We start from the raw sequence: 55,332 nt of genomic DNA, 5'->3' as shown, positions 1-55,332 counted from the left end.
TTCCGCCCCTCGTGGGCTCGCAAGCGCGTCACCCGGACGGTCCGCCCATGAACGCCATGATCCAAGATTCGCCTTTGCTGGATGTGAACGACCTGAGCGTCGTGCTTGATAGCGACCAAGGCCTGGTCCATGCCGTCGATGCCTTGCGTTTGACGATCGCCGAAGGCAAGACCTTTGCCCTGGTCGGCGAGTCCGGCTGTGGCAAGAGCATGACCGCACTGGCCCTGCTGCGCCTGTTGCCCGACGCCGGCCGTATCGTCGGTGGCCAGACCCGCCTGCAGAACGTCGACATCAATCGCCTGCCGGAATACGAGATGCGCAAGGTGCGCGGCGGCAAGATCGGCATCATCTTCCAGGAACCGGGCACCAGCCTGAACCCGGTCATGCGGGTGGGCGACCAGATCGTCGAGACCATCCACACTCATACCGCCTTGCGCGGCACGGCGGCGCGCGAGAAGGCCATCGACTGGCTGCGCCGCGTCGGCATCCCCGAGCCGGAACGGCGGATCGACGACTATCCCTTCCAGCTGTCGGGCGGGCAGAAGCAACGCGTCATGATCGCCATCGCGCTTGCCGCCGAGCCCGATGTCCTGATCGCCGACGAACCGACGACCGCGCTCGACGTCACGATCCAGGCCCAGGTGCTCAATCTGCTGGGCGACCTGCAGCGCGAACTGGGCATGGCCATGCTGCTCATCACCCATGACCTGGGGGTCGTGCGCAACATGGCGCACCACGTCTCGCTGATGTACGCGGGCCAGATTGTCGAGACGGCGCCGGCCGATACCTTCTTCGACCATCCGCGCCATCCGTACGCGCGGCTGCTGTTCGCGGCTTTGCCGGGCATGGACCGCCGCGGTGAAAAGCTCGCCGCCATTCCGGGCACCGTGCCGCCACTGAACCAGATCTTTACCGGCTGCCGCTTTGCCGATCGCTGCCCGGCGCACCAAAGCATCTGCGATGCCGCGCCACCGCCCCTGATCTGGACCGACGCGCACCATGGCGTGCGCTGCGTGCGCATCGACGCCATCGAAGCGTCCGCCAAGCAAGACGTGCACGGCAAGGAAGTCGTTGACGCCGTCCACGTTCCCGAACCCGCGCCCCTGGTCGTGCCGGCCCCGGCCAGCATGCCGCTGCTGTTGGTCCGCGACCTCAAGGTCTATTTCCCCATCCGCAAGGGCCTGCTGCGCCGGACCGTAGGCGTCGTCAAAGCGGTGGATGGCATCAACTTTTCGCTTGCCGCCGGCCGCACCCTGGCCCTGGTGGGTGAGTCGGGCTGTGGCAAGACCACGACCGGCAAGGCGCTGCTGCGCCTGCTCGACGGCAATGCCGACGTGACCGGCCAGGCGGCGTGGGAGGGCAGGGACCTGCTGACCGCCCGGCCCGCCGCGCTGCGCACCCTGCGGCGCGACATCCAGATCATCTTCCAGGACCCGTTCGCGTCCTTGAACCCGCGCATGCGCGTCGGCGAAATCCTGGACGAAGGTCTGGCCTCGCTGCATCCCGAATACGACCTGCCTGAGCGCCGGACCCGCGTCGCGCGCCTGCTCGATCAGGTCGGCCTGCGCAAGGACGCCGTCGACCGCTACCCGCATGAATTTTCGGGTGGACAGCGCCAACGCATCGCCATCGCCCGCGCCCTGGCGGTCGAACCGAAACTGATGGTGTGCGACGAGCCGACGTCTGCGCTGGACGTGTCGGTCCAGGCCCAGATCCTGAACCTGCTGCACGACCTGCAGGCAGAACTCGGCATGGCCTACCTGTTCATCACGCACAACTTTGGCGTCGTCGAATACCTGGCCGACGACATCGCCGTCATGCAGGGCGGCCGCATTGTCGAAGCCGGCTCGGCCGAGCAGGTCCTGCGCGACGCCCGCCACGACTACACCCGCAAATTGCTGTCCGCCGTCCCCCGCTTCGAGGCAAGCGTCGCCTGAAATCGGCTATAGTTACGCGCTCGGCGCCACAGCGCGCCGACGTCAAATGGGTGTGTGGCCGAGTGGTTGAAGGCACCAGTCTTGAAAACTGGCGAACGGCAACGTTTCGTGAGTTCGAATCTCACCGCACCCGCCAAGAATCTGCAGTTGAAAACAAAACGCCGCTGAATCAGCGGCGTTTTGTTTGGCTCGGACAGCGGTAATTTCGCGTTTCGCTGCGTTAGCGTGAATGCTTTTTCAGGAAAGGTCACACCTCGGCCAACTCCTTCAACGCAGCCTTTGCCAGAAATGCCGAGCGTGACAAATGCTGTGCCGACGCCGCGGCGTCGATTTTGTGCACCAGGTTTTCAGGCAGGCTGATGTTGAGCCGAATGGCCTTGGTACTGACTTTCGACAAGTCGATATCGACCAGCATCCAGAACCCGTCCTGATAATCAGGATGCGTACCCCACACGGCGAGTTCGCTCGCGGCGGGTATATCCGATTCGCCAAAAAAATGCGCTTCGATGGCTTCCTGGGCAGCGACCAGGATATCGTCTTGCGCGTCGGCCGCCGCGTGGCATCCCGGAAAGTCGGGGAACGTCAGGCCGTAGGCAGACCCTTCGTCGTGATGAACATAAGCTGGGTAAAGCATGTTGGCCTCGTTATAAACCGGCTTGTTTTCTGATGCTGCGCACGGTGCCGACTGGAAGATCCTTCTTTGGATGTGGCACCGTGACTTTGCCCGGCTTGGCAGGGTGCTTGAACTGGTGGTGCGACCCCACGCTATGCACGTGCTTCCAACCGTCTGCTAAAAGTAGTTTGATCAATTCGGCGCTGGTCATGTGTAGCTTTACACAAAGTGATGAAGCCTGCAACGGCGGGTGCTCAGGGAGTGCACCGCCTGCCAAGCGTATCTGTTCGGCGTTGGTCTTGAGGCCTTTTGTGAGATGCTTTTGTCCTTGCTACCGACCCTGCTGCTTCCCTTGAGATATTCAGGACGTTTCCCTGTGCCGCTGCTTGCCTCCCTCCGAACCTGGGCCCGCCGCATCAAGCGCGATGCCGTCACCCTGTGGTTCGCCTCCCGCCATCCGGCCATGCCGTGGCTGCCGAAGATCGTGGGCATCGTTGCCGTCGCCTATGCCTTGAGCCCGATCGACCTGATTCCGGACTTCATCCCCATCCTTGGCTATCTGGACGACGTGATCCTGCTGCCCGCGATGATCTGGCTGGCGGTGCGGCTGGCGCCGGTGGATGTGATTGCGGCCAGCCGGATCGAGGCGGACCGATGGATGACGGAGCAGGGCAGGAAGCCGCGCAGCCAGGTGGGCGCCGTGGTGATCGTTGCGCTGTGGCTAGTGACGGCGTGGCTGGCGTGGCAGGGGTGGGCATCGCGCTGAAACGAGCGGCCGCACGGAAACATCGCCTCAATAAAAAACGGCCCCGCGGGGCCGTTCTTCACTTCCTTACGCTGCTACGCATTTACTGGCAGACAAAACTTTCCGCCTTCTCCACATTCCCCGACTTGTACACCGCCGTCTTCGGATAGGCGCACAGCGGCCGGGTACGGTCGGCCGGGATCGCCGGCTTGACCGACGTCAGCCCGCTGGCGTTGGCAGCGCGGGCCCTGGCCACGATCTGCTCGGGCGCAACGCCTTTTTCCACCCAGTTCACGATCGCGGACAGCTGATCGAACGAGTCGGTCGATGGACCGCCCGAGCAGTGGGTCATGGCCGGGACCATGAAGAGGCGTGCAAAAGCCTGGGTGGCTGTCAGGCCGCCGTTCAATTGCACCAGCCGGTTATAGTAGTTGATGGTGTTGGAGACGCTGGGGCCCGGGTCGGAAATGCCGTGATAGAAGATCATCTTGCCGCCACGTGCCTTGAAGGCGGAGATATCGACGCGGGTCGACAGCCACGGCGGATCGATGGTCATGCGATTGGGATAGGTGTCCCAGTTGATGCCCAGCGGATCGAAGGTGGGATCGGGCGGGGTGATGTGCAGGTAGGGCACCTGGACCGCGCCGAAGGCAAAGTCACCCGGAAGCGAGGTCGCGGTGCCGATCAGGCGGGAAGGCTGGCCCGACGGCGTCATCCAGCCGGTGTCGATCACATAACCTTCGACTGGCGTTTCCCGGGGCAGGGAATAACCGGGCACGCGCACGGGTCCGCCGCTGGACGTGACCGGCCCTGCAACCGTGGCCTTGACGGCGGCGACCTGGGTGGGGGTCCAGCAGGTGTCGTTCTTGGCGCCGGTGCATTGCAGGACGGCGGGATCGAAGCCGCAGGCGAACGGGTTCTGGACCATGCCGTCGGCCACGCCGTCGGTGGCGTCGCAGGTCTTCACGTAGGCGTCGGTGAACAGTTGCCGGTCGGCGGGCGAAAAGGATTGCGACCAGACGATGCCGCCGGTGCTGTCACGCGGCGCGGCCTTGGCGAATTGCTGCAGGCCCCAGATTTCGGCGGCGGTGATGCTGCCCAGATCCATGACCGGCGCGCCCGCAACGACACCATCGAAGGCGTCGGGGAAGCGCTGGGTGAACATCATGCCCTGGCGTCCGCCGTTGGAGCAGCCCAGGAAATAGGACTTGTCAGGCGCGGCGCCATAGCTGCCCTGGATGATGGACTTGGCGGTGACGGCGGTCTTGTCGATCGCGTTGTAGCCCCAGTCGATGCGGGCCTGCGGGTCGGCGCCAAAGGCCGCGGTGGTGGTCAGGGTGCTGTTCTGGTGACCGCCGTCGGTCGATACGACCGCATACCCCTGGGACAGCGCAACGTTGTTGCCACCGTCGGCGCTGTTGATGATGCCGGTGGCGGGGGAAACGGATCCATCGGTGCCGCCGCCGCCCTGGAAGAAGAAGCGGCCGTTCCACGCAGCAGGCATGCGCAGTTCGAACTGGATGCCGTAAGGCACGCCGCCCACCCCCGTACGCGGGGCAATGGTGCCCTGGACCACGCAGTGGGCGGGCAGGGCGGTGGTCGCCGTGGTGGCGGCCTTTTCGGCGCCTTCGGCCACCCAGCGGCTGGCGCCGAACACCGGGCTGTTGGTATAGGTCCTGGAGCCGACCGAGGTACAGGCGGCTTCGGACAGGGTGCGGGCGCCGCTGGCGGGGGGCGGCGTCGGGGCGTCATCGTCGTCACCACCGCCAAAGCACGCGGCCAGTGACAACAGCAAGGCGCCGCCTGCCACTTTCGACAGGTGGGACGGGAATCCGGTATTCATGGGGTCTCCTCCAGCGCCCGCCACTGCATGGCGGCAGGCGTATTTTATCGATCAGTTTTTTGATCAAGCTTAATTTTGACTATGCTCAATAATGAAAGCCATCTAATCATAGGCAGGTGACCCTGGAGGGTCAAGCCATCCGCCAGCGCGCGGGCTCAGTTGCGGGTAGTGGCCAGGAACCAGTCTGGCAACTGGTGGTACCACTGCAGCCACCACCCCTGGTAGTAACGCGCCCCGCTCAGCTCTTCGAAGCCAGTGATGACCATGCCCTTTTCGGAATTGAAGGTGAGCATGGCCGGGTCGAGGAGTTGGGGAATGGCCTGGCGGTAATTGGGCTGTCCGGGATTGCCTTCGGCAGCCAGTTCCATGATGACGACCTGCCGCCGGAGGTCGGCGCGGTACTGCGAATACATATGGACCCGGCCCGAGTAGGGGCCGTCCATGCGGCCGATCTCCAGAGGTTGACCCTGCCGGTGGGTACGTTGAACGATGCAATGCATGGCACACCCCGGGCTATGGCTGGATGGGGTGCGCGGGCGTCGCGTTCTCGTCGATGAAGGCCTGCGCCCATCGCAGGGCATGATCGGCCGCGCTGGCCGCCGTGGGTTGCGGCCCCAGGGGAGGGAAGTAGAGGGCGGCGCGGCGGGCGCGGGCGCCGCCACGGCGCAGGGCCAGTCGTGCGCAATAACCGCCGGCGGTGGCCGTCGTGCGGATGTCGACGGCATAGTCTTTGTACTGTTCCATCAAAGAACCTCCTGTATGAATACTGTATGGATATACAGTATAGGCAGGCCTTTGCTGGAATGGGAAGCGTCTCGAAATCGCTTTAAGTTCTCGAGGTGTGGCGTGCATTGCACACCGCGCCATGCCCTTTTGAGGTACGGCGCAGCGTGCCGCAAGGAGTTACGCCGCCTTGGCTTTGTCTGCTTCGTAGTCCTTCAGATAGGCTACGGCCAGCGCGTCTTTCTGCTTTTCCGTCAGGATCTTGCCGGCGCTCTGGAAGAAGCCATGCTCTTCTTCTTCCAGGTGATGATGGACTTTGTGCGCCAGCTTTTTTGCAAGGGGCAACCACGCGGGACTGGAAGGCTCGGTCGCTTCCAGGTCTTCCACCATCTCGTCCATCTCGTGATGTTCCGCGATGGCATGCCGCGACAGGTCGATGCCCGAATCCTCGACCATCAGCGGCGCATAGAAATGCCGTTCTTCAGACAGCGCGTGGGCCGACAACTCGGTCCTCAAGGCCCGGAACAGCGACGTGCGTTCCGGCGTATCGCCACTGGTCTCGACCAGTTGGCGGGCAAGTTCGCGTTGCACGTCATGGCTTTGGCGCAAGGCTTCAAAAATTTTCACGAGGGCAATCCTGGTAGGCGTGGGGAAACGGGCGCGACAAGACCGCAGCGCGGTCTGTGCAACTCGATAGCATGACCGCCGCTGCCTGCTGCCGCAATGCGAGGATGTAAGCCTTTGATGCCGCCGCGCGCGAAAAGTCGGTAGCACAGGAAAGAGGCGGTGTCGGACCCACGCCTGGTCAAGACGACCGGGTGCTGCGCAGGCGCGCCAGCAACTGCGCGTATTCGTCCGGAGGAGCGTCGTCGGCCTTGGCGCCGGGCAGGTCCACTTCGCTGTAGTCGGACACGCGCGAGCAGATGATAAAGGTGGCGGCCTTTACGTATCGCGTCACGCGCCGCAATCCATGGGGAAAGGGAATGCCTTCGAAGATGGCCCGTTCCTGCAATTCGTCCAGAGGCTGGAAAGCGCCGTCCCAGCGCTGCGCAACATCTTCACGCATCGGCTGCGCCGGATCGCCGCCAAGGTCCATGGGGCCTGCCTGCAGCATGAAGTAGGCAAGCCGCGGCTTGTGCGCGGGGCAATGGAACACCAGGCGTTCCGGCCAGATCATGGTGACGGCGTCGATGGCCGACATACCCTTGGGTCCCTCCTGGCGCCATTCGAGCGCGCACAGGTCGTACGGGGAACGCCGCAGGTGGCTCAGGTGCTGGATGCCCCCTCCCGGCAAAAAGATGCGCGCGCAGTCATTGCGGGCAATGTGACGCAGCATCGTGTTCACCGGGCCGGCGCCGTCGCACGACGCATTGGCAGGGATGCCCGCTGGAAACGTCAGGCGCAGGCTGTTGGCCCATCGAACGGCGCAATCGCGAGTTTCGTCGTCCATACCGTCTCCTCGGCAGCCGACCTGCCTGCGGAAATTAAATCACGAAATACTCACAACCAGTTGCCTTATATATCGCTCAATTGTTGGCTTTGTAGCGGCGCGTTTCTTGCACGTAGCTTCGCCTGATGGGCGCATTGCCGTCGCTTGCTCGGCAACCCCGTCATTCGCCAGGAGACATCCATGAAAAATCTACTCGGTCGCTGCACCATTGCCCTGGCGCTTGCGGGCGCGATGCTGATGCCCGCCATGGCGAACGGGCCGCTCATGCTGGCTGCCGACACGCCTTCTGCAGGCGGTGCGTCGTCGTCGACCTCATCGCCCGGTCCACGTCCGTTCTCGGGCTTTCGCACCGGCCCGGCATCGTGCGAAGTGGATGCCTTCACCAAAGTGCAGGTTGGCGAGGTCCACACGTGGTGTCCGGGTGTCCAGACCGCGGGCGGCGGTTGCTCCGCGCCAGTGATGTGCAAACGCTGCGACGCTGCCGGATCGTGGGGGCAGGAGTACCGCTGCTGACGGCACCCCATTGCCACGTGCCCCCGTCGATCACACTGGTGGGGTCGTCCCGGCGCCGGTCTGCACCGTGGCCGATGCGCCCAGTTCGGCGCCCGTCGTCGGATTGACGGTGGGGTCCGACATGGTCCGCTGGGCCATCGCCTGAACGGCTTCGCTTTCGTCCGACGTCAAGGTGGTCTCGGAAATTCCGCCGCCATCGAAGCCGCCCTGGTCTTCGCGGTTGGACACCACGACAAAATCGTCGGGGTTGTTCCAGGGTCCGGACGCATCGCCTTCACCTTGCGACATGTTGAAGTAGACATTGGTGAAGCGTGCATCGCCCGGCAGCTTGCCCGGCGGAAAGTTGGGCGTCAGGCTGTACAAAGCCTTTTCGAACGACAACTGGTGCGCGACTTCCCGCGTCATCAGGAAACCCAGTGCGTCCTTGACTCCCGGATCGTCGGTCACGTTGATCAGGCGTTCATAGACGATCTTGGCGCGGGCTTCGGCTGCGATGTTGGAGCGCAGGTCGGCGGTCGGATCGCCGATCGAATCGATATAGCCTGCGTTCCAGAGCTGGCCGCCGGAATTGATGTAGGCCGGTCCGCCGCCATACAGCACCTGCGTCACGTGGGACGAATTGCCGCCGCCACTGATCGTGCGATACATCTCGGCTTCTTCTTCGAGGCCTTCAGACAGGCGGCCCTTGTTGCCTTTGTTGAGCATCGCAATCAGATTGCCGATGACTTCGAGGTGGCTCAATTCTTCGGTGGCAATGTCCATCAACATGTCGCGGCGGCCGGGGTCGTCTTCGGCAATCGACTGGTTGAAGTAACGGCACGCCGCGGCGAGCTCGCCTTGCGGGCCGCCGAATTGTTCCAGCAGCAGATTGGCGAGGCCAGGGTTGCTGCCAGAAACGCGAACGGTGTATTGCAATCGCTTGTTGTGGGCAAACATGATGCTTCCTTTGAAGGGTGACGCCGATAGCGACGCATCGGGTGTGCCTGATGCGGCGCTGTAGCACAGGGCAATGCGGCGTGGTAGATCACGCTCATCCGAACTGTCGGCAGGACCCCTGTTCTGCTCGTCAGGTCGGGTTTGCGTGCGGTGTCACGCAATCGGTTACGACGTGCCCCGCACGGCTTGGCTATCGTTGGGACCCTCTTTGACAATTCCGAGCGAGGTCAGCATGTCCCGAGTTTCCTACAGTGCCGCGGAGCCATCGCGAGAAGACGTGGATGCCATGACCGGACCGGTCGTGCTCGACTTCGGCACAAACTGGTGCGGCTTCTGCCAGGCCGCGGCGCCGGTGATCGAGCAGGGGCTGGCCGACGCTGCCGGCGTTCCGCACCTGAAGGTCGAAGATGGCAAGGGCCGGCCGCTTGGACGCACCTACAAGGTCAAGCTCTGGCCCACCCTGGTCTTCTTGAAAGACGGCGTCGAAGTGGCGCGCCTTGTGCGGCCCAACGATCCGGCCGACGTGCGGGAGGCGCTGGCGCAGATCGGCGCCGTGTAGCAGGCCGCTGAGGCGGCCATTCTCGCAACCGGCGACAACAAACGTTTCAGTGCGTGTTTGCGCCCGGATAACGAGCGTCTGCTTGGTAAGGTGCAATCTCACCGCGCCGTTTCGCCGCGTGGTGAACCGCCCGCACGCAAGGAGACGCCGTGGCCAATCGGAGCTATCTGTATTCGACGCATTGCCTGCCAGGAGAAGAAGGGTGCGAGACCGCTGCCCGCATCGGCCTGTCGGAATGGGCATACGACATCCCGCTCGTGTACAAACTGCTGGTCTCCGGCCACCCACGGGTGTGCCCGTCATCGATCTGGGAATCGGACGAAGACATTGCCATTGCCGGCGACTACGCCGAAGGCGTGGCCCGTCTCAAGCGCTTTTTGGCCCGCATCGACGTGCCCTCGGCGCAGCCCGTGATCCAGGAGACCCTGGCTTTCCTGGACGACCCCGGCAATGTGTCGACCTGGATCGTGCTGGAAAGCCGTGAAATCTTCGAGATGCAGGGTGACGATCTGGGCGCCCAGAACCAGGATCTGCTGGTTGAAATTGCCGATGCCGGCGCGGAAGAAGAGGATGTCATCGCGGCCTTGCATGCGCCGGCCACCGAACCGCATGGCCTGCTTGGCAAGCTGTTTGGCCCCAGCCACGATGACCTGTCGGGCGATCTGCATCCCGAGGTCCTGGACGACATCGGACTGGGCGCGTGGAGCAACGATCTGTATTTCGATCTCTCCCTGACCGCGGAGCTTCCCGGCGACGACGGCCTCCGATCTGGCCCTCTGCGGGAAATCGGCTAAACTGCGGCGACTTCGCCCGGGCCCTCAAGGCCTGCCGAGCGGCCGGCCGTGGGCCGGCCATGGCCCCTGTCTTGTCCTTCCGCATCCGCCGCGCGCCGTTCTGGCGCAGCGCACCGTGCCGCCTTCGCGGCCTGCTGCTTTGGGCAAGCCGCCACCGAGTACATGTCAATGCGACAACATGCTCGCGCCCATGCAGCGCGACTGAATTCCCTTTTCTATCCGCGTTCGCCTCGTCCTGAGGCTGGCGGCTCCCCTGACACTTGGCGCCTGACCGATGCACGCATCGCCTTTGGCGTGGCGACGATCACCGTGCTGGCCTTCGTGGCGCTCGGACACGACGGCCGCCGCATCGCCCAGCTCATGGCGCTGGCGCTGCCCGCCCTTGCGTGGCTGTTGTGGCCCGTGCGATCGCGCGGCTGGCGGGGCGTTCGTGCCGCCACCGTGTGGACGCTGGGCATGAGTTTCGTGGTAGACGGCATTGCACGCGCCTACCTGACTGACAGCTATCAGGCCGCGGCCGACAGCGGCATGGTGATCGGCGCCGTCGCCAACACCAGCGCCAAGGAAAGCGCCGAATATCTGGCGATGTACTGGCGGCCCGCGCTGGCATGGGCCGCCGCCCTGTTCGTTGCCGCCTTGCTGATGTGGCATGCGGTGGCGCGCGCCAGTGGCGTCCCAGCTCCACGTCGTGCCGGTCCGGGTCCGTCCCTGCTGTCACGCATCGGGGTTGGCGTGCTGGGTGTGGCCTTGCTGGTCAGCGCGGCGGGGTATATCAGCAAGCCGTGGCGACGCCTGCATCCGGTGCTGTTCTGGGCCGGCTGGAGCGAGTCGGTGCAGGAACTGCGCCACAGCTGGTCGCATCACGAGGCGGCGCGGGAACTTGCCTTGCAACGTGCCCGGGATGCGGCCCCCGTGATTGCGACCGCTGCGCCATCCACCGTGGTGCTTGTGATTTCCGAGAGCATCAATCGCGACAACCTGGGCATGTACGGCTACCCGCGTGCGACGACGCCAACGATGCGGGCACGCCACGATGCGCTCGATGCCGAATTTGTTCTGCTCAAGAATGCGTGGTCGGTCGATGCCACCACCTTGCCCGGCTTGCGCAGCCTCATGCTGATGGACAATGCCCAGGGGCAGCCGCCGCAGCATCTGCTGGCGCTGGCCAAGGCCGCGGGATACCGGGTCTGGTGGATCGGCAACCAGGACGACATCGCCATCGAGAACTTGCATGCCCGCTTTGCCGACGAACTGCATCTGGTGAACCGGACGCCAGGGCGGGGCAGCCAGTCACCGGATACTGCCGTGCTCGAACCCTTGCAGTCGGCGATATCGGATCCGCATCCGCACAAGCTGATCGTGGTGCACCTGATGGGCGCCCACCCGCACTACCGCCTGCGCTTTCCCGACAAGGCCAATCCGTTCGATGATTATTCCGATGGCGTGGACCAGGGCATGCAGCATGCCGGCCGTCCAGGATGGCTGCGCCGTGCCCGAGACGAGTACGACTCGGCGCTGCTGACGCAGGACGCCGTCATGTCGAGCCTGCTCGACATGACGCGCAAGGGCGCCGCGCCCGATGAATACCGCGCATGGATGTTCGTGTCCGATCACGGACAGGAAGTCGGCCATCAGATCAATTACGCCGGCCACAGCCAGATGACTGCCGCCGGCTACCGCATTCCGGCCATGATCTGGCAATCCACGCCGCGTGACGCCTTGCCGGCGGACATCGACGATCGCCCCTTCAGGGCCGATTGGGCGGACATGACTGTCGCGCACCTGCTGGACATCCGCTGGAAGGGGTACGAGGCATCGCGCGACGTGCTCAGCGACGCCTACCGCTGGCGTGCGCCGGCGCTGCCTGCCAAGATCGAGTCCTTCGTGAAGTAATCAGTCGTCCAGCGTGTCTTCATCGTCGTCGTCATCGCCGCTGTCTTCCACGGCGTTATAGCCTTCCCAGGCTAGCCGCCATTCGGTGCTCGACGTGACCGGCCCCGGATGCCTTGCCTTGACCAGGCCGATGTCGCTCATGATTTCCAGGTGGTGCTGCGTCCAGCCTTCGGGCACGTCATCATCGCCGGCGATCTCCGCCAGACCTTCGGATAGTGCCGTCGTGCCAACGTAGGACATATCGGCTTCGCGCAGCAGTCGAAGCAGCAGAACAACGGTGTGGGAATCGCGTTGCATGAGGGGCGTCTCCTTAAAGGGAGACTCATCATGACATGCCGGCGCGGGTTTGCGCAGGGGCGGGGCGCCTGGTGGATGCAACAACGCCCGCTGAGTAGCGGGCGTTGTGCGGTCGTTCAACGAACTGCTGCGATCACTCTGCTGCGGTCCGGGTTGCGTGTTGGTCTGTCGGCCTAAGTGTTCGGCCGTGCCCGTCCTGTCGCAGCAGTTATCGGACTATCCGGTCAGCAATTCCTGTCTACAGATCAGGAATTGAAGTCGTTGCGCGAACGTGCTGGCGGCGGGGCCGACGCGTTGCGCACCGGGCCGTTGTTGCGGCTGCGGGTATAGGACTTGAGCATGCGCGAGGCCAGGCCGGAGGTGATCGCGAAGAAGATGAGTTTTCTGAGCATATTGTGTGTCCCGTGTTGTAGCTGAACAAGCTTGGCAGGGCAGCGTGAGAGTGCGCCGCGGTTATTGTTGCCAGAGTTTGATAGCAAGGGGCATGCCCGGTGTGCCAAAGCCCCATTCCAGGTACTGGATAGAACGCTAGAACGCGCCAGATAGAACGCGCGCACGAAAAAAAACGCAGCCCGTGGGCTGCGTTTTTTCAGAATTTATTGGTGCCCAGAAGAGGACTCGAACCTCCACACCTTTCGGCACACGGACCTGAACCGTGCGCGTCTACCAATTCCGCCATCTGGGCACTGCTTTGTTGCTTTTGCTACTGCTTGGTCTTTCACTGCTCGGTTTTTTTACTGCTGTTTTCTTGCTACCTGGTGCATGTTCGCTGCATCCCGTAGCAAGACCAAGAGTATATAGAAGTTTTTAGGCGTTTGCCAAGCGTTCGGCAAAAATTTTTAAACGGGCGTGAACTGGCCGGCTTCGATCGCGTGACAGACCCGGGTCAGCGTATCCCGGTACCCGCGTTCCCAGTCCCGGTACGGGCCACCGCCACCTTCCATGCGTTTGAGCAAAGATCGAATGCCGCATGCTTCCCTATAGACCTGTACCCGCGGGTGGAAACCGTCGTTGCCATGGGCTTCCATCGTGATCTCGATGTCGAATCTGTCCCCCGTGGCAGCGGGTCGTCGATACTGGAAAATACGCTTCATCGGTGTCCGGCGTGCTGGAAAGGGAAAGGGTGCGATCAACCCACTTCAGGTCCAGGAATTTTTACCATGGGGCCTCAGGATTTACCCTCAGCTGAATGGCTGTCAGGTGTTTGGATAATGGCCCGCCTTCAAGATGAGGAAACTGCGCAAGGCCTTGTGCCACCTCGGTATTCTTGGTTCGAGACCGCACCGGATTCGTTTGGGCACGATGTTTGCTCATCCAGGTCCATCATCACCTGGAGGACGACCATGAAAAAGATCCATCTGGCAGCCGTTTGCGCAGCGCTTCTTGCTGCATTCAGCGTCAATTCCGTCAGCGCCGCCGAACTGGCCCGCAAAGACAAGCAGTTCATCGAAAAAGCCGCCGAGTCCGGCTATCTGGAAATCGAAGCCAGCCGCATGGCAGAAACCAAGGCGTCCCATGCCGATATCAAGTCGTTTGCCCAGATGATGGTGACCGACCATACCGCCGTGGATACCGAGCTCAAGAGCCTGGCGTCGTCGAAGTCGGTGACGGTGCCGACGCAACCTACTCGTAGCGTAAAGTCCAAGCTGGAAGGTCTGGCCAAACGCACCAACGGCGCGGATTTCGACAAGAAATACGCAGATGATATTGCCGTGGATGCGCACAAGGACGCCGTCAAACTGTTTGAAAGCACGGCCAAGGATGCCAAGGATCCGGACATCAAGGCTTTTGCTGCCAAGACGTTGCCCAGCCTGAAGGCTCACCTGGAAAAGGGTCAAGCGCTCAAGACCGCTGTGAACGACGGCGGCAAGACGCCAGCCCGTTCTTCGTCGACCATGCCCATGGGTGCACCTGCCACGCGATAATCCCGCGCGCCGCAGTGCCTGAACGACGCCCCCCAAGTGGGGGCGTTGTGTTATCTACAGCAAATGGATGATGTTCCAGATATTGGGAATGTCTTGATGCCAGTCCTATAATTCGTATCCAGGGAGCCCATCCTCGACGTGAGAGCACGGCATGCATACTTTCCCCAAATTCGAATCCGATAGCGACGCCCTGAGTTTCCTGGTCAGCGTCGATGGCGAATGGCACAAGGCGCGCATCTCCGGCGAGGCCTTATGGTCGCGATTCGGGTCTCCCCCCGACGACGACGGCATGAAACAGTCTTATCTTATGAATGCGCCGCGCATTCATCACGTTGCGCGGCGCAAGATCGAAGATGGGCTGCCGTGCCCGACGCTGGATCAATCCGACTTCTGATTCGCCAACGTCGTTATTGGCACTCGCGAATCACCATCACGGCTTGGCGGGTTTGAATCCCAGTATCTTCATGCCCTGGGTAATGCTTTGCGCGGAATCGGCATAATCGGCCCAGGGGTCATTGCCTGCTTCCAGCCGGGTCTGGATATTCTGCAGATTCCATTGCGACGAACTCTCCAGGGTATCGACCTCGTCCCATCGCAAGGGAACCGATACGCCCAATCCGGGCCGCGAGCGCAGTGACCACGCCGATACTGTTGTCGCCCCGAATCCATTGCGCAGATAATCCACAAAGATCTTGCCGACCCGATTCTTGGGGCCGCTCTTGGCTGACAAACGCTTGGGCAGTGTCTTTGCCAGATGCTGCACGATCGCCTGCGAGAAATCCTTGACCGTGTCCCAGTCATAACGCCGCTGCAAGGGCACGACCACGTGCAGGCCTTTGCCGCCGCTGGTCTTCACGAAGCAGGCAATCTCCAATTGCTCCAGCATGGCCCGCACCACGTGCGCGGCTTCCTGCATGGCAGGCCAGCCAACGCCGTCCCCCGGGTCCAGGTCGAAGGTCATGCGGTCGGGTTTGGCAATGGCTTGCTTGGTCCCGTTCCAGGTGTGGAATTCCAGCACGTTCATTTGCGCTGCGGAAAGCAGTCCGGCGGCCGTCGTGATTTCCATGAGCGGCGCGTGACCCGGGTCGAGCGCCTTGGGCAGCAAGGTCACCCCCGGCATCTTGGCCGCTTCCATATGCTTCTGGAAGAACAGCTCGCCGCCAATGCCTTCGGGCGCTCGAACCAACGACACCGGACGGTCAGCGAGGTGTTCCAGGATCAATGGGGCCACCAGGGCGTAGTACTTGATGACGTCGAGCTTGGTGATGCCGGTGGATGCATCGATCACCCGGTCCGGATGGCTGATCTTCAGGCCGGCGGGCAGCTCGGCTGCTTCGTTGCTCGTGCTGGCGCCTGCTGCCTTCCTGGCGGCCTTGCGTGGCGCCTTGGCCTCCTCGGTAGCGGTCGCCTTCGTGGCGGTTGCCTTCTTGGCCACCGCCTTCTTCGCAGCCGTCTTCCTGGATGCCGCCGTATCGGCTTCGGTCTGGGCAGCCGCCGTCTTCACGGCCGTCTTCGTCGCCTTCTTTGCACTCGTTGTCTTGACCGCTGTCATGGTGTCCTCGGTAGTGTCGCCATCCCTTGGTTCAGAGGCGTCCGGTTCCGGCGCGCTGGGCGCTTCGCGGATGATGGCCTTGGCGGGCTTGTCGCTGCGCAGGCCGTGAAAGACGGCATGGCGGATGCGGCCGTCGCCGGTCCATTCGCCGAATGACACTTCGGCCAGCAGAGTGGGTTCCACCCAATGCGCCTTGCGATCAATGCCTGTGGTCGTGGCAAACGGCCGCGTGCGGGTCGCCAGTGCTTCCAGGCGCCGGGTCACTTCGGTCAATGTCTTGTCGTTGAATCCCGTGCCGACGTTGCCGGCGTACTGCAGCTTGCCATCCTCGTCGTGCACCCCCAGCATCAAGGATCCGAACCCTGTGCGCGCGCCCTGGGGATCGGTATAGCCGCCAATGACGAATTCCTGGCGCTTGCTGCACTTGAGCTTGATCCAGTCGCGCGATCGCCGCGACACATAGGTCGACGACTTGCGTTTGCCGATCACCCCTTCAAGGCCGAGCTGGCACGCCGAGGCCACGACATCGACCGGCGGCGCATCGAACGTGTCGCTGTATCGCATGGCGTCGGGCGTGTCGTCGGTGAACAGGCTTTCCAGATACGCGCGGCGCTCGGTCAGCGGGACGGACCGCAGATCGTGGCCATCGCAATACGGCACATCGAAAAGGTAAAACACGATGTCTTTGGTCGCGGCCTTGTCGAAGGCGTTCTGCAAGGATTGAAAATCCGGCACGCCGCGTGCATTCAGCACGGTGATCTCGCCGTCGTACCAGCCATCAGGCCACGACAGGCCCTGGATTGTCTGGGCAAGCGGCTTGAGTTTGTGCGTCCAGTCGTTGCCGTTCCGGGTAAATAGCGTGACGGTCTGGCCCTCGATACGCGCCAGCATCCGGTAGCCGTCAAACTTGATCTCGTACACCCAGTCGCTGCTGTCCGAAGGCGGCCCGTCCACCAGCGTGGCCAACTGCGGCTGGAACGTCGCAGGCAGATCGGCCGGTACCACGCCGTCGGGCAATGCAGGTCGGCTTGCCGCTGCAGTCTTCTTGCTCGACTTGCGCGCGGTGGAGGGAGCCGGTGGTTCGACCGCGGCTTGCATGTCCGCCTTGGCCGCTTTCCGGGCAGCAGCCGACGACGCGTTGCTCGTGGATTTGCTGGCCGCCTTGCCGCCGTCTTCCCGTGGCATTTCGAAGCTAGCCATGCGCGCCAGGGCTTCATCGGGCAAGGGCAGGGCGGCGACGCTGTCCGGAAATTCATCGACCACACTGAAGGTCGCGCCGTCCTGCACGTAGGCGTCTTTCTCTTTGATCAGCAGCCACGGCTCCTGCTTTTCGCCGCGCCCCTTCATGCGCACCAGCACCCACTTGCCGCGCATCTTGTGACCGAACAATTCGAACTTCAGGTTGCCGTCACGATAGCCCTGCTCGGCATCGCCCAACGGCGCCCATACGCCCTTGTCCCAGATAATGACCTTTCCCGCGCCATATTGTTTGGCCGGGATTTCCCCTTCGAACTGGTTGTACGAAATCGGATGGTCTTCGACGTGGACGGCCATCCGCTTGTCTTTGGGGTCGTAGCTCGGGCCCTTCGGAACCGCCCAACTCTTCATGGCGCCATCGAGTTCCAGGCGGAAGTCGTAATGCAGACGCGTCGCCCAGTGCTTCTGGATCACGAATGACCGATGGGCGGCATTGGGCTCGCCGCCTTCCTCCGGTTCGGACGTAATCGCGAAATTGCGTTTGGCGCGGTAGGTTTTCAGCGACTCACTCATGGGGCATCAGGCCGATCGACGTTTCGCAGGCGCCGGCTTGGCGGCTGTCTTTTTGGCAACCGTCTTGCTCGCGGCGGTCTTGCCAGCAGGTTTCGCGCTCGACTTCGTGGCGGCGGACTTCGACGCGGTTTTGGTGGATGCCTCCTTGCCTGATGACTTGCTGGCGCCCTTGCGCGCGGGCGCTTCCTCGACGGTATCGTCATCGCTGTCATCGCTGTTGCCGGCATCGGTCTCGTCTGCCGCCGCCTTGCCGCCCGAGGCGCCACGGCCTTTCTTCAGGCTCCGCTGCAGCAGCTCGGTCAGATCGTAGATCTTGGCGCCGGCTGCCTCTTCTTCCACTTCCTCGATGGGGCCGACGCTTTCCGTGTCGCCGGCCTTGACCTTCTCGTCCACCAATTTAAGGATCTGTTCACGGAACGAGTCCGTGAATTCGTCGGGCTTGAACGAATCGCTCATGTCTTCGACCAGCTGCTCGCCCATCTTCATTTCCTTGGGCGAAATCCCGGCGTTCGACACGCCTGCGCCTGGCAAGTCCAGGTCATCCAGGCTGCGGATTTCGTCACCCCAGCGCAGCAGGTTCAGCACCAGGGCTTTTTCGGAGGGCACCAAGACGGCCAAGTGCTGCTTGGTCTGGATCACCACCTTGGCAATGCCCACCTTGTTCGTCTTGAGCAGGACTTCGCGCAGCAGCGCGTACACCTTCGCGCCCTTGTTGATGGGGGAGATGTAATACGGCCGCTCGAAGTAGACGAAGGGAATTTCGCCCGCGTCGACAAAGGCCTCGATCTCGATGGTCTGGGTGGTCTTTGGATAGGCCGCCTGGATCTCGTCCTGCGACACGATCACATACTGGCCGTCTTCATACTGCACGCCCTTGACGATGTTTTCGCGGTCGATTTCCTTGCCGGTTTTCTTGTTGATACGCTTGTAGCCGACCGGATCCATTGTCCGTTTGTCGAGCCAGTCGAAATCGATGCCCTGTTCGCTCGTTGCCGAATGCAAGGCAATGGGGATGTGAACCAGTCCGAAGGAAATCGCGCCTTTCCAAAGCACGCGCCTGCTTGATGTCGCCATGATGTCCGCCCCGAGGTTTTTGTTATTGCCCAGCAATAATCATTCCGGATTGGCCGAACGGCGCGGCGGAAGGCTTGGCAGAGGATATTCCGCGCTCGACAGGTAAATTTTTCCTGCTCGACCGCAGTGCGCCGGGTCGCGCGGAGATAATTACATTGTTAATCATTTGCTCACCCGAAAGGCTTACCGGAAATGCGCCGGAGCAGGTAGCTTCTAAAAAAGGCTCCACCGTCTCGCCCAACTCTGGAGATTTCCGATGGCAACGCTTCATTCATCCGCTCGCCCGGCAGGACCCGTTGTGATCTATCCCGCCCGCAAGAACGTGCCATCCCATGAACGCGCCGTGCACCATGCACTGGCTACCCGTATTGCCGCGTTGCATGGCCGCCAGTTTGGCGGCATTCATGATGGCGCGGCGGCTTCTGCAGACACCTACTACATTCCAACCGGCACGATCGTCGGGGTCGACATGGCCCGCGGCATCGGCATCGAGACCGAAGACGATCTGTTCGGCGCTGTTGTCCCGCACGCTTTCATCGCCACCAAGGCCATTTCGCACCCGTTGGTCCGTCACGACGCCGCGGCGCCCGAGGGGTGGTCCAAGGCGTTTTCGGAAGCGGTCCGCGACGCCACCCTGCGCGGATTGACGGCCTTTACGATGGTTGACGCCCGGGAGGCCGGCCGTCGATTGCTCGAAGCAGGGCCGATCCGCATCAAACCCGTGCTGGCCACGGGCGGCCGGGGACAGACCGTCGTGCAGTCTGCCGACGAACTCGACACGGCCCTCCAGGACCTTGCGTCCGATGAGCTGACCAGCTGCGGTGTCGTGCTTGAAGAAAACCTGGACCAGGTCGTGACCTACAGTGTGGGTCAGGTCAGGGTGGCCGGACTGGTCGCCAGCTACTGGGGCACGCAGCGGCTGACTCCCGACAATGCCGGCGAAGCAGTGTACGGCGGGTCGGACCTGTGTGTCGTGCGGGGCGGATTCGATGCCTTGCTCGCGCTCGAACTGGATCCGCCGGTGCGCAAGGCCGTCGAACAAGGACGCATCTTTGACAACGCGGCGTCCTTGCATTACGCCGGGCTGCTCGCGTCACGCCGCAACTACGACATTGCGCAAGGAATCGACCCGCAAGGGCAGCCGCGCAGCGGCGTGCTGGAGCAATCCTGGCGCATTGGCGGCGCCAGCGGCGCCGAAGTCGTCGCCCTGGAATCCTTTGCCGCGGACCCGGCCTTGAACGTGGTGCGGGCATCCACGGTCGAACTGTACGGGCCCGCGCAGCATGCGCCCGAAGGTGCCTGTGTCACCTTTCGCGGCGTGGACGAAGACGTCGGTTTCATCACCAAGTTTGTAATGGCAGGCAGGTATGGCAATACGTAATGAGAAGGTCAATATCCCGGTCGACCACGAATCGATCGCCGGCACATTTCTGGCGCCGGACTCCAAGGTTCCTGGCGTCTTGTTCGTGCATGGATGGGGCGGCAGCCAGCACAGTGATCTGGTGCGCGCCAAGGGCGTGGCAGGCCTGGGTTGCGTCTGCATGACGTTCGACCTGCGCGGTCACGAACGCACGCTGGATCAACGCAAGACCGTGTCGCGCAACGACAATCTGAACGACCTGCTGGCCGCATACGATTGCCTGGTGGCGCATCCATCGATCGACACGGCGTCGATCGCTGTGGTCGGCAGCAGTTATGGCGGCTATCTGTCGGCCATCCTGACCACGCTGCGGCCCGTCAAGTGGCTCGCGCTGCATGTGCCCGCGCTGTACCGCGACACGGAATGGGACGTGCCCAAGCGGTCATTGGACCGCGACGACATCGCCCGGTATCGGCGGTCGCCCGTGTCACCCGATGAAAACCGTGCGCTGTCCGCATGCGCGACGTTTGAAGGCGACGTCCTGATCGTCGAGTCCGAGCACGACGATTTCATCCCGCACCAGACCATCATGAATTACCGTGCGGCGTTCGTGAAAAGCCACTCGCTCACGCATCGGATCCTGGATGGCGCCGACCACGCGTTGACCGGCGAGCTGAGCCAGGCAGCCTACAACGACATCCTGCTCAAGTGGACCACTGAAATGTTCATTGGCGCGCGGGTCGGGAACAACCTGCACCACTGGACGGCGGACATGGGACAGCAGTGATCCGCATGCAGCGTGCGCCGGCAAATGATCACGGACGTGTCGCGGTTGACGGCAACTTGTCAGTACAAGTCTCACAAAAGCTTCACCGCACCGGGCGCAAACGACGCTATATCGGGCGCTGCGGAGTGTATGGACATGTTAAATGCTTGCCGGAAATTTTGACTTTCGAGTATCTTCGCGGCCACACGATGTAGCAGTTCGCCTTATGCGGGCTTGTGCCATAACCCTCGTCCGTCGAGTGCTACGTGCACGGACGAACTTTCCAACCTGACCGCTTCATGAACGGCTATCCAACTTTCAAGACTCTCAACGACACGTTGACCTTCCAGGTGCAGTACCACGGCAACCTGTTCCTTGCGACCATTTCGGGCGAGGTGCTGTGGTCGCATTTCGGCGGCGGGCTGGACGACGCCGGACTCATGTCCGCGTACTTTGCCAACGAGCAAGAGATCCACGGAGTCGCCATTGCGCGCATCCAGGCCGGCGATCTGAACCCCGCACTGACCATGAAGGACTTCACGTCCGGCCGCGAAGCCGAAGATGTCTTGCGCCGTGCGTCGGTCAAGTCGCTCGGCCCCAAGCTGTTTCAACACGCGGCGTCTGCCGCCGACGCCGGGACGCAAGCCAGCCAGTTGCTCGGCCTGATTGGCGCCCGCGCCGCGCTTCGATAAGGCACGATGAAAAATACCGCCGGTCCGCTCATTCTTGTCCTGTTGGGGATCGCCTGGCTGCTGCACGAGCTCGGCTGGCGCATCGAATGGGAAATCCTTGGCGCTGGCGCGCTGGCCGTCGCGGGTGTGCTGGTGCTGGTATTGGAAGGCTTTACCAAGTCATCGGTCGTCAACGGGCCGATGCTGATCTTTGCCGGCGCGGGTTGGTACGCCTATCACGAGCGCTGGTTCAGCTGGAACCTGATCCTTCCTTGTGGCCTGATCCTGCTGGGACTGTGTCTTGTCCTGTCACGCGTGTCGAACCTGCCGGTGCGGCGTGGCGCGCGTGCCGACCGGCGCGCTGCCAACGACGGTCCGCCGCTGCGCTGACCTCGTCGTTGCCCGGCTCGTATGGCCGGTCTGCGTGAACCGATTCTTCTGCGGGCTGCATGATTCCCGCACAGGGAACGGGCGCTTCCATCACCTATCCGTCACCGTATCGTCAGCACCAGCGACTGACTGCCGGCCCGCGCGTCCGATGACTGCATCGTCACGCGGCACGTAACCGGCCTGGGGCCGACCGACGTGCCGGTGTGCTCGAAGCCCCATCGGTCTCCCCCGCGCGGCGTGACCGCGTACACGAAGCGGCACTGATACCGGTCGTCGGTGGACGCGTACGTTGCGCTGCCTTGCAGCGGCCCCGCGTCACGCGCCGTGACGGTAAAACGATCGCTGCTGCCGACGGCGATCCGCGTGGCGGGCGCGCTTTCCTGCGCGGTGCCGGCGCTGCTGGAGACGCGCCTCATGGCGCGCGGGCTGTCGTTCTGTACGGTGATCTGGATGACGGCTTGCGCCTGGGCCAGGCCCGCCGACAGGCAGGCCGACACGCCGACCGCGGCGATGACAAGGCGAGATGCAAAAGTGCGATTCGGGGACATGATGGACAAAGGCGCAGGTGAGGCGAAACCGCTAGACTAAGGCTTCACCAGATCCTCCGGAAGTCCTATGTCCAGTTCGGCCCGTACCAGCGATATCACCGACATGTATCCACACGCCGCGTCGTGCGACATCCAGTTCCGCAGCTTCGGCAAACACCGCATTTTTGAAGGCCGCATCCGCACCCTGCGCACGCTGGAAGACATCGGCCTCATCAAGCAGACGCTGGCGCAACCTTCCAAAGGCGAAGTCCTCGTCGTTGACGGCGGTGGGTCGATGCGCAGCGCACTGATGGGCGACATGCTGGCGGGCAGTGGCGTCGACAGCGGCTGGGCCGGCGTCGTCGTCTATGGCGCCATCCGCGACTCCATGCTGATCGACAGCCTGGCCATCGGTGTCAAGGCGCTTGGCACCAATCCCCGCCGCAGTGCCAAGCGTGGGGATGGCATCGTCGACATCCCGGTCTACTTCGGCAGCGTCACCTTCGAACCTGGCCAGTATCTGTACAGCGACGAAGACGGCATCGTTGTGCTGCCGTCCCCGGCCGACCTCTAATAAAAAACCCCCGATGACCAGGAGTCATTCCGGGGCATCGGGGGGTGTCGTGGCCGGGCGGATTGCCTGCCAGCCGCCGGCACAGGCAGGCAGATCGTCAGCGCACTGATGATCCGCCTGCAACGCCGGCCATCAATCGACCTGCACGTTCGCGGACTTGATGATCGCGCCGTACTTGTTCAGGTCCTGCTGCATGAAGGTGGCGAAGGCGGCGCCTTGCAAGTCCGACTTGACCGCACCCATGTTGCGCATCTGCGTCTGCACGGCCGGTTCGGCCAATGATGCGCGGGTGTAGGCCTGCAGCTTGGTGATCACGGCAGCCGGTGTCCTGGCCGGCGCAAACAGGCCGAACCAGGCTTCGGTGTCGTACCCCTTCAGGCCCGCTTCATTCAGCGTGGGCAGGTCGGGCAGTTGTGGCGAGCGCGTCTTGCCACTGACCGCCAGGCCGCGCAGCTTGCCCGAGGCAATATGCTGCGTCACCGTCGGAATGTTGATCAACAGGGCCGACACCTCGCCGCCCATCAAGGCTGTGACGGCAGGCGCCGCGCCCTTGTACGGCACATGCGTGATCTGCGTGCCGGCCATCGAATTGAACAACTCGGCCGACAGGTGCGACAGGCTGCCGTTGCCGCCCGACGCAATGTTCAGCTTGCCCGGGTTGGCCTTGGCATAGGCGATAAATTCCTGAATGTTCTTGACCGGCAGGTTGGGGTTCACGACCAGCACGTTCGGCGCGCTGGCAATCAAGGCGATAGGCGTGAAGTCCTTGACCGGATCCCACGACAGCTTCTTGTACAGACCCGGGGTCACGGCGTGCGAACTCGCATTGCCCATCATCAGCGTGTAGCCATCGGGCGCGGCCTTGGCGACGGCGTCGGCGGCAATGCCACCCCCCGCACCGGGCCGGTTTTCGATCACGACGCTCTGGCCCAGCCGCTCGCCCAGCACCTTGCCCACACTGCGAGCAAGAATGTCAGTGCCATCGCCCGGTGGGGCGGGCACGATCAGGCGAATCGCATGATCGGGGTAGTCGGCGGCAAAGGCCGGCGCGGCCGCGACGACCGACAGCGCGGTCAGGCCGGCCGACAGCGCGGTGCGCGACATACGGCTCACAGAGGGGGCTAACTTCATGGTGGTTCCTTGGGTGCGGGGTGGGTCAGGAAACAAAGGAACGTCAGGTCAGGCGGCAAAGCCCTTTACGTCGATATTGAAAAAGTCGATGGCGTTGTCGGCCCAGATCGCTTTCTTGTCGGCCTCGGTCAGGTCCGGATGATCCGCCACCAGCTGGCCAATCTGCTGTTCGCCCAGCGGGAAGGGATAGTCCGATCCCAACATGATGCGGTCGGTGCCCATCACTTCGGCCAGCAAGCGCAGGGCGCGCGGGTCGAACACGGCCGAATCCACAAAGAAACGCTTCACGTATTCCGACGGCGGCTTCGGGCAATCCTTGCGCACGATGTCGCGATGCTTCCACGCGTTTTCGACGCGGCCCAGCAGGAAGGCAAAGCTGCCGCCGCCGTGGCCAAAACAGATCTTGAGCGATTCGGGGATACGTTCGAACGCGCCCGACAGGATCAACGACAGAATGCCCAGCTGCGTTTCCGCCGGCATCGACACCAGCCACGGCAGCATCCACTGCTTCATGCGGTCGCCGCCCATCATGTCCCACGGGTGCACCAGGATCGGAATGTTTTCGTTGGCGCAGTGCTGCAGGAAGGTCACCAGGCCTTCGTCGTCCAGGTCGCGGTCGCCCATGTGGTTGCCGATCTGCACGCCGTGGTGGCCGATCGACATCGCGCGCGACGCCTCGCGGCAGGCCGCGTCGATGTCTTGCAGCGGCACTTGCGCCAGTGCGATCACGCGGCCCTTGGTGGGCTCACAGAACTCGATCGCCAGCTCGTTCATGCGCTGCACCCAGGGCATGACGCGTTCAATCGGGTATTCATAGCCGAACATGATCGGGGTCGAACACGTGACCTGGATGTCCACCTTCTGCGCGTCCATCTCGGCCAGCCGTGTGTCGACATCCCACAAGGCGTCATACACCGGGCGGAAGGGCTGGTCGGCGCGCATGATCTGGCCGGACTTGCCACCTTCGTCCACCCGCAGCCAGGGGCCGCGCACAGGGTCGAGGGCAGCGGCTTCGGCCTGCGTGATCCGCGGGAAGAAGTGGGAATGCATGTCGATTTTCATGGTCGTCGCCTGGCGGATCAAAGGGGTTTGTACGCGATCGCCTTGATCTCGATGCGCAGGTGAGGATGGGGGAGCTGATGCACGCCGACCGTGGTCCGGGCCGGACCGGTGTAGTCGAAGAACTCGCCGTACACCTCGTTGTAGCCGCCGAAGTCGTTCATGTCGACGAGGAAGGTGCTGATCTCGACCACGTCGCTCAACGATGCGCCCGCTGTTGCCAGAATGTCACGAATGTTCTCGATGACGGCACGCGTCTGCTCGCGGATGTCCAGGCGCGTGGTACCCATGGCGTCGACTTCGACCCCGGCAAACGAATTGTCGGCACGGCGCGAGCTCGTACCCGATACGAACAGGAGATCCCCCGCCCGCTTGATATGCGGATACTTCCCGCGAGGAGTGGCCTTGCCTTCGATGACCTGCGCTTGTGTCGTCATGGTGTGTCGTGTCCTGAAGTTCCGCGCGCGGCATGCACGCCAGCGTCGCACCGGCAGAGTCTAGGGAGGATACGTACAAAAGAAAACAAGCGATTTGGTGTCCAGGTATTCAAGGAAGGAATGGCGGCCGCCGCGCCGACCAGGAGCACAGCGGATCCGGGTCCCCCGGTCCGCCAGTGCTGCCCCTGGGGGAGGCGCGCGGCGCCTAGGGGGGGGCCTGACCCTTCGGGTCCCCCGGTCCGCCAGTGCTGCCCCTGGGGGAGGCGCGCAGCGCCTAGGGGGGGCCCCCTGTACCGTATGATTGCTCCATTACTTTAGGAGCCCATACATGATCGCGATCGAAATCACCCAGCCTGGCGGACCCGACGTACTCAAGCCGGTCGAGCGTTCCATTCCCGAACCCGCCGCCGGCGAGGTGCTGATCAAGGTCGTGGCGGCGGGCGTCAATCGCCCTGACGTGTTCCAGCGCAAGGGCAGCTACCCGCCGCCCCCGGGCGCATCGGACTTGCCGGGCCTGGAAGTCGCCGGAGTGATCGTGGGTGGCGATGCGGCGGCGGCCGGCTTCAAGGTGGGGGATTCCGTGTGCGCGCTGGTGAACGGCGGCGGCTATGCCGAATACTGCGTCGCCCCGGCCGTGCAATGCCTGCCGATCCCGGCCGGCCTGTCCATGATCGAAGCGGCCGGCCTGCCCGAAACGTACTTCACCGTGTACAGCAACGTCTTCATGCGCGGCCGCCTGTCCGGCAACGAGAGCTTCCTGGTCCACGGCGGCGCGAGCGGCATCGGGACCACGGCTGTCCAGATGGCCACGGCCATGGGCCATGCGACCTACGCCACGGTGGGCAGTGACGACCGCGTCCGCGCCGTCGAACAACTGGGCGCCATCGCCGGCATCAACTACAAGACGCAGGATTTCGTGGCCGAGATCAAGCGCCTGACCGACGGCAAGGGTGTCGACGTCATCCTCGACATGGTGTCTGGCGACTACATTGCCCGTGATCTGCAATGTCTGGCCGATGACGGCCGCATCGTCATGATTGCGACGCTGGGCGGCACCAAGGCCGAACAGCTTGACCTGAACCTGATGATGCGCCGCCGCCTGACCCTGACGGGTTCGACGCTGCGCCCACGCGATGCGGCCTTCAAGGGCAGCGTCGCGACCGCGCTGCGCGAGCACGTCTGGCCCTTGCTTGAAGCCGGCAAGCTCAAACCGGTGATCCACGCGACCTTCCCGCTGGCCGATGCCGCCAAGGCCCACGCCATGATGGAAGCGGGTGAACAGGTGGGCAAGATCATGCTCACGATCTAGTTTTTACGACAGGTGCTGTAGCGAGAGGCCAGAAGCCGATACAATCGATCTTTTGCCCAAGCCGTCCGGCTGAACATTCGGGGCAATTTTCGATGTGCACTCGATGACCACTACTCAGCAGAACATCCGCCGTCTCGTCCTTGGCAACTGGAAAATGCATGGCGAGCTTGCCGCCAACGCGCAGCTCCTGTCCGCTATCCGTTCCGGCTGGAACCAGTCCTCGAATGCCGCCGCCTGCGACGTCGGCGTCTGCGTTCCGTTTCCCTACCTGTCGCAAGCCGAATCCTCATTGCACGGGTCCGACATCGCCTGGGGCGCGCAAGACATCAGCCGCTTCGACAAGGGCGCCTACACCGGCGAAGTCTCGGGCACCATGCTTGCCGACTTCGGCTGCCGCTACGTGCTCGTGGGCCATTCCGAGCGCCGCAGCATGCACGCCGAATCCAGCGAGGTCGTCGCCGACAAGGCCAAGGCCGCCCTGGCTGCCGGCCTGACGCCCGTCGTCTGCATCGGTGAAAGCCTGGAAGAACGCGAAAGCGGCCGCTTCCTGGATGTCATCCATGCGCAGCTCGCCCCCGTGCTTGCCCTGGGATCCGACGCCGTCTTGAAAATGGTGCTGGCCTACGAGCCCGTCTGGGCCATCGGCACCGGCAAGACCGCCAGCCCCGAACAGGCGCAGGAAGTGCACGCCGCGATCCGCGCCGCGCTGGTCGCCGTCAAGTGCCCGGGCGTCCGTATTCTTTATGGCGGCAGCGTCAAGGCAGCCAACGCGGCCACCTTGTTCGCGCAGGCCGACATCGACGGTGGGCTGATCGGCGGTGCCGCCCTGGTCGCCGACGAATTCTTGCGCATCGCCGAGGCGGGCGCGTCAACCCGGAGTCTTTAATGTCTGTTTTGTTCACCGTCCTGCTGATCGTGCAGGTCATTTCCGCCATTACCATCATCGTCCTGGTGCTGTTGCAACAGGGCAAGGGCGCCGACATGGGCTCGGCGTTTGGCGGCGGTTCCGCAGGCAGTCTGTTCGGCGCCACCGGCGCAGCGAACTTCCTGTCGCGCGCCACCAAGTGGGCAGCCGTTGTCTTCTTCGTCACCACTGCCGGCCTGGCCTACCTGGGCCGTCCGGCCGCATCGGTCGCCCCGGCGGGCGGCGTGATGGACGCCGTCCCGACCGATCGTTCCGTGCCTTCGGTGCCAGGCCTGCCCCGTCCTCCGGTCCCCGGCAACGACAACTCGGTGCCGGTCTCGCCGGCCACGCCAGCGGCACCTGCGGCCCCTGTCGCACCCGCCGCGCCAGCAACACCCCGCAGCTAAAAATATGGGAAGTCTGGCGGCAGCCACGCCAGATTTCCTATATACTAGCGGGCTTGGAGCAAATGCCGTCGTGGTGAAATTGGTAGACACGCTATCTTGAGGGGGTAGTGGCGAAAGCTGTGCGAGTTCGAGTCTCGCCGACGGCACCAAGATACTGACAAGAAGATACTGAGAAGTGAAAAAGTCAGCAGCAGTACCGCAATTCGAAAAGAACCTGCATACGTCTTGAACGATGCGGGTTTTTTTTCGTCCTGGCTCAGCCATTCTTCTGTCCATATTCACCGGTATCATGGCTTAGTCGTCGCGACGCGCAAGGCCGCCGACATGGCCTTTCGTTTCGACGCCGCTATCGCAGCACGCCTGCCGCGTCCAACGTGAAGAATGCCCATGACTGATTCCGTTCCGCCTTCCGCTCCTCCTGCTCACCCTGTCGAGCCCGCACGACCCACTCCCTGGCCCACCGAATCCTTCCGCGACGCAACGGCTGCCGTTGCGCGGCTGATCGCCATTTACGAGCGCAATACCGCGTGGCTGGTGGCATCCTTCAAGGACATCGTTGCCGCCCATGCCGCCGAGGCGGGGCGCGTGCGCGCGTGCTATCCCTTCATCCGCATTCGCGTCGATACCTACGATTCCGTGGACTCGCGCCTGTCGTACGGGCACGTAGCCGAGCCGGGGGTGTATCAGGCCACCGTCACCCAGCCTGCGCTGTTCGAGGAATACCTGACCGAGCAGATCAAGCTGCTGATCCAGAACCATGGCGTGGCAATCGACGTGGGCGAGTCCGACGTGCCGATCGCTTTGCACTTTGCCTTTCCCGATGGCACCTATGTGGAAGGCGAACAGATCGAGGCGCTGAAGCGACCGCTGCGCGACATGTTCGACGTGCCGGATCTGGCGATCACCGACGATGCAATCGTCAACGGGACGTGGTTCGGCAATGACACGTCGCCGCGGCCGCTGGCGCCGTTTACCGCGCCGCGGATCGACTACTCGTTGCATCGCTTGCAGCACTACACGGCCACCGCGCCGACGCATTTCCAGAATTATGTGCTGTTCACCAACTACCAGTTCTATGTGGACGAGTTCTGCGAACGGGCGCGCGCGCTGGTCGGCAGCGGCGAGTACGACGCTTTGGTGGAGCCGGGCAACCGCATCACGCGTCACGGCGAAAGCGAGCCGAACCGGGTCGCGGTGGGACGGCTGCCGCAAATGCCGGCGTATCACCTGGTACGACCCAACAACTCTGGCGTGACGCTGGTCAATATCGGCGTCGGGCCTTCCAATGCAAAAACGATCACCGATCACATTGCCGTGCTGCGGCCGCACGCGTGGCTGATGCTGGGACATTGCGCGGGGCTGAGCACGTCACAGCGCCTGGGCGATTATGTGCTGGCGCACGGTTATGTCCGCGACGATCACGTGCTGGATGCGGACTTGCCGACCTGGGTGCCCGTGCCGCCGCTGGCCGAAGTGCAGGTCGCGCTGGAACAGGCGGTCGAACAAGTTGCCGGGCTGTCGGGCTGGGAGTTGAAGCGCATCATGCGCACCGGCACCGTGGCGACCATCGACAACCGCAACTGGGAACTGCGCGAGCAGCTCGAGCCGGTGCAGCGTTTTGCCCAGTCACGCGCGATTGCGCTGGATATGGAGTCCGCAACAATCGCCGCGAACGGCTTCCGCTTCCGGGTACCGTATGGGACGCTGCTGTGTGTATCCGACAAGCCCCTGCATGGGGAACTGAAGCTGCCCGGCATGGCAAGCGCCTTCTATCGGCGGCAGGTCGGCCAGCATCTGGACATCGGCATTCGTGCCCTGGAGCTGCTGCGCGACATGCCCCCCGAACGGCTGCATTCGCGCAAGCTGCGCAACTTCATGGAGACGGCCTTTCAGTAAGGCGAGCGCACGCCGCAGGCAACCGCAGTGCACTGATGATCAGTGCACTGCCTTTTTCAGTTGAACTTGCGCAGGGCGTCCAGCGCCAGTCCCGCGCCGATGCTGCCGAACACATCGCCTTCGACGCTGCGCGCGCCAGGCACCACCGCCGACAGCCGCTCGCGCAACAGCGGCAGGCGGCTCGATCCCCCGGTAAAGAACACGGTATCGATATCCGCAGGCGTAACGCCCGCCTTGCGCAGCACGTCCTGCACGGTCACTTCGACCTTGTCGACCAGATGGCCAACCGCCTTGTCGAACACAGCGCGCGTCACGTCCACCGACTGTCCCGGCGCGACGCGCGACAGATCGATCACCGCCTGGCCTGCGTCCGACAATTCGATCTTGGCTTCTTCGACCTGCATCGCCAGCCAGTGCCCTGATCGTTCCTTGACCATGCCCAGCAGCAAGGCCAACTTCTCTTTCTCGGCCGCTTCGCCGTAGATGTCGTTCAAGTGCGCCCAGGCCTTGCGGCTGTACGCCAGGTTGATGGTGTGCCAGCAGGCCAGGTTGTTGAACTGGGTGGACGGCACATCCTTGCCGCTGGTCAGCTTGCTGCCCAGGCCGAAGCGCGGCATGACGGTGGCCAGGCTCAGGTACTTGTCGAAGTCGACACCGCCGATGTGCACGCCGCCGTTGGCCAGGATGTCGTCGCGCCGTTCCAGCTTGGCCGCACGGTCCGGGCCCAGCCGGATGACCGAAAAGTCCGAGGTGCCGCCGCCGATGTCGACAACCAGCACCAGTTCTTCGCGGTCGATCTGCGATTCGTAATGGAAGGCGGCGGCCATCGGTTCGAACTGGAATTCGATGTGTTTGAAGCCGACCGACGCGGCGATTTCGGCCAGCGTCGTCTGCGCCAGGTCATCGGCCACCGGATCGTCGTCGACAAAAAATACCGGGCGGCCCAGGACGGCGCTGTCGAACCGGCGGCCCGCGGCGGACTCGGCACGGTGCTTCAGTTCGCCAATGAACTTGGCGAGCAAGGTGCGAAAGGGCAGGGCGCGGCCCTGGACTTCGGTATGGCCTTCCATGAGCGAGCTGCCAAGCAGGCTCTTCATGGACCGCATCAGCCGCCCGTCATAGCCCGCCAGGTAGTCGGCCAGCGCAGCCCGGCCGTAGCTGATTTCGGCGTCTTCGTCATGGAAGAAGATGGCGGAGGGGAGGGTCGGCTTGCCTTGCTCCAGGTCGAGCAGGGCCGGGTGTCCTGGCCGGCTCCAACCCACGGTGGAATTGGACGTGCCAAAGTCGACGCCGCATGCGGTAGACATCATCAAGGTATACAACTCACGTAATTTCGCGTCGCCTGTCGCGACGGCCCGCCAGTGTAAACGCAAGCTGACCCATGAAGCCGCGGCGGCCCGAACCCGGGCGGGAAGTGTTGCTTCCCGGTAAAGGACCGGGTCCGATCACGCCGATGGCATCACGCCATCAACTCGGAAATCTCGATCAGATTCAGATCCGGGTCTCGCAAATAGACCGAGCGAATGCGTGAGGTCGCGCCGGTCCGTTCCACCGGGCCGTCGATGATGGTCGCGCCGGCGGCGTTCAGTGCGGCAATGACATCGTCCAGGGGGCGGTCCGCAATGAAGCAGAGGTCTAGGGCGCCGGGCACAGGCAGGTGGGCCTTGGGTTCGAACTCGCTGCCGCGAACGTGCAGGTTGATCTTCTGGTTGCCGAAGCGAAACGCCTGGCGGCCGCCGCGGAAGGTTTCGAGCTGCATGCCAAGCACACCGGTGTAGAAGGCGATGGTGGCGTCGGGGTCGGTGCAGGTCAGCACCAGGTGGTCGAGGTGATCGATCATGGTGGATCCTTGGGCTCAATCCCGCAGGATATACCCCATGATCACTTCATTGATGTGCGAGATGCGTTCCGCCTTGGCCTTGGCCGACAACAGGTCGCGGCCAAACGCTGATGACAAGGTGTGGTTGTTCGACAAGTAGAAGTAGGACAAGGCCGCGATGGACACATACAGCTGCACGGGGTCGACGCCGCCTCGAAACACCCCGGCGGCACGCCCGCGTTCCAGGATGCCGGCCAGGGTCTCGATCAAGGGCGAATTGACGTTCCGCACGTTGTCGGACTGCGCAAGATGCCGCGCGCGGTGCAGGTTTTCGCTATTGAGCAGCGTGATGAATTCGGGGTGGGCAAGGTAGTACTCCCACGTAAATTCCGTGAGCTTGCGGACGGCGTCGGCGGGCGACAGGTGCTCAAGGTGCAGCTTGCGTTCGGCCGCGCGGATGTCGTCGTAGGCGGCTTCCAGCACGGCCAGGAACAGGGCTTCCTTGTTCTGGAAGTAGTAGTAGATCAGCCGCTTGTTGACCTTGGCGCGTTCGGCAATGCGGTCGACGCGCGCACCCCCCAGGCCGAATTCGGCGAATTCATCGCGGGCGGCCAGCAGGATTTCTGCCTGGGTGCGATCGGCGTCGCGTGATCGCTGACGGGGGTCTGTCGTGACGTCGCTGGTCATCAACGGGCCGCGGACGACAGGAAGGGGCAGGTGGACATGCGCGACGAGAAGGTCAAATCAAGCTCCGGAATGGCCGCGATTATACAACCCGGCCATGCCGGACCTGCCGTCAAACCGCGCTGCAATGCCGTTCGATGCAGGCGGCAAGCGTCTCGGCGCCCGGGCGCTTCCACCAGTTGTCCTGCGAAAAGATCTCGACTTCGCTGTAGCCGGCAAACCCTTGTGCTTCGACCCAGCCGCGGATCAGCGGTATATCGATGACGCCGTCACCCGGCATGCCGCGGTCATTGAGCAGGTCGGTCGTAGGCGTGAGCCAGTCGCATACATGGAAGGCGAGCAACCGGGACTTGCCGGCGCGGGCGATCTGTTCGCGCAGCTTCGGGTCCCACCACACGTGATAGACGTCGACCGCCACGCCCAGGGCGCCTGTTTTGCCCGGGTCCAACCGGTCGCAGATGTCCAGCGCCTGTTCCATCGTGTTCACGCAGGCGCGGTCGGCCGCGTACATGGGGTGCAGCGGTTCGATGGCAACCGGCATGTGCGCGCCCTTGGCGTACTCGAGCAGTTCGGCAATGCCCTCTTCGACCTGCGCGCGGGCACGAGTGATATCGGTGTAGGCCGCCTTGCCCGCCAGCGCGCCCGGCAGGCCGCCCACGACCAGTACCAGGCAGGCGGCGTGCAGTTCCGCGGCTTCATCCACGGCGCGGCGGTTGTCGGACCGCGCAGCCAGATGGCCGGGGGCGTCGGTGTACGTGAACATGCCGCCGCGGCAATAGCCGGACAGGGCCATGCCATGCGCACGCACGGCGCGCGACGTGGCCGTCAGGCCTGCCGTCGCGACCTGATCGCGCCAGGGCGAGATCGCCCGTACGCCTTGCGCGGCGCACTGGTCAAGGATATCCAGCAGAGGCACCTCGCGCCCTTCCTGCCGGCGCAGGGTGGCAGTGTTGATGGAAAGCCATTCGTGGCTGTCGGAAAAATTGCGCATGGATGGATCCGGTAAAAGCGTGTTGTCAGAATTGAGCGTGCTCAAAGAGCGATCCTGGCCAGCAAGACTGACTCCGATCGCTCGTTCTTTATTCGACGCCGTGCTGCGCCAGCAGCAGCTTCATCCGGTGCACCGCCAGGTCGGGCCGCTCGAGCAGGCCGGCCGCATCGGCCAGGCGAAACAGCTCGGCAAAGTGCGGCAAGGACCGCGCGCTTTGCTGGCCCCCCACCATGGTGAAGTGGCTTTGGTGCCCGCCCAGCCAGGCCATGAACACCACGCCTGTCTTGTAGTAGCGCGTGGGCGCCCTGAAGATGTGGCGGGATAGCGGCACGGTGGGCGCCAGGATCGCGTGGAAGCGGTCGGTGTCTCCGGCGGACAGGGCCTGCAACGCGGCGCTTGCCGCAGGGGCGATGGCATCAAAGATGCCTAGCAGCGCATCGCTTTGCCTGTGATTGGGCAACGCGCCTTCGTTGTCACCCGCAATCAGTTCGGCATAGTTGAAATCGTCACCGGTGTACATGCGCACGCCAGGCGGCAGGCGGCGCCGCATGGCGATTTCCTTGTCTTTGTCCAGCAGCGAAATCTTGATGCCGTCGACCTTGTCCGGATGCGCGGCAATGATGCCGAGCGCCGTGTCCATGGCGGCGTCCAGATCATCGGTACCCCAATACCCGGCCAGCGCCGGATCGAACATGCTGCCCAGCCAATGCAGCACGACGGGCTGCCTGGCCTGCGACAGGATCCGGTCATACACGCGTTCGTAGTCGGCCGGACCGGTGGCGACGCGCGCCAGGGCACGGCTGGCCATCACGATCAGCTTGCCGCCCAGCGACTCGATCGCTTCCATCTGGGTTTCATAGGCGCGGATTACGTCGTCGACCGATCGTGCGTCTTCAGGGGCAAGGTGGTCGGTGCCGCAGCCAGAGGCGACCAGTGCGCCAGGCACGTCCTTGGCTGCATCGAGCGACCGGCGGATCAGTTCGAGGGACGTCGGCCAATCCAGTCCCATGCCCCGCTGGGCGGTGTCCATGGCTTCGGCCACGCCCAGGCCCAGCGACCACAGGCGCTGACGGTAGGCAATCGTGGCGTCCCAGTCGATCCTGCTTTCAAGGAAGGGATCGATGGCCGCCAGCGGGTCGGCCACCACGTGCGCGGCCGAGTAGGCGATACGGTTGAAGGGCGCGGTGGGCGCCGACGCCCGGATCGGCTCGGCGTCGCGAAGGGTGTAGGGCGTCAACCTGCCTTGCAGGTCGGGAAGGGTGAGCGTGGTGGGCATGGTCCGGCTCACAGTCCAAGCGAGGGCACGTCGACCCAGCGGCGGTCTTTCCAGCTTTCCAGCGCGGCTTCGACCAGTTGCACACCCTTGGCGCCTTCAGGCAGGGTCCAGCGATAGGGCGCGTCTTCCACCACGTGGCGGATGAAGTGTTCCCACTGGATCTTGAAGCCGTTGTCGAAAGGCTCGGTATCGGGCACTTCCTGCCATTGGTCGAAGAAGTCCATTTCCTGCTTCTGGTCGGGGTTCCAGACCGGACGCGGCGTGGTGACACGCGACTGGATGCGGCAGTCGGTCAGGCCAGCCACGGCCGATCCCAGGGTGCCGTCCACATGGAAGGTGACGAGGTCGTCGCGGCGCACGCGGGTGGTCCACGAACTGTTGATCTGCGCAACGACCGGTTCGCCGTTGTGGCCTTTGAGTTCCAGGGTGGCATACGCCGCGTCGTCGGCGGTCGCGGTGTAGGGCTTGCCCTCTTCGTCCCAGCGCGTGGGGATGTGGGTGGCGCCCAGGCAAGACACCGACTGCACCTCGCCGAACAGGTTGTCCAGCACATAGCGCCAGTGGCAGATCATGTCGAGGATCACGCCGCCGCCGTCTTCCTTGCGGTAGTTCCACGACGGACGCTGGATGGGTTGCAGGTCACCTTCGAACACCCAGTAGCCGAACTCGATACGCACCGACAGCATCTGGCCGAAGAAGCCGCTGCGGCGAAGCATGTCCAGCTTGCGCAGACCGGGCAGGAAAAGCTTGTCCTGCACCGCGCCGTGCTTGAGGCCCGATTCCTGCGCCATGCGGCAGACTTCGACCGCTTCATTCAGATTGGTGGCGATGGGCTTTTCGCAATACACGTGCTTGCCGGCGCGGATGGCCTTGGCGAGCAGGGTAGGGCGCATCTGCGTGGTGCCCGCGTCGAAGAAGATGGTGTCGTTCTTGTTGGCGAGCGCGGCGTCCAGATCGGTGCCCCAGCGTTCGATGCCATGGCGGCGCGCCAGCGCGGCAATCTTTTCTTCATTGCGGCCGATCAGGATCGGGTCGGGCATGACTTTGTCGCCGTTCGAGAGCGTGACGCCGCCCTGGTTGCGGATCGCAACGATCGAACGGATCAGGTGCTGATTCATACCCATGCGGCCGGTGACGCCGTGCATGATGATGCCGAGTTGTTTGGTGGTCATGTCTGGATGTCTTCTCTTGTAGAAAGGGAGCGCCGGGCTGCTGCGAGCGGTGCGACGCCTGCGGTGCCGGTAACTCACCGGCTTAATTAACCATTGAGTGAATTGTGGGCGGCAACGCGGCGTGTGTCAACTGTCGGCGCGGCGCGGCGTGCCTAGGGGTTTCACCAAGGGGATAGGGACGATGCGGCTTTTCGAGCACGGCGAAAGCGTCTCGCGACCCCAGCGAGTGTCGAGACCGGCCCGCTCCAATGCGACGTGCAATTAACTAAATGGTGAATATGAGACCGGACGGACGAACTGCATGAAGGAAGCCGCGCCCGAGGGCGCCGCCGCGCGTCAGCTCAATCCACGCCCATGAAGCCACCGGTCTGGTGCTGCCACAGCCGGGCATAGAGCCCGCCTTGGGCGATCAACTCGGCATGGCTGCCGACTTCGACGACCTTGCCCTGGTCCATCACGACCAGCCGGTCCATCCGGGCGATGGTGGACAGCCGGTGTGCAATCGCGATCACCGTCTTGCCCTCCATCAAGGTGTCCAGGCTCTCCTGGATGGCCGCTTCGACTTCGGAATCGAGCGCCGACGTGGCCTCGTCCAGCACCAGGATGGGCGCATCCTTGAGCAGCACACGAGCGATGGCAATCCGCTGGCGCTGTCCGCCCGACAGCTTGATGCCGCGTTCGCCCACGTATGCGTCCAGGCCGGTATTGCCCTTGTTGTCGGTCAGCCGATGGATGAATTCGTCAGCCCGCGCCTGCCGCATGGCCTTGATGATGTCGCCGTCGGTCGCGCCGGGCCGGCCGTACAGCAGGTTCTCGCGGATCGACCGATGCAGCAGCGACGTGTCCTGCGCAACCACCCCGATCTGCGACCGCAGGCTTTCCTGCGTGACCTGGGCGATGTCCTGGCCGTCGATCAGGATGCGGCCGCCCTGCAGGTCGTATAGCCGCAGCAGCACGTTGACCAGGGTCGACTTGCCGGCGCCCGACGGGCCGATCAGGCCGATCTTTTCGCCCGGGGCAATGTCCAGGCTCAGCCCGCCGATCACGCCTGAGGCCTTGCCGTAATGGAAGTGGATGTCTTCGAACTGCACCCGTCCCTGGTTGACCTTGAGCGTCGTGGCGTCCGGCGCATCCACCAGCGTCTGCGGCCGCGCGATGGTGTTGATGCCGTCCTGCACGTTGCCGATGTTCTCGAAGATGCCGTTGATCACCCACATGATCCAGCTCGACATGTTGTTGATGCGGATTACCAGGCCCGTCGCCAGGGTGATGGCGCCCAACGAGATCCGGTCTTCGCTCCACAGCCACAGCGCCAGGCCGGTCGTCCCCGTGATCAGGATGCCGTTCAGCGCCGTGATCACCGTGTCCATCGACGTGATGACGCGGCCCGCCAGCTGCGCCTTGTGCGTCTGGTCGGCCATGGCTTCGCGCGCATGTTCCTCTTCATGATGGCTGTGCGCGAACAGCTTGAGCGTGCCGATGTTGGTGTAGCCGTCAACGATGCGTCCCATCAGCTGCGAGCGCGCTTCCGACGAAATCACCGACCGTTCCTTCACGCGCGGCACGAAATAGATCATGGCCAGCGTAAAGCCGACGATCCAGAACAGCAGCGGCAAGGTCAGCCGCCAGTCCGCTTCCGCAAACAGCACGAGCGAAGTGACTGCATAGATCACCACGTGCCACAACGCGTCCACCGCCTGCACCGCCGAATCGCGCAGGGCGTTGCCCGTCTGCAGGATGCGGTTGGCGATCCGGCCCGCAAAATCGTTGTGGAAGAAGGACAACCCCTGCTTCAGCACATAGCGGTGGTTCTGCCAACGGATCAGGGTGGTCAGGCCGGGACTGATGGTCTGGTGCACCAGCAGGTCATGCAAGCCGGTCACCACCGGCCGGATGATCATGGCGACGAACGCCATCCACAGCAGTTCGTTGCGGTGCTCGGTAAAGAACTCGCGGCCCGTCGCTCCCTGCGCCAGGTCGACGATCCGCCCCAGGAAGCCGAACAGGGCGACCTCGACCAAGGCGACCGCCAGGCCCACCACCATCAGGACGACGAACAGCGGCCACACCTGTACCAGGTAATGCCAGTAGAAGCGCAACACGGATTTGGGCGGCGTGCCTTCCGACGCAGGGCGGAAGGGGTCGATGATGGATTCGAAGCGTTCGTAGATGCCGCGGCGGCGGTGTTCGGGCATGACAACTCAAGATAGGGCGTAAAGCCCGATACCTTACGCCATCCGCCCTTGCGCGCGCACCCCGGATCGCCGCCATCCGGTGACTAGGCGTGACGCGCCGAACCGATGCCTGGAAAGGGCGTGTCCGCCAATCCCCTGGCGCCGACCTGCAGGGCAATCACCGCGCCGCCCAGCGGGTCCTTGTGCATGTCGCCATCCTGCGGTCTGGCTGACGTGACGAACAGCGTACGCATGTCGGGTCCGCCGAACGCGCACATGGTGGGTTCGCGCATCGGCAGTTCCACCGTGCGGTCCAGGGTGCCGTCGGGTGTGAAGCGCAGCAGCGCGCCTTCGCCGTTGGCGCAGGTCCAATAGGCGCCATCGCAATCGACCGCCGCGCCATCGGGCCGGCCCGTGCGGGAATGAAGGTCGGCCAACAGCCGGCGGTTGGACGGCACGCCGTCGTCGATGTCGTAGTCAAAGACCCATACGGCCCCGCGATCCGGATGCGAGTCGGACAGGTACATGGTGCGCCCGTCGGGGCTGAAGGCCAGGCCGTTCGGGATCATCAGATCATCCAGCACCGGCATCGACAGGCCATCCAGGTCATAGCGATACAGCCTGCCCGCGTTCGACCTGGCGTCGGCGTCCATCACCATCGTGCTGCACCAGAAGCGCCCCTGGCGGTCGGTGCGGCCATCGTTGAAGCGCATGCCGGGCGCCCCGTGGGTCACATCGGCGATGCGGTTCAGGGCAGCGGGCTCGGCATCGGGCGCAAGGTGGGGCACGGCAAACAGGCCGGTCTGCGCGGCCAGCAGCCAGGCGTTGTCGCCCGTGGCCGCCATGCACCCGATCATCTCGGGAAAGTCCCAGCGGCGGGTCTGGCCGCTGGCCGCGTCCCACCGCCACAGGCAGCGTGCAGGAATGTCGGTCCAGTACAGGGCCTGTTCACCAGGGTGCCAGACGGGGCATTCGCCCGTGGCGCAATGCATGGCGCCAAGTCGATCGAAGTGCATGACGGTCTCCTTAGAGATGCGGACGGGGCGCCGTGGCCCCCGACGCGGCACCCTGCCTGCCGCATGTGTCGTGCCCGCTGCAACAAAACCTTCATTCAAGTTGACTACGTGTTAACCCGATAAAGGCTGGGCATCACGGCGACAGGCTCCAGGCATGTCGCCGTTTCCTTTTCTGCTTCATAAAGTCATCACGCCGTCATGACCATCAGGTATCGCTTGTTCATTCTTGGGTCGGCCGCCATGCTCGCCTTGCTTGTTGTCGTGGCAGCCAGCCTGGTCGGATTGCACCAGCTTACCCGCACTGTCGACGGCCTGGCCGGTCAACGCATTCCTGCGCTCGTCGCCCTTGGCGCGATGCGCGAAGGGCAGGTGCAGGTCGCCCGCCACACGCTCGAGCCGCTGCAGTGGGCCGCCGAGTTCTCCATCGAAGCGCAGAACGAGTGGTCCCGGATGCTGCAGTCCAAGGCGCGCAACTGGCAGGCCGTCGAAAGCGCCCGCCAGGCCCTGGCCGGATTGCCCCATACCGACGACGAACAGGCCGCCCTGGACACGTTCGATGCCGCGTTTGCGGCATGGGCGGCACGCGACGCGGCCCTGACCGACCTGCTGACGCAACTGACATCGGTGGCGTCGGCGGCCGATCAGGCCTTCCTGTTCATCAAGTACCAGGCAGCCTATTCGGCGCAGGAGCCCGCCTACGATCAGGCGCAGGCCGCCATGCGTGCGCTGGCGGACGTCTATGCAACCGGGGCCGCGCAGGAAGCGGCGGGGCTGGACGCCGCCAGCGTCCAGGTGCGCCTGCTGATCGGCGTGATCTGCGCGGTGGCGGCGGCCTGTCTGCTTGGCTGGGCCTGGTATTCGTCCCGCGCCATCAGCGGGGCCATTGCGCAGCTGCGGTCGGTCATGATGGCGGTGGCGGCCGATCTGGACGTCACCCGCCGCGCGCCGATTCGCGGCAAGGACGAAATCGACGACATGGCGCGCGCCCTCAATACCTTGCTCGATCGCCTGCGCCATGCGCTGGGCGCCGTGCAGGGTCTGTCTCAAGGCATGCAGGCGTCGGCGGAAGAGGTCTCCCGGGCCGCTGACGCCGTCGCGGCGCGTTCGCGGCAGCAGTCCGCATCGGCCGGCAGCATGGCCGATGCGGTAGGCGGGCTGACGGCCGTGCTGGCGCAGGTCGATGCGTCCGTCGACCGGGCGGCCGAGACGTCGCGGCAGGCCAGCGGCCAGGCCGACGAGGGCAGGGAACTGATCGCCCGGATCGGCAGTCGGATGCAGGACGTGGCCGAGCGGGTCGGGCATGCCTCCGACACGCTTGCTGCCCTGGACGCGCATGGCAAGACCATTCGGGACGTCTCGGGGCTGATATCGGACATTGCGCGGCAGACCCACCTTCTGGCGCTTAACGCCGCCATCGAAGCCGCCCGTGCCGGCGATGACGGCCGCGGTTTTGCGGTCGTGGCGGGAGAAGTGCACCGCCTGGCCGAGCAAAGCGGCCAGTCCAGCCGTGTCATCTCCACCACGGTCGGGCAGGTGGCCGCCGATACCCGGTCGGCCATCGCCGTGATGCAGGAAGTCGTGGCCGAGGTCGATGCGAGCCGTGCACTGGCCGGCCAGGCCGGCGGTTTCATGCAGTTGCTGCGGTCCGGGGCGGAGCAGGCCGCCGTGACCGTTGCCGGCATTCATTCGCTGGTGCGGCAACAGGCCGAGGCCAACGGCGAAGTGGCCACCAACGTCGACGCTGTTGCGGCCATGGCGGACCACAATGGGGCCGCGGCCGAAGCCACCGCCGGGTGCGCCCAGCGCATGCGGGACGCGGCGCGGCAAGTGGATGAGCAACTGCGCCTGTTCAGGGTCGTGTAAGGGGAATTGGCGGTGTCTTCTCCTCGTGACCGGGATGGTTTCCGGCTTTGGGACAGACGCCGGATTGCGCTATACTCTTGGTCGGGTAAACGTTAATTTTGGCTGCATGGTGAGCTCGATGGATCGATGCACCGAGGTGCCAGGCCCGAGCCAGAATAAGACGCAGAAATACAGAGACGCAGAAAGACAGAAGACGTAGTAATGGTGTCGCGGCAGTGAAGTCACGGCAGTGAAGTCACATGGGTGAAGTCACAGTGATAAAGCGCGGCATCAAGGTCAGTAGCAGTGGTGCAGCAGTACCCATGTGGTTCCCTAGCCAGCAGTACCGACAGGCCGCGACTGTCGGCGTATCGGGCAGTCGGTTTGCCCATTGCGTCCGCAAACATTCACCCTTGTATGTATCCTGGTAACGAGCGCTACACGCTGCGACGGTCGCTTTTGCCCTGCGTTGCTTTGGTTTTGTAGTCCTTGGTCCCGTTTTACCGCATGGTGTGTCCGGCCCCGGTGGCCAGCCCAACGTGCATTCCTGCCAATTACCGATCGCGCCGGCCCTCTGGCCGCGCGGTCCAGCAAACAGGTCTCCTGATGGAACTCGAGAGTTATCTTCCCGTCCTGCTGTTCATCGTCATGGGCTGTGTCGTCGGGTTTGCGTTGCTGTTTCTGGGATCGGCCATCGGTCCCAACCGCCCCGACGCGGAAAAGCTGTCCCCCTATGAATGCGGCTTCGAAGCTTTTGAAGACGCGCGCATGAAGTTCGACGTTCGCTACTACCTCGTGGCGATCCTGTTCATCTTGTTCGATCTGGAAATCGCCTTCCTATTCCCCTGGGCCATGGCCAACAACCAAGTTGGATTGCTCGGATTCGGAACGGTGATGGTTTTTCTCGCCATCCTCGTGGTGGGCTTCATCTACGAGTGGAAAAAAGGCGCGCTCGACTGGGAATGATCCCGTCGGCATACCGAAGGACACTGGGTTTTAGCAATGGCAATCGACGGAATTCTGAACGAAGGCTTTATCACCACCACGGCGGATAAGGTCATCAACTGGGCAAAGACGGGTTCGCTCTGGCCCATGACATTCGGCCTCGCCTGTTGCGCGGTCGAGATGATGCACGCGGGTGCGGCACGGTATGACCTCGACCGGTTCGGGATCATCTTCCGCCCCAGCCCGCGGCAGGCCGACCTGATGATCGTGGCCGGCACGCTGTGCAACAAGATGGGTCCGGCACTGCGCAAGGTGTACGACCAGATGCCCGAGCCGCGCTGGGTGCTGTCGATGGGCTCCTGTGCCAACGGCGGCGGGTACTACCACTATTCGTATTCGGTGGTCCGCGGCTGCGATCGCATCGTGCCGGTCGACGTCTATGTCCCGGGCTGCCCGCCCACGGCCGAGGCCTTGATCTACGGGCTTCTCCAGCTGCAGAACAAGATTCGCCGCACGAATACGATCGCCCGTTGACTGGACGATGCGTATTGCCCCTGTTTCGTTTGACTTTGTTGCCCTGGCTGCCCCTTGCCACGTTTGCCGCGCCAACTGGCGGGCTGCCATCTTTCGCTCGGACGCTTCATGACCAAGCTTGAAACCCTGAATCAACGGCTGCTGAGCCTTTTCGGCGACACGGTCCGTGTCAGCGCCGCCCTGGGCGAGCTGACGCTCGAAGTGCCTCCTGCGCAGTACATGCAGGTGTGCATGACCCTGCGCGACAACCCCGAGCTGGGTTTCGAAAGCTGTATGGACCTGTGCGGCGTGGACTATTCGGCCTATGGCAACGACGTCAACGAAGGCCCGCGTTTCGGCGTGGTGCTGCACCTGTTGTCCTACAAGAACAACTGGCGCCTGCGCGTGCGCACCTTCGCCGACGACCCCGATCTGCCAGTGGTCGCGTCTCTGGTCGAAGTCTGGCCTGGCGTGAACTGGTACGAACGCGAAGCGTTCGACTTCTTCGGGATCCTGTTCGAAGGCCACCCCGACCTGCGCCGGATCCTGACCGACTACGGCTTCATCGGCCACCCGTTCCGCAAGGACTTCCCGGTGACCGGCAACGTTGAAATGCGCTACGACCCGGAACAACGCCGGGTCATCTATCAGCCCGTGACCATCGAAACGCGTTTGATCATCCCCCATGTGATCCGCGAAGACGGCTACGGAGCAGGACGGTAAATCATGGCAGAGATCAAGAATTACACGCTGAACTTCGGCCCCCAGCACCCGGCTGCGCACGGCGTGCTGCGCCTGGTGCTCGAGCTCGACGGCGAAGTCATCCAGCGCGCCGACCCGCATATCGGCCTGCTGCATCGCGCGACCGAAAAGCTCGCCGAGCACAAGACCTACCTGCAGGCCTTGCCCTACATGGATCGTCTCGACTACGTGTCGATGATGTGCAACGAGCACGCCTATGTCATGGCGATCGAAAAGCTGCTCGGACTGGAAGTACCGCTGCGCGCGCAGTACATCCGCGTCATGTTCGACGAAATCACGCGCATCCTGAACCACCTGATGTCGCTGGGTTCGCACGCGCTGGACGTCGGCGCGATGGCGGTGTTCCTGTACACCTTCCGCGAGCGCGAAGACCTGATGGACTGCTATGAAGCGGTCTCGGGCGCCCGTATGCATGCGGCCTACTATCGTCCGGGCGGCGTGTATCGCGACCTGCCGGACGCAATGCCGCAGTTTCGCGACAGCAAGTACCGCAGCGCCAAGGAAGTGCGTGCCATGAACGATGAACGGTCGGGTTCGCTCCTGGACTTCATCGAGTCGTTCACGAACCGCTTCCCGGGCTACATCGACGAATACGAAACGCTGCTGACCGACAACCGGATCTGGAAACAGCGCCTGGTCGACGTGGGCATCGTGACCGCCGACCGCGCCAAGGCGCTGGGCTTCACCGGCCCGATGCTGCGGGGCTCCGGCGTCGAATGGGACCTGCGCAGGACGCAGCCCTACGAAGTCTATGACCTGATGCAGTTCGACATTCCTGTGGGCGTGAACGGCGACTGCTATGACCGCTACCTGGTCCGCGTCGAAGAAATGCGCCAGTCCAACCGCATCATCAAGCAATGCGTGGAATGGCTGCGGAACAACCCCGGTCCGGTCATCACTTCGAACCACAAGATTGCCCCGCCATCGCGTGCCGAAATGAAGACCAGCATGGAAGAGCTGATCCATCACTTCAAGCTGTTTACCGAAGGCTTCCATGTGCCGCCGGGCGAAGCCTATTCGGCGGTCGAACACCCGAAGGGCGAGTTCGGCATTTACCTGGTGTCCGACGGCGCCAACAAACCTTATCGGCTCAAGATTCGTGCACCGGGCTTTGCCCACCTGCAGGCCCTCGATGAAATGGCGCGCGGTCACATGATCGCCGACGCCGTCACCATCATCGGCACGCAGGACATCGTGTTCGGCGAGATCGATCGCTAATTCACGACACTACCGAGTCAATACCGGATCACACCATGCTGCTTTCCGAACAGGCCTTCAAGAAGATCGACCGCGAACTGACCAAGTTCCCGGCCGACCAGAAACAGTCCGCCGTCATGGCTGCGCTTGCTATCGCGCAGGACGAGAAGGGCTGGCTGTCGCCCGAGGTGATGGAAGAGATCGCGATCTACCTGGACATGGCGCCGATCGCCGTGCAGGAAGTCGCCACCTTCTACAACATGTACAACCTCAAGCCGACCGGCAAGTACAAGATTTCCGTCTGCACCAATCTGCCCTGTGCCTTGCGTGACGGCGAACGCGCCGCGCATTTCCTGAAGGACAAGCTGGGCATCGACTATCGCGAAACCACGGCCGACGGGGTGTTCACCCTGGTGGAAGGCGAGTGCATGGGCGCGTGCGGCGATTCTCCGGTGCTGCTGGTGAACAACAAGCGTATGTGCATTCAGATGTCCGACGATCGCCTGGAAGCCCTGGTGGCCGAGCTGCGTTCGGACGCGACTGCAGGAGGTGCCCAATGAGCACGACCGAAATTCTGCCTATCAGTACCGCATTCCACGACCGCCACATCGACCCCCAGATCATGGCGGGTCTGGACGGCAACAACTGGCGCATCGACGACTACGTGCAGCGCGGTGGCTACGAAGCCCTGCGCAAGATCCTGACGTCGGGCATGACGCCCGAGCAGGTCATTGCCGAGGTCAAGTCGTCGGCGCTGCGCGGCCGGGGCGGTGCAGGCTTCCCGACTGGTCTGAAGTGGAGCTTCATGCCCCGCACGTTCCCGGGCCAGAAGTACCTGGTCTGCAATTCGGACGAAGGCGAGCCGGGTACGTTCAAGGATCGCGACATCCTGCGCTACAACCCGCATATCGTGATCGAAGGCATGGCCATCGCCGCGTACGCGATGGGCATCACCGTGGGCTACAACTACATCCACGGCGAAATCTTTGAAGTCTATGACCGGTTCGAAGAAGCCCTGGAAGAGGCCCGTGCGGCCGGCTTCCTGGGCGACAAGATCCTGGGTTCGGCGTTCAGCTTCCAGCTGCACGCGTTCCACGGTTATGGCGCCTATATCTGCGGCGAAGAAACCGCGCTGCTCGAATCGCTGGAAGGCAAGAAAGGCCAGCCGCGCTTCAAGCCGCCGTTCCCGGCCAGCTTCGGCATGTACGGCAAGCCGACCACGATCAACAACACCGAGACGTTTGCCGCGGTGCCGTGGATCATCCGCAATGGCGGCGAAGCCTATCTGAACGTGGGCAAGCCGAACAACGGCGGCACCAAGCTGTTTTCGGTGTCGGGCGACGTGGAACGTCCGGGCAACTTCGAAATCCCCATGGGGACGCCGTTCTCGAAGCTGCTGGAACTGGCTGGCGGCGTTCGCGGCGGGCGCAAGCTCAAGGCCGTGATCCCCGGCGGATCGAGCGCGCCGGTGTTGCCTGCCCATCTGATGATGGACTGCACGATGGACTACGACTCGATCGCCAAGGCGGGATCGATGCTGGGTTCGGGCGCGCTGATCGTCATGGATGAGACCCGCTGCATGGTCAAGTCGCTGCTGCGCCTCTCGTATTTCTATCACGAGGAAAGCTGCGGCCAGTGCACGCCGTGCCGCGAAGGCACGGGCTGGATGTACCGCGTGGTGAACCGCATCGAGAACGGCAAGGGCCGTCCGGAAGACATCGACCTGCTGGATTCGGTCGCCGGCAACATCATGGGCCGCACGATCTGTGCGCTGGGTGATGCCGCGGCGATGCCGGTGCGGGGCTTCCTGAAGCATTACCGCGACGAGTTCGTCCACCATATCGAACACAAACATTGCGTGGTGCCGCACTACCTGTAGCCGAACGGCGAAGCAGGGCGCGACCGCAAGGTTTTCAATAAATGATCACGACTGGCCCTTGACGGGACATACGGAAAGAAGATGGTTGAAATCACGATCGACGGCAACAAGGTGGAGGTGGCGGAGGGCAGCATGGTCATGCATGCCGCCCAGAAAGTCGGCCTTTACGTGCCGCACTTCTGCTACCACAAGAAGTTGTCGATCGCGGCCAATTGCCGCATGTGTTTGGTGGATGTCGAAAAGGCACCCAAGCCGCTGCCTGCCTGTGCGACACCGGTCAGCAACGGCATGGTCGTGCACACACAATCCGAGAAGGCCATCAATGCCCAGAAGGGCGTGATGGAGTTCCTGCTTATCAATCACCCGCTCGACTGCCCGATCTGCGATCAGGGCGGCGAATGCCAGCTGCAGGACCTGGCCGTCGGCTACGGCAGCTCGGCGTCGCGCTACAGCGAAGAAAAGCGGGTGGTGTTCCACAAGAGCCTGGGTCCGCTGGTGTCGGCCGAGGAAATGGCGCGCTGCATCCACTGCACGCGGTGCGTCCGCTTCGGCCAGGAAATTGCCGGCGTGATGGAACTGGGCATGTTGAACCGCAGCGAACACGCCGAGATCACCTCGTTCGTGGGCCGCGCGGTCGAATCCGAACTGTCGGGCAACATGATCGACGTGTGCCCGGTGGGCGCCCTGACATCGCGTCCGTTCCGCTACAGCGCCCGGACCTGGGAACTGTCGCGTCGCAAGTCCGTCAGCCCGCACGACAGCGTCGGCGCGAACCTGATTGTCCAGGTCAAGAACGACCGCGTCATGCGCGTCGTGCCGCTCGAAAACGAAGACGTGAACGAATGCTGGATCAGCGACCGTGACCGTTTCTCGTACGAAGGCCTGAACAGCGACGATCGTGCCACCACGCCCCTGATCCGCGGAAACGACGGCGTCTGGAAGGAAGCCGACTGGGCTGAAGCCCTGGACTTCGCCGCTGCCGGGTTGAAGCAGGTGCAGGCCAGTGCCGGCGCCGACCAGATCGGCGCGCTGTCGGCACCGTACGCCACGACCGAAGAATTTGCCCTGCTGGCCCGCCTGGTGCGCGGCCTGGGTTCCGACAACATCGACTTCCGCCTGCGTCACACCGCAACGGACGTTGATGCAGCGCGCACGGGCGCACCATGGCTCGGCATGCCGCTGGCCGACCTGGCCACGCTGGACCGTGTCGTCGTCATCGGTTCGTTCCTGCGCAAGGATCATCCGCTGATCGCCCAGCGTCTGCGCCAGGCCGCCAAGGCCGGCACGCGTGTCGTGCTGATCGACGTGGCCGGCGAGGATCCGCTGCTGCCCGTCACCCAGCGCATCACGGTCAAGCCGAGCGAACTGGCCGGCGTGCTGGCGAGGCTCGCCGTTGCCGTGGCAGGCGCCAAGGAAGTCGCGGTGCCGTCCGAACTCGGCCGGCTCGAAGCGGACGACGCCTCGACGCGTATCGCCGAACTGCTGCGCACCGGCACTAATTCCGCCGTGCTGCTCGGCAACCTGGCCATCCAGCATCCCGATGCGCTTGCCATCGCTGCCAATGCCCAGTTCATCGCCACCACGTCGGGCGCCAAGCTGGGCGTGCTGACCGAAGGCGGCAACTCGGTGGGTGGCTATCTGGCCGAAGCCGTGCCGCAGCAGGGGGGCAAGACCGCCGCCGCCATGATCGCCGAGCCGCTCAAGGCCTACGTGGTCCTGCATGCCGAACCCACGTTCGACTGCGACAACGGCCCGGCCGCACTGGCTGCGCTGAAGTCGGCCAGCTTCAACGTCGCGCTCACGCCGTTCGTGTCCGATGCCAAGGAATGGGCCAACGTGATCCTGCCGGTCGCGCCGTTCACCGAAACCTCGGGTACGTTCGTCAACGCCGAAGGGCGCGTCCAGGGCTTCAAGGGCACGGTTCGCCCGCGCGGCATGACGCGTCCGGGCTGGAAGGTCCTGCGCGTGCTGGGCAACGCCCTGCAACTGGCGAACTTCGACGACGAGACCTCGGAATCGGTGCGCGACAGCGTGCTGTCCGGCGACATCGCCTCGCGTCTGTCGAACACCCTGAACGTGGGTGTCTTGCTGGGCAAGTCCGGAACCTCGGTCGCCGCCGGCGCCCTGGAACGCGTTGCCGACGTGCCGATCTACCGCACTGACGCCATCGCGCGCCGCGCCGAAGGCCTGCAGGCCCACCCGGCGTCCGACGCGCCCGACGCCCGTGCGCACTCGGCCACGCTGGAACGCCTGGGCATGGTCGCGGGTGACCGCGTCCGCGTCACGTCGCCATCTGGTGTCATCGAGCTTTTCATTCAACAAGACGACACGGTTGCCGATGGGGCCGTCCGTATTTCGGCTGCCCACGCAACGACCGTGGCACTGGGTGGCGCGTTTGAACAAATCAGCGTGGAGCGTGCCTGATGTCGTGGACTAACTCCCTTCAGGCCTGGGGAACCGGACTCATCGGTGCAGGCGCCTGGTCGGTGGTGTGGAATCTGGTACTGATCGTCTGCATCCTGCTGCCGGTCATCATCGGCGTGGCCTACCTCACCTTGTGGGAACGCAAGATGATCGGCTGGATGCATGTGCGGGTGGGCCCGAACCGCGTGGGTCCGCTCGGTCTGCTGCAGCCGTTCGCCGACGTGCTCAAGCTGTTGACGAAAGAAGTGATCGTGCCCAGCAGCGCCAACAAGGTGCTGTATGTGATCGCACCGGTCATGGTCCTGATGCCGGCGCTGGCCGGCTGGGCCGTGATCCCGTTCGGTCCGGAAACCGTGCTGGCCAACGTCAATGCCGGCCTGCTGTATGTGATGGCCATCACCTCGCTGGGTGTGTACGGCGTGATCATCGCCGGCTGGGCGTCGAACTCCAAGTACGCCTTCCTGGGCGCGCTGCGTGCCTCGGCCCAGATGGTGTCGTACGAACTGGCGATCGGCTTCGTGCTGGTGACCGTGCTGCTGGTGTCGGGCAGCCTGAACATGAGCGACATCGTCCTGAAGCAGAACGCCGGCTGGTTCGCCGACAAGGGGCTGAGCTTCCTGTCGTGGAACTGGTTGCCGCTGCTGCCGCTGTTCGTGATCTACGTGATCTCGGCCGTGGCCGAAACCAACCGCCACCCGTTCGACGTGGTGGAAGGCGAATCGGAAATCGTCGCGGGCCACATGGTGGAGTACTCGGGGATGGCGTTCGCGCTGTTCTTCCTGGGTGAATACGCCAACATGATCCTGCTGTCGTGCCTGGCGTCGGTCATGTTCCTGGGTGGATGGGCATCGCCCCTGGACTTCGCGCCGTTCACCTGGGTTCCGGGCTGGGTCTGGCTCTTCTTCAAGACATTCTTCGTGGTGTCGCTGTTTGTGTGGTTCCGTGCGTCGTTCCCGCGCTATCGCTATGACCAGATCATGCGCCTTGGCTGGAAGATCTTCATTCCGCTGACGCTGGTCTGGCTCCTGGTGATTGCGGTCTGGATGCAGACGCCTTGGAACATCTGGAAGTGATGCCGGTTTCGGCCGAGCAATCAAATAGGTAGGACAGAATCATGAACGCAATCAAGGATTTTCTCGGCAGCCTGCTGCTGACCGAGTTGTTCAAGGGCATGCGGTTGACGGGCAAGTACATGTTCGCCCGCAAGATCACCGTGCAGTATCCGGAAGAAAAGACGCCGATGTCGGGCCGCTTCCGGGGGCTGCACGCGCTGCGTCGCTACCCGAACGGCGAAGAGCGTTGCATCGCCTGCAAGCTGTGCGAGGCCGTGTGCCCCGCGCTCGCCATCACGATCGAATCCGAAGTGCGCGACGACGGCACCCGCCGTACCAACCGCTACGACATCGATCTGACCAAATGCATTTTCTGTGGCTTCTGTGAAGAAAGCTGCCCGGTGGACTCCATCGTCGAAACGCACATCCACGAGTACCACGGGGAAAAGCGCGGCGACCTGTACTTCACCAAGGAAATGCTGCTGGCGGTGGGCGACCGGTACGAATCGGAGATCGCGCAACGCCGTGCCCAGGACGCGAAGTACCGGTGACCCGCGTGCCTGTCGACTCCGCCCTTCATACCGTCCCTTCGGGCCGGCACCTGACATTCAAACTATGACCGCCATTCTGTTCTATCTGTTTGCCGCGATCCTCGTGCTGGCCGCCTTGCGGATCATCACGACGCGCAGCCCCGTCACGGCCGCGATGCACCTGGTGCTGGCGTTCTTCACGGCCGCCATGATCTGGATGCTGCTGAAGGCCGAATTCCTGTCCATCCTGCTGGTGCTGGTGTATGTCGGCGCGGTCATGGTGCTGTTCCTGTTCGTGGTGATGATGCTCGACATCGACACCAGCAAGATGCGGGAAGGCTTCAAGTCCTACCTGCCGGTGGGCCTGTCGGTCGGCGCCATCATGGTGGTCGAGATGTCGTTCGTGCTGGCGCGTGCCTACTGGGTGCCCGAAGCCGGTCCGGCCCCGGTCGCCGCCGACTTCAACAACACGCGCGCCATCGGCATCGCGATGTACACGGACTACGTGTTCGCGGTCGAAGTCGCGGCCGTGCTGCTGCTGGTGGGCATGGTGTCGGCGATCTCGCTCACGCTGCGCCGCCGCTCCGATGTCAAGGTGACGCGCTCGTCCGACCAGATCCGGGTCCGTGCCAAGGATCGCGTGCGCATCGTCAAGATGACGTCGCAGACCGAGCAGCCGGAGCCGTCGCCCCTGGACAACGCATCCGATTCGAATGGAGCCAAAGCATGACGCTCACCCTGGGCCACTTCCTGGTGTTGGGGGCGATCCTGTTCGCCATCAGCATCGTCGGCATCTTCCTGAATCGCAAGAACATCATCGTGCTGCTGATGGCGATCGAGTTGATGCTGCTGGCGGTCAATATGAACTTTGTCGCCTTTTCCACCTGGATGGGCGACATCAGCGGTCAGGTGTTTGTCTTCTTCATATTGACGGTGGCAGCCGCTGAATCGGCCATCGGCCTTGCGATTCTTGTTGTGTTGTTCCGCAACCTGAACACGATCAACGTTGATGAACTTGACCGGCTCAAGGGCTGACGGTCCAGTAAACGAGAAAACCAAGACATGTCGAGCGTTCCTAAGCTCTATCTCATTATCGCTTTCGCCCCGCTGATCGGGTCCCTCCTGGCCGGCTTGTTCGGCACCGGCTTCCTCGGACGCTGGCTTGAACGGGCAGGGGCGCATACCGTCACCATCCTCGGTGTCCTGATATCCGCCATTGGCGCGGTCATCGCGTTGCAGGATGCGCTGGCGGGCTACACCTTCAATGGCACCCTGTACACCTGGGGCGCGATTGGCGGCATCAAGCTCGAAATCGGATTCATGATCGACACCCTGTCGGCCATGATGATGGTGGTCGTCACCTCCGTGTCGCTCATGGTGCACATCTACACCATCGGCTACATGAAGGATGACCCGGGATACGCCCGTTTCTTCTCGTACATCTCGCTGTTCACCTTCTCGATGCTGATGCTGGTCATGTCCAACAACATGCTGCAGCTCTTCTTCGGCTGGGAAGCGGTGGGTCTGGTCTCGTACCTGCTGATCGGCTTCTGGTACACCCGTCCAACGGCCATCTTCGCGAACATGAAGGCCTTCCTGGTCAACCGGGTCGGCGACTTCGGTTTCATTCTCGGCATCGGCCTGCTGTTCGCGTACGCCGGCTCGATGAACTATGCGGAAGTGTTCTCGCAGTCGACCAAGCTGGCCGGCATGACCTTCCCGGGCACCGACTGGATGCTGCTGACGGTGGCGTGTATCAGCCTGTTCATCGGCGCCATGGGCAAGTCGGCGCAGTTTCCGCTGCACGTCTGGCTGCCTGACTCGATGGAAGGCCCGACCCCGATCTCGGCACTGATCCACGCCGCAACGATGGTGACCGCGGGCATCTTCATGGTGTCGCGTTTCTCGCCGCTGTTCGAACTGTCGCCGACGGCGCTGTCCTTCATCATCGTGATCGGTGCGATCACCGCGCTGTTCATGGGCTTTCTGGGCATCATCCAGAACGACATCAAGCGCGTGGTTGCATACTCGACGCTGTCGCAGCTGGGCTACATGACTGTGGCGCTGGGCGCCTCGGCCTACTCGGTCGCCATCTTCCACCTGATGACGCACGCGTTCTTCAAGGCGCTGCTGTTCCTGGCGGCAGGTTCGGTCATCATCGGCATGCACCACGAACAGGACATGCGCAAGATGGGCGGCCTGCGCAAGTACATGCCGATCACCTGGATCACGTCGCTGCTGGGCTCGCTTGCCCTGATCGGCACGCCGTTCTTTTCGGGCTTCTATTCGAAAGAGAACATCATCGAAGCGGCCAAGCTGTCGACGATTCCGGGTGCGGGCTTCGCGTACTGGGCAACGCTGATCGGCGTGTTCGTGACGGCCTTCTATTCGTTCCGCATGTACTTCCTGGTCTTCCACGGCAAGGAACGTTTCGCGACCGATGGCGGCCATCATGCCGATGCGCACGGTCACGACGACCATGCGGCCGCGCTCGCGACGACGCACGATGCACATGCCACGCACGCCACGCATGTGTCGCATGCTTCCCATGATTCGCAGGCCATTCCGCATGACGACCATGCGCACGATGTGCATGGCCACGACGACCACCATGGCCACGGCGGCGTGCCGCACGAGTCGCCCGCCGTCGTGTGGGTGCCGCTGGTGCTGCTGGCCATTCCGTCGGTCATCATCGGCGCGATCACGATCGGCCCGCTGCTGTTTGGCGACTTCTTCAAGAATGTGATCTACGTGTCGCCCGACCACCACGTCATGGCGCACCTGGCCGAGCATTTCCACGGCTGGGCCGCGTACGGCATGCATGCCTTCTCGACCGCGCCGTTCTGGCTGGCCGTGGCGGGTGTGGTGGTGGCCTGGTACTTCTACCTTGTGAACCCGGCCATTCCGGCAGCGATCAAGGCACGAAGCGGCGCGATCTACACCTTGCTGGACAACAAGTACTACATGGACAAGTTCAACGATGCCGTGTTTGCCCGTGGCGCCCGCGTGATCGGCAATGGCTTCTGGAAGTTCGGCGACCGCCAGCTGATCGACGGCCTGATCGTCAACGGCAGCGCGCGGTCGGTGGGCTGGATCGCCTCGGTGGTCCGCCACCTGCAGTCCGGCTATATCTATCACTACGCCTTTGCCATGATCATCGGCATCATGGCGCTCGTGACGTTCTTTGTGTTGATGAATAATTGATGGCAAGCGACATGGCTCAATCTTCTCTTCCGTGGCTCACGCTTGCGATCTTCACGCCGATCGTATTCGGGCTGCTGGTCCTGGCCACTGGCCGTGAACACAATCCGAACGTCTCGCGCGTCCTTGCGCTGATCGGATCGATCGTCGGACTGATCGTCACGCTTCCGCTGATCGCAGGCTTCAACGCCGGCACCGCCGACATGCAGTTCGTCGAGAACACCGCATGGGTTGCGCAGTTCGGCATCTACTATCACCTGGGCATCGACGGTATTTCGTTGTGGCTGGTGCCGCTGACTGCCTTCATCACGGTCATCGTGGTGCTGGCAGGGTGGGAGGTCATCACTGACCGCGTCGCGCAATACATGGGCGCCTTCCTGTTCCTGTCGGGCCTGATGATCGGCGTGTTCGTGGCGCTGGATGGCCTGCTGTTCTACATCTTCTTCGAAGCCACGCTGATCCCGATGTTCATCATCGTGGGTGTGTGGGGCGGTCCCAACCGCGTGTACGCAGCCATCAAGTTTTTCCTGTACACGTTCATGGGTTCGCTGCTGATGCTGGTGGCCTTTGTCTACCTGTGGCATGCATCGGGCGGATCGTTCGACATCCAGACGTGGCAGAAGATGCCCCTGGGCTACACCGAGCAGATCCTGATCTTCATCGCCTTCCTGATGGCCTTCGCGGTCAAGGTGCCGATGTGGCCGGTGCATACCTGGCTGCCCGACGCCCACGTGGAAGCGCCTACCGGAGGTTCGGTGGTGCTGGCCGCGATCATGCTGAAGCTTGGCGCCTACGGTTTCCTTCGCTTGTCGCTGCCGATCGTGCCGGATGCGTCGCACAGCCTGTCGGGTTTCATGATCGTGCTGTCGCTGATCGCCGTGATCTACATCGGCCTGGTCGCGCTCGTGCAGTCCGACATGAAGAAGCTGGTGGCGTACTCGTCGGTCGCCCACATGGGTTTCGTCACCCTGGGCTTCTTCATGTTCAACACCGCCGGTACCGAAGGCGCGATCGTGCAGATGATCTCGCACGGTTTCGTGTCGGGCGCCATGTTCCTGTGTATCGGCGTGCTGTATGACCGCATGCACTCGCGCCAGATCGCCGATTACGGTGGTGTGGTGAACGTGATGCCGCGTTTTGCCGTGTTCTTCGTGCTGTTCTCGATGGCCAACAGCGGTCTGCCAGCCACCAGCGGCTTCGTCGGCGAGTTCTTCGTGATCATGGGCGCGGTCGAATACAACTTCTGGATCGGTCTGCTGGCCGCCACGGCACTGATCCTTGGCGCGTCGTACTCGCTGTGGATGGTGAAGCGCGTGATCTACGGCCCCATCGCCAACGAACACGTCCGGGCCCTGACCGACCTGAACCGTCGTGAATTCGCGATCCTGGCGATCATGGCCATCGCCGTGCTGTACATGGGTATCTATCCGGCACCCTTCACCGATGTGATGCACGTCTCGGTCGATGCGCTGCTCAAGCATGTCGCTGTTTCAAAACTGTAAGTCGCGGGACGCTTAACGCAATGGACTTTGCCAATCTGAACCTGCCCCTCGTCTTGCCGGAGATTCTTCTCCTGGTGCTGACGTCTGCGATTTTGCTGATCGATGCATTCAGCAAAGACGAGGAGCGCAAACTCACGCACTACCTGTCGTTGACGACCCTTGCGGCGTTGACCTGGTTGAGCCTGTCGGAGCTGATCTCCGGCGTGCAGGGGACGGCGTTCGGTTCCCTGTATGTCGCGGACGGTATCGGGCACGTGCTCAAGGTGTTCTCGTACATTGCCGTAGGCGTGACCCTGGT

General features: G+C 63.3%; 58 protein-coding genes and 3 tRNA genes (2 of these 61 cut by a window edge). 35 read left to right on the top strand and 26 right to left on the bottom strand.

What is annotated here, in order from left to right; genetic code table 11:
* From IE116_RS06560 to IE116_RS06550, 3 genes are all read left to right on the top strand, one after another.
* A protein-coding gene (locus tag IE116_RS06560) for an ABC transporter permease (protein WP_189610852.1) crosses the window boundary here: on the top strand, positions 1-51 show its 3' end. The gene continues 1,419 nt to the left of window position 1, outside the view; the window shows 51 of its 1,470 coding nt (coding positions 1,420-1,470); its start codon lies beyond the left edge, outside the window; the stop codon is at positions 49-51.
* Positions 52-56: 5 nt separating this feature from the next.
* Positions 57-1,937, top strand: coding sequence for an ABC transporter ATP-binding protein (locus IE116_RS06555; RefSeq protein ID WP_373303037.1), 1,881 nt, complete (start codon positions 57-59; stop codon positions 1,935-1,937).
* Between the two features lie 48 nt (positions 1,938-1,985).
* A tRNA-Ser gene (locus IE116_RS06550) sits at positions 1,986-2,073 on the top strand.
* A gap of 111 nt (positions 2,074-2,184) precedes the next feature.
* On the opposite strand, the gene IE116_RS06545 is transcribed toward IE116_RS06550, so the two are convergent.
* Positions 2,185-2,571 carry a type II toxin-antitoxin system HicB family antitoxin gene (locus IE116_RS06545; protein ID WP_189610849.1) on the bottom strand — a complete coding sequence of 129 codons (387 nt, stop codon included), beginning with the start codon at positions 2,569-2,571 and terminating at the stop codon, positions 2,185-2,187.
* Positions 2,572-2,581: 10 nt separating this feature from the next.
* A complete protein-coding gene (locus IE116_RS06540; protein ID WP_189610847.1) occupies positions 2,582-2,761 on the bottom strand; it encodes a type II toxin-antitoxin system HicA family toxin in 180 nt (59 codons plus the stop codon).
* A 165-nt stretch (positions 2,762-2,926) separates the two neighbouring features.
* Between IE116_RS06540 and IE116_RS06535 the strand changes: the two genes are divergently transcribed.
* Positions 2,927-3,316: a YkvA family protein gene (locus tag IE116_RS06535; RefSeq protein WP_229828024.1), complete on the top strand. Its 390-nt coding sequence runs from the start codon at positions 2,927-2,929 to the stop codon at positions 3,314-3,316.
* Between the two features lie 82 nt (positions 3,317-3,398).
* Here IE116_RS06535 and IE116_RS06530 read toward each other — a convergent pair whose 3' ends face one another.
* The 5 genes from IE116_RS06530 to IE116_RS06510 form a co-directional block, all read right to left on the bottom strand.
* Positions 3,399-5,138, bottom strand: a complete 1,740-nt coding sequence (locus IE116_RS06530) for a tannase/feruloyl esterase family alpha/beta hydrolase (RefSeq protein WP_189610843.1) — start codon at positions 5,136-5,138, stop codon at positions 3,399-3,401.
* 155 nt (positions 5,139-5,293) lie between these two features.
* Positions 5,294-5,581, bottom strand: a complete 288-nt coding sequence (locus IE116_RS06525; RefSeq protein WP_229828023.1) for a hypothetical protein — start codon at positions 5,579-5,581, stop codon at positions 5,294-5,296.
* 70 nt (positions 5,582-5,651) lie between these two features.
* Positions 5,652-5,882: a hypothetical protein gene (locus IE116_RS06520; RefSeq protein ID WP_189610841.1), complete on the bottom strand. Its 231-nt coding sequence runs from the start codon at positions 5,880-5,882 to the stop codon at positions 5,652-5,654.
* Positions 5,883-6,041: 159 nt separating this feature from the next.
* The gene (locus tag IE116_RS06515) at positions 6,042-6,488 is read right to left on the bottom strand and encodes a hemerythrin domain-containing protein (protein WP_189610839.1); all 447 of its coding nucleotides are present in this window, start codon (positions 6,486-6,488) and stop codon (positions 6,042-6,044) included.
* Positions 6,489-6,666: 178 nt separating this feature from the next.
* A complete protein-coding gene (locus tag IE116_RS06510) occupies positions 6,667-7,311 on the bottom strand; it encodes a hypothetical protein (RefSeq protein WP_189610837.1) in 645 nt (214 codons plus the stop codon).
* A 180-nt stretch (positions 7,312-7,491) separates the two neighbouring features.
* Between IE116_RS06510 and IE116_RS06505 the strand changes: the two genes are divergently transcribed.
* Positions 7,492-7,824: a hypothetical protein gene (locus IE116_RS06505; protein WP_189610835.1), complete on the top strand. Its 333-nt coding sequence runs from the start codon at positions 7,492-7,494 to the stop codon at positions 7,822-7,824.
* A 30-nt stretch (positions 7,825-7,854) separates the two neighbouring features.
* On the opposite strand, the gene IE116_RS06500 is transcribed toward IE116_RS06505, so the two are convergent.
* Positions 7,855-8,760, bottom strand: a complete 906-nt coding sequence (locus IE116_RS06500) for a manganese catalase family protein (RefSeq protein WP_189610833.1) — start codon at positions 8,758-8,760, stop codon at positions 7,855-7,857.
* 232 nt (positions 8,761-8,992) lie between these two features.
* On the opposite strand from IE116_RS06500, the gene IE116_RS06495 reads away from it, so the two are divergent.
* The 3 genes from IE116_RS06495 to IE116_RS06485 all read left to right on the top strand — a co-directional run bounded on the left by IE116_RS06495 (position 8,993) and on the right by IE116_RS06485 (position 12,006).
* Positions 8,993-9,319 (top strand): thioredoxin family protein, encoded by a 327-nt coding sequence (locus IE116_RS06495; RefSeq protein WP_189610832.1) that lies wholly within the window; start codon positions 8,993-8,995, stop codon positions 9,317-9,319.
* A 149-nt stretch (positions 9,320-9,468) separates the two neighbouring features.
* The gene (locus IE116_RS06490; protein WP_189610829.1) at positions 9,469-10,113 is read left to right on the top strand and encodes a DUF7822 domain-containing protein; all 645 of its coding nucleotides are present in this window, start codon (positions 9,469-9,471) and stop codon (positions 10,111-10,113) included.
* 294 nt (positions 10,114-10,407) lie between these two features.
* Positions 10,408-12,006, top strand: coding sequence for a phosphoethanolamine transferase (locus IE116_RS06485; RefSeq protein ID WP_229828022.1), 1,599 nt, complete (start codon positions 10,408-10,410; stop codon positions 12,004-12,006).
* On the opposite strand, the gene IE116_RS06480 is transcribed toward IE116_RS06485, so the two are convergent.
* From IE116_RS06480 to IE116_RS06465, 4 genes are all read right to left on the bottom strand, one after another.
* Entirely contained in the window at positions 12,007-12,303 is a 297-nt protein-coding gene (locus tag IE116_RS06480) for a hypothetical protein (RefSeq protein WP_189610825.1), read from the bottom strand.
* A gap of 245 nt (positions 12,304-12,548) precedes the next feature.
* A complete protein-coding gene (locus tag IE116_RS06475) occupies positions 12,549-12,695 on the bottom strand; it encodes a hypothetical protein (RefSeq protein ID WP_189610823.1) in 147 nt (48 codons plus the stop codon).
* Between the two features lie 208 nt (positions 12,696-12,903).
* Positions 12,904-12,988, bottom strand: a tRNA-Leu gene (locus IE116_RS06470).
* Positions 12,989-13,142: 154 nt separating this feature from the next.
* A complete protein-coding gene (locus IE116_RS06465) occupies positions 13,143-13,397 on the bottom strand; it encodes a hypothetical protein (protein ID WP_189610822.1) in 255 nt (84 codons plus the stop codon).
* A 117-nt stretch (positions 13,398-13,514) separates the two neighbouring features.
* Between IE116_RS06465 and IE116_RS06460 the strand changes: the two genes are divergently transcribed.
* Complete coding sequence (locus IE116_RS06460; protein WP_229828021.1) at positions 13,515-14,228, top strand: DUF4142 domain-containing protein; 714 nt, start codon at positions 13,515-13,517, stop codon at positions 14,226-14,228.
* 151 nt (positions 14,229-14,379) lie between these two features.
* The gene (locus tag IE116_RS06455; protein ID WP_189610820.1) at positions 14,380-14,622 is read left to right on the top strand and encodes a DUF1488 family protein; all 243 of its coding nucleotides are present in this window, start codon (positions 14,380-14,382) and stop codon (positions 14,620-14,622) included.
* A 36-nt stretch (positions 14,623-14,658) separates the two neighbouring features.
* Here IE116_RS06455 and ligD read toward each other — a convergent pair whose 3' ends face one another.
* Entirely contained in the window at positions 14,659-17,550 is a 2,892-nt protein-coding gene (gene ligD, locus IE116_RS06450) for a non-homologous end-joining DNA ligase (protein WP_189610818.1), read from the bottom strand.
* A 6-nt stretch (positions 17,551-17,556) separates the two neighbouring features.
* On the bottom strand, positions 17,557-18,624 hold the full coding sequence (gene ku, locus IE116_RS06445; protein ID WP_189610816.1) for a non-homologous end joining protein Ku: 1,068 nt from the start codon (positions 18,622-18,624) through the stop codon (positions 17,557-17,559).
* A gap of 256 nt (positions 18,625-18,880) precedes the next feature.
* Between ku and IE116_RS06440 the strand changes: the two genes are divergently transcribed.
* From IE116_RS06440 to IE116_RS06425, 4 genes are all read left to right on the top strand, one after another.
* Positions 18,881-20,005 (top strand): DUF3182 family protein, encoded by a 1,125-nt coding sequence (locus IE116_RS06440; RefSeq protein WP_189610814.1) that lies wholly within the window; start codon positions 18,881-18,883, stop codon positions 20,003-20,005.
* Positions 19,992-20,771 carry an alpha/beta hydrolase family protein gene (locus IE116_RS06435; protein ID WP_189610812.1) on the top strand — a complete coding sequence of 260 codons (780 nt, stop codon included), beginning with the start codon at positions 19,992-19,994 and terminating at the stop codon, positions 20,769-20,771. The genes IE116_RS06440 and IE116_RS06435 overlap by 14 nt, the downstream gene beginning before the upstream one ends.
* A gap of 278 nt (positions 20,772-21,049) precedes the next feature.
* A complete protein-coding gene (locus IE116_RS06430; protein ID WP_189610810.1) occupies positions 21,050-21,442 on the top strand; it encodes a hypothetical protein in 393 nt (130 codons plus the stop codon).
* Positions 21,443-21,448: 6 nt separating this feature from the next.
* Positions 21,449-21,811 carry a hypothetical protein gene (locus IE116_RS06425; protein ID WP_189610808.1) on the top strand — a complete coding sequence of 121 codons (363 nt, stop codon included), beginning with the start codon at positions 21,449-21,451 and terminating at the stop codon, positions 21,809-21,811.
* A 101-nt stretch (positions 21,812-21,912) separates the two neighbouring features.
* On the opposite strand, the gene IE116_RS06420 is transcribed toward IE116_RS06425, so the two are convergent.
* The gene (locus IE116_RS06420) at positions 21,913-22,359 is read right to left on the bottom strand and encodes a hypothetical protein (RefSeq protein ID WP_189610806.1); all 447 of its coding nucleotides are present in this window, start codon (positions 22,357-22,359) and stop codon (positions 21,913-21,915) included.
* Positions 22,360-22,426: 67 nt separating this feature from the next.
* Here IE116_RS06420 and rraA point away from each other — a divergent pair, with 67 nt between their 5' ends.
* Positions 22,427-22,912, top strand: coding sequence for a ribonuclease E activity regulator RraA (gene rraA, locus IE116_RS06415; RefSeq protein ID WP_189610804.1), 486 nt, complete (start codon positions 22,427-22,429; stop codon positions 22,910-22,912).
* A gap of 132 nt (positions 22,913-23,044) precedes the next feature.
* On the opposite strand, the gene IE116_RS06410 is transcribed toward rraA, so the two are convergent.
* Genes IE116_RS06410 through IE116_RS06400 form a run of 3 tightly spaced genes read right to left on the bottom strand, consistent with a single transcriptional unit; the run spans position 23,045 to position 25,539 of the window.
* Positions 23,045-24,043, bottom strand: coding sequence for a Bug family tripartite tricarboxylate transporter substrate binding protein (locus IE116_RS06410; RefSeq protein ID WP_189610803.1), 999 nt, complete (start codon positions 24,041-24,043; stop codon positions 23,045-23,047).
* 48 nt (positions 24,044-24,091) lie between these two features.
* Entirely contained in the window at positions 24,092-25,105 is a 1,014-nt protein-coding gene (locus IE116_RS06405; RefSeq protein ID WP_189610801.1) for an amidohydrolase family protein, read from the bottom strand.
* Positions 25,106-25,122: 17 nt separating this feature from the next.
* Positions 25,123-25,539 carry a RidA family protein gene (locus IE116_RS06400; protein ID WP_189610799.1) on the bottom strand — a complete coding sequence of 139 codons (417 nt, stop codon included), beginning with the start codon at positions 25,537-25,539 and terminating at the stop codon, positions 25,123-25,125.
* A gap of 328 nt (positions 25,540-25,867) precedes the next feature.
* On the opposite strand from IE116_RS06400, the gene IE116_RS06395 reads away from it, so the two are divergent.
* The 5 genes from IE116_RS06395 to IE116_RS06375 all read left to right on the top strand — a co-directional run bounded on the left by IE116_RS06395 (position 25,868) and on the right by IE116_RS06375 (position 30,055).
* Positions 25,868-26,848: an NAD(P)H-quinone oxidoreductase gene (locus IE116_RS06395; RefSeq protein WP_189610797.1), complete on the top strand. Its 981-nt coding sequence runs from the start codon at positions 25,868-25,870 to the stop codon at positions 26,846-26,848.
* 103 nt (positions 26,849-26,951) lie between these two features.
* Positions 26,952-27,734 (top strand): triose-phosphate isomerase, encoded by a 783-nt coding sequence (tpiA, locus tag IE116_RS06390; RefSeq protein WP_189610795.1) that lies wholly within the window; start codon positions 26,952-26,954, stop codon positions 27,732-27,734.
* Positions 27,734-28,159 (top strand): preprotein translocase subunit SecG, encoded by a 426-nt coding sequence (secG, locus tag IE116_RS06385; protein ID WP_189610793.1) that lies wholly within the window; start codon positions 27,734-27,736, stop codon positions 28,157-28,159. The genes tpiA and secG overlap by 1 nt, the downstream gene beginning before the upstream one ends.
* A gap of 64 nt (positions 28,160-28,223) precedes the next feature.
* Positions 28,224-28,308: transfer RNA gene (locus IE116_RS06380), tRNA-Leu, on the top strand.
* A gap of 238 nt (positions 28,309-28,546) precedes the next feature.
* Positions 28,547-30,055, top strand: a complete 1,509-nt coding sequence (locus IE116_RS06375; RefSeq protein WP_189610791.1) for an AMP nucleosidase — start codon at positions 28,547-28,549, stop codon at positions 30,053-30,055.
* Positions 30,056-30,111: 56 nt separating this feature from the next.
* On the opposite strand, the gene IE116_RS06370 is transcribed toward IE116_RS06375, so the two are convergent.
* The 8 genes from IE116_RS06370 to IE116_RS06335 all read right to left on the bottom strand — a co-directional run bounded on the left by IE116_RS06370 (position 30,112) and on the right by IE116_RS06335 (position 39,187).
* Positions 30,112-31,365 (bottom strand): Hsp70 family protein, encoded by a 1,254-nt coding sequence (locus IE116_RS06370; protein ID WP_189610789.1) that lies wholly within the window; start codon positions 31,363-31,365, stop codon positions 30,112-30,114.
* A gap of 149 nt (positions 31,366-31,514) precedes the next feature.
* The gene (locus IE116_RS06365; protein ID WP_179587016.1) at positions 31,515-31,895 is read right to left on the bottom strand and encodes a VOC family protein; all 381 of its coding nucleotides are present in this window, start codon (positions 31,893-31,895) and stop codon (positions 31,515-31,517) included.
* Positions 31,896-31,910: 15 nt separating this feature from the next.
* A complete protein-coding gene (locus IE116_RS06360; protein ID WP_189610786.1) occupies positions 31,911-32,561 on the bottom strand; it encodes a TetR/AcrR family transcriptional regulator in 651 nt (216 codons plus the stop codon).
* Positions 32,562-32,670: 109 nt separating this feature from the next.
* Positions 32,671-33,549, bottom strand: a complete 879-nt coding sequence (locus tag IE116_RS06355) for a sugar phosphate isomerase/epimerase family protein (RefSeq protein WP_189610784.1) — start codon at positions 33,547-33,549, stop codon at positions 32,671-32,673.
* 88 nt (positions 33,550-33,637) lie between these two features.
* Entirely contained in the window at positions 33,638-34,825 is a 1,188-nt protein-coding gene (locus IE116_RS06350) for a dihydrodipicolinate synthase family protein (protein ID WP_189610782.1), read from the bottom strand.
* A gap of 8 nt (positions 34,826-34,833) precedes the next feature.
* The gene (locus IE116_RS06345) at positions 34,834-35,997 is read right to left on the bottom strand and encodes a Gfo/Idh/MocA family protein (protein WP_189610780.1); all 1,164 of its coding nucleotides are present in this window, start codon (positions 35,995-35,997) and stop codon (positions 34,834-34,836) included.
* 341 nt (positions 35,998-36,338) lie between these two features.
* Positions 36,339-38,192, bottom strand: a complete 1,854-nt coding sequence (locus tag IE116_RS06340) for an ABC transporter ATP-binding protein (protein WP_189610778.1) — start codon at positions 38,190-38,192, stop codon at positions 36,339-36,341.
* Positions 38,193-38,275: 83 nt separating this feature from the next.
* Positions 38,276-39,187 carry an SMP-30/gluconolactonase/LRE family protein gene (locus IE116_RS06335; RefSeq protein WP_189610776.1) on the bottom strand — a complete coding sequence of 304 codons (912 nt, stop codon included), beginning with the start codon at positions 39,185-39,187 and terminating at the stop codon, positions 38,276-38,278.
* Positions 39,188-39,385: 198 nt separating this feature from the next.
* Between IE116_RS06335 and IE116_RS06330 the strand changes: the two genes are divergently transcribed.
* The 15 genes from IE116_RS06330 to nuoN form a co-directional block, all read left to right on the top strand.
* A complete protein-coding gene (locus tag IE116_RS06330) occupies positions 39,386-41,050 on the top strand; it encodes a methyl-accepting chemotaxis protein (RefSeq protein ID WP_189610775.1) in 1,665 nt (554 codons plus the stop codon).
* A gap of 585 nt (positions 41,051-41,635) precedes the next feature.
* Positions 41,636-41,995: an NADH-quinone oxidoreductase subunit A gene (locus IE116_RS06325; protein WP_189610773.1), complete on the top strand. Its 360-nt coding sequence runs from the start codon at positions 41,636-41,638 to the stop codon at positions 41,993-41,995.
* Positions 41,996-42,031: 36 nt separating this feature from the next.
* The gene (locus tag IE116_RS06320) at positions 42,032-42,508 is read left to right on the top strand and encodes a NuoB/complex I 20 kDa subunit family protein (protein ID WP_179587039.1); all 477 of its coding nucleotides are present in this window, start codon (positions 42,032-42,034) and stop codon (positions 42,506-42,508) included.
* A 108-nt stretch (positions 42,509-42,616) separates the two neighbouring features.
* Positions 42,617-43,210, top strand: coding sequence for an NADH-quinone oxidoreductase subunit C (locus IE116_RS06315; protein ID WP_189610771.1), 594 nt, complete (start codon positions 42,617-42,619; stop codon positions 43,208-43,210).
* Positions 43,211-43,213: 3 nt separating this feature from the next.
* Positions 43,214-44,467 (top strand): NADH-quinone oxidoreductase subunit D, encoded by a 1,254-nt coding sequence (locus IE116_RS06310; protein WP_189610769.1) that lies wholly within the window; start codon positions 43,214-43,216, stop codon positions 44,465-44,467.
* A 35-nt stretch (positions 44,468-44,502) separates the two neighbouring features.
* A complete protein-coding gene (nuoE, locus tag IE116_RS06305; RefSeq protein ID WP_179587044.1) occupies positions 44,503-45,006 on the top strand; it encodes an NADH-quinone oxidoreductase subunit NuoE in 504 nt (167 codons plus the stop codon).
* Positions 45,003-46,325 (top strand): NADH-quinone oxidoreductase subunit NuoF, encoded by a 1,323-nt coding sequence (gene nuoF / locus IE116_RS06300; RefSeq protein WP_189610767.1) that lies wholly within the window; start codon positions 45,003-45,005, stop codon positions 46,323-46,325. Before nuoE ends, nuoF begins: the two co-directional genes overlap by 4 nt.
* Positions 46,326-46,406: 81 nt before the next feature.
* Positions 46,407-48,749, top strand: coding sequence for an NADH-quinone oxidoreductase subunit NuoG (nuoG, locus tag IE116_RS06295; protein ID WP_189610765.1), 2,343 nt, complete (start codon positions 46,407-46,409; stop codon positions 48,747-48,749).
* A complete protein-coding gene (gene nuoH, locus IE116_RS06290) occupies positions 48,749-49,822 on the top strand; it encodes an NADH-quinone oxidoreductase subunit NuoH (RefSeq protein ID WP_189610763.1) in 1,074 nt (357 codons plus the stop codon). The genes nuoG and nuoH overlap by 1 nt, the downstream gene beginning before the upstream one ends.
* Positions 49,823-49,863: 41 nt before the next feature.
* The gene (nuoI, locus tag IE116_RS06285; protein WP_179587052.1) at positions 49,864-50,352 is read left to right on the top strand and encodes an NADH-quinone oxidoreductase subunit NuoI; all 489 of its coding nucleotides are present in this window, start codon (positions 49,864-49,866) and stop codon (positions 50,350-50,352) included.
* 64 nt (positions 50,353-50,416) lie between these two features.
* Positions 50,417-51,061, top strand: coding sequence for an NADH-quinone oxidoreductase subunit J (locus IE116_RS06280; RefSeq protein ID WP_189610761.1), 645 nt, complete (start codon positions 50,417-50,419; stop codon positions 51,059-51,061).
* Positions 51,058-51,366 (top strand): NADH-quinone oxidoreductase subunit NuoK, encoded by a 309-nt coding sequence (nuoK, locus tag IE116_RS06275; protein ID WP_074323126.1) that lies wholly within the window; start codon positions 51,058-51,060, stop codon positions 51,364-51,366. The genes IE116_RS06280 and nuoK overlap by 4 nt, the downstream gene beginning before the upstream one ends.
* 27 nt (positions 51,367-51,393) lie before the next feature.
* Positions 51,394-53,535, top strand: a complete 2,142-nt coding sequence (nuoL, locus tag IE116_RS06270) for an NADH-quinone oxidoreductase subunit L (RefSeq protein WP_189610759.1) — start codon at positions 51,394-51,396, stop codon at positions 53,533-53,535.
* A gap of 11 nt (positions 53,536-53,546) precedes the next feature.
* A complete protein-coding gene (locus IE116_RS06265; RefSeq protein ID WP_189610757.1) occupies positions 53,547-55,034 on the top strand; it encodes an NADH-quinone oxidoreductase subunit M in 1,488 nt (495 codons plus the stop codon).
* Between the two features lie 20 nt (positions 55,035-55,054).
* A protein-coding gene (gene nuoN / locus IE116_RS06260; protein WP_189610756.1) for an NADH-quinone oxidoreductase subunit NuoN crosses the window boundary here: on the top strand, positions 55,055-55,332 show its beginning. Its footprint extends 1,204 nt past the window's final position; the window shows 278 of its 1,482 coding nt (coding positions 1-278); its start codon is at positions 55,055-55,057; the stop codon falls past the right edge of the window.

Source organism: Pigmentiphaga litoralis, assembly GCF_014651835.1.
Classification (GTDB): domain Bacteria; phylum Pseudomonadota; class Gammaproteobacteria; order Burkholderiales; family Burkholderiaceae_B; genus Pigmentiphaga; species Pigmentiphaga litoralis.
This window is presented reverse-complemented; position numbering and strand designations above follow the sequence as displayed.

Bases quoted from the DNA above. Each gene is read 5' to 3' on its own strand.
- IE116_RS06555 (WP_373303037.1), top strand. From the start codon at position 57: ATGATCCAAGATTCGCCTTTGCTGGATGTGAACGACCTGAGCGTCGTG.
- IE116_RS06545 (WP_189610849.1), bottom strand. From the start codon at position 2,571: ATGCTTTACCCAGCTTATGTTCATCACGACGAAGGGTCTGCCTACGGC.
- IE116_RS06540 (WP_189610847.1), bottom strand. From the start codon at position 2,761: ATGACCAGCGCCGAATTGATCAAACTACTTTTAGCAGACGGTTGGAAG.
- IE116_RS06530 (WP_189610843.1), bottom strand. From the start codon at position 5,138: ATGAATACCGGATTCCCGTCCCACCTGTCGAAAGTGGCAGGCGGCGCC.
- IE116_RS06525 (WP_229828023.1), bottom strand. From the start codon at position 5,581: ATGGACGGCCCCTACTCGGGCCGGGTCCATATGTATTCGCAGTACCGC.
- IE116_RS06520 (WP_189610841.1), bottom strand. From the start codon at position 5,882: ATGGAACAGTACAAAGACTATGCCGTCGACATCCGCACGACGGCCACC.
- IE116_RS06510 (WP_189610837.1), bottom strand. From the start codon at position 7,311: ATGGACGACGAAACTCGCGATTGCGCCGTTCGATGGGCCAACAGCCTG.
- IE116_RS06505 (WP_189610835.1), top strand. From the start codon at position 7,492: ATGAAAAATCTACTCGGTCGCTGCACCATTGCCCTGGCGCTTGCGGGC.
- IE116_RS06500 (WP_189610833.1), bottom strand. From the start codon at position 8,760: ATGTTTGCCCACAACAAGCGATTGCAATACACCGTTCGCGTTTCTGGC.
- IE116_RS06495 (WP_189610832.1), top strand. From the start codon at position 8,993: ATGTCCCGAGTTTCCTACAGTGCCGCGGAGCCATCGCGAGAAGACGTG.
- IE116_RS06480 (WP_189610825.1), bottom strand. From the start codon at position 12,303: ATGCAACGCGATTCCCACACCGTTGTTCTGCTGCTTCGACTGCTGCGC.
- IE116_RS06475 (WP_189610823.1), bottom strand. From the start codon at position 12,695: ATGCTCAGAAAACTCATCTTCTTCGCGATCACCTCCGGCCTGGCCTCG.
- IE116_RS06465 (WP_189610822.1), bottom strand. From the start codon at position 13,397: ATGAAGCGTATTTTCCAGTATCGACGACCCGCTGCCACGGGGGACAGA.
- IE116_RS06460 (WP_229828021.1), top strand. From the start codon at position 13,515: ATGGCCCGCCTTCAAGATGAGGAAACTGCGCAAGGCCTTGTGCCACCT.
- IE116_RS06455 (WP_189610820.1), top strand. From the start codon at position 14,380: ATGCATACTTTCCCCAAATTCGAATCCGATAGCGACGCCCTGAGTTTC.
- ligD (WP_189610818.1), bottom strand. From the start codon at position 17,550: ATGAGTGAGTCGCTGAAAACCTACCGCGCCAAACGCAATTTCGCGATT.
- ku (WP_189610816.1), bottom strand. From the start codon at position 18,624: ATGGCGACATCAAGCAGGCGCGTGCTTTGGAAAGGCGCGATTTCCTTC.
- IE116_RS06440 (WP_189610814.1), top strand. From the start codon at position 18,881: ATGGCAACGCTTCATTCATCCGCTCGCCCGGCAGGACCCGTTGTGATC.
- IE116_RS06435 (WP_189610812.1), top strand. From the start codon at position 19,992: ATGGCAATACGTAATGAGAAGGTCAATATCCCGGTCGACCACGAATCG.
- IE116_RS06430 (WP_189610810.1), top strand. From the start codon at position 21,050: ATGAACGGCTATCCAACTTTCAAGACTCTCAACGACACGTTGACCTTC.
- IE116_RS06425 (WP_189610808.1), top strand. From the start codon at position 21,449: ATGAAAAATACCGCCGGTCCGCTCATTCTTGTCCTGTTGGGGATCGCC.
- IE116_RS06420 (WP_189610806.1), bottom strand. From the start codon at position 22,359: ATGTCCCCGAATCGCACTTTTGCATCTCGCCTTGTCATCGCCGCGGTC.
- rraA (WP_189610804.1), top strand. From the start codon at position 22,427: ATGTCCAGTTCGGCCCGTACCAGCGATATCACCGACATGTATCCACAC.
- IE116_RS06410 (WP_189610803.1), bottom strand. From the start codon at position 24,043: ATGAAGTTAGCCCCCTCTGTGAGCCGTATGTCGCGCACCGCGCTGTCG.
- IE116_RS06405 (WP_189610801.1), bottom strand. From the start codon at position 25,105: ATGAAAATCGACATGCATTCCCACTTCTTCCCGCGGATCACGCAGGCC.
- IE116_RS06400 (WP_189610799.1), bottom strand. From the start codon at position 25,539: ATGACGACACAAGCGCAGGTCATCGAAGGCAAGGCCACTCCTCGCGGG.
- IE116_RS06395 (WP_189610797.1), top strand. From the start codon at position 25,868: ATGATCGCGATCGAAATCACCCAGCCTGGCGGACCCGACGTACTCAAG.
- tpiA (WP_189610795.1), top strand. From the start codon at position 26,952: ATGACCACTACTCAGCAGAACATCCGCCGTCTCGTCCTTGGCAACTGG.
- secG (WP_189610793.1), top strand. From the start codon at position 27,734: ATGTCTGTTTTGTTCACCGTCCTGCTGATCGTGCAGGTCATTTCCGCC.
- IE116_RS06375 (WP_189610791.1), top strand. From the start codon at position 28,547: ATGACTGATTCCGTTCCGCCTTCCGCTCCTCCTGCTCACCCTGTCGAG.
- IE116_RS06370 (WP_189610789.1), bottom strand. From the start codon at position 31,365: ATGATGTCTACCGCATGCGGCGTCGACTTTGGCACGTCCAATTCCACC.
- IE116_RS06365 (WP_179587016.1), bottom strand. From the start codon at position 31,895: ATGATCGATCACCTCGACCACCTGGTGCTGACCTGCACCGACCCCGAC.
- IE116_RS06360 (WP_189610786.1), bottom strand. From the start codon at position 32,561: ATGACCAGCGACGTCACGACAGACCCCCGTCAGCGATCACGCGACGCC.
- IE116_RS06355 (WP_189610784.1), bottom strand. From the start codon at position 33,549: ATGCGCAATTTTTCCGACAGCCACGAATGGCTTTCCATCAACACTGCC.
- IE116_RS06350 (WP_189610782.1), bottom strand. From the start codon at position 34,825: ATGCCCACCACGCTCACCCTTCCCGACCTGCAAGGCAGGTTGACGCCC.
- IE116_RS06345 (WP_189610780.1), bottom strand. From the start codon at position 35,997: ATGACCACCAAACAACTCGGCATCATCATGCACGGCGTCACCGGCCGC.
- IE116_RS06340 (WP_189610778.1), bottom strand. From the start codon at position 38,192: ATGCCCGAACACCGCCGCCGCGGCATCTACGAACGCTTCGAATCCATC.
- IE116_RS06335 (WP_189610776.1), bottom strand. From the start codon at position 39,187: ATGCACTTCGATCGACTTGGCGCCATGCATTGCGCCACGGGCGAATGC.
- IE116_RS06330 (WP_189610775.1), top strand. From the start codon at position 39,386: ATGACCATCAGGTATCGCTTGTTCATTCTTGGGTCGGCCGCCATGCTC.
- IE116_RS06325 (WP_189610773.1), top strand. From the start codon at position 41,636: ATGGAACTCGAGAGTTATCTTCCCGTCCTGCTGTTCATCGTCATGGGC.
- IE116_RS06320 (WP_179587039.1), top strand. From the start codon at position 42,032: ATGGCAATCGACGGAATTCTGAACGAAGGCTTTATCACCACCACGGCG.
- IE116_RS06315 (WP_189610771.1), top strand. From the start codon at position 42,617: ATGACCAAGCTTGAAACCCTGAATCAACGGCTGCTGAGCCTTTTCGGC.
- IE116_RS06310 (WP_189610769.1), top strand. From the start codon at position 43,214: ATGGCAGAGATCAAGAATTACACGCTGAACTTCGGCCCCCAGCACCCG.
- nuoE (WP_179587044.1), top strand. From the start codon at position 44,503: ATGCTGCTTTCCGAACAGGCCTTCAAGAAGATCGACCGCGAACTGACC.
- nuoF (WP_189610767.1), top strand. From the start codon at position 45,003: ATGAGCACGACCGAAATTCTGCCTATCAGTACCGCATTCCACGACCGC.
- nuoG (WP_189610765.1), top strand. From the start codon at position 46,407: ATGGTTGAAATCACGATCGACGGCAACAAGGTGGAGGTGGCGGAGGGC.
- nuoH (WP_189610763.1), top strand. From the start codon at position 48,749: ATGTCGTGGACTAACTCCCTTCAGGCCTGGGGAACCGGACTCATCGGT.
- nuoI (WP_179587052.1), top strand. From the start codon at position 49,864: ATGAACGCAATCAAGGATTTTCTCGGCAGCCTGCTGCTGACCGAGTTG.
- IE116_RS06280 (WP_189610761.1), top strand. From the start codon at position 50,417: ATGACCGCCATTCTGTTCTATCTGTTTGCCGCGATCCTCGTGCTGGCC.
- nuoK (WP_074323126.1), top strand. From the start codon at position 51,058: ATGACGCTCACCCTGGGCCACTTCCTGGTGTTGGGGGCGATCCTGTTC.
- nuoL (WP_189610759.1), top strand. From the start codon at position 51,394: ATGTCGAGCGTTCCTAAGCTCTATCTCATTATCGCTTTCGCCCCGCTG.
- IE116_RS06265 (WP_189610757.1), top strand. From the start codon at position 53,547: ATGGCTCAATCTTCTCTTCCGTGGCTCACGCTTGCGATCTTCACGCCG.